The organism is Nocardioides sp. NPDC058538 (assembly GCF_042719275.1).
Classification (GTDB): Bacteria; Actinomycetota; Actinomycetes; order Propionibacteriales; family Nocardioidaceae; genus Nocardioides.
In genome coordinates this window covers 156,822-201,427 of sequence record NZ_JBHXNY010000008.1, presented here as the reverse complement: position 1 = coordinate 201,427, position 44,606 = coordinate 156,822, and the positions used below count along the sequence as shown (strand labels likewise).

At 69.1% G+C, this 44,606-nt stretch carries 45 protein-coding genes; 29 read left to right on the top strand and 16 right to left on the bottom strand.

The genetic code is table 11. From position 1 onward, the window contains the following. The first annotated feature begins 91 nt into the window (after window positions 1–91). The 4 genes from ACFWQC_RS10360 (at window position 92) to ACFWQC_RS10345 (ending at window position 5,718) form a co-directional block, all read left to right on the top strand. Window positions 92–637 (top strand): chloramphenicol phosphotransferase CPT family protein, encoded by a 546-nt coding sequence (locus ACFWQC_RS10360; RefSeq protein ID WP_378676760.1) that lies wholly within the window; start codon window positions 92–94, stop codon window positions 635–637. A gap of 121 nt (window positions 638–758) precedes the next feature. Beyond that, a complete protein-coding gene (locus ACFWQC_RS10355; RefSeq protein WP_378676757.1) occupies window positions 759–1,814 on the top strand; it encodes a hypothetical protein in 1,056 nt (351 codons plus the stop codon). Between the two features lie 73 nt (window positions 1,815–1,887). Then, entirely contained in the window at window positions 1,888–2,556 is a 669-nt protein-coding gene (locus tag ACFWQC_RS10350) for a hypothetical protein (RefSeq protein WP_378676755.1), read from the top strand. Between the two features lie 132 nt (window positions 2,557–2,688). Next, the gene (locus tag ACFWQC_RS10345) at window positions 2,689–5,718 is read left to right on the top strand and encodes a family 16 glycoside hydrolase (RefSeq protein ID WP_378676752.1); all 3,030 of its coding nucleotides are present in this window, start codon (window positions 2,689–2,691) and stop codon (window positions 5,716–5,718) included. Window positions 5,719–5,739: 21 nt separating this feature from the next. Here the strand turns inward: ACFWQC_RS10345 and ACFWQC_RS10340 are convergent, their stop codons facing one another. Continuing rightward, complete coding sequence (locus ACFWQC_RS10340) at window positions 5,740–6,414, bottom strand: DedA family protein (RefSeq protein WP_378676749.1); 675 nt, start codon at window positions 6,412–6,414, stop codon at window positions 5,740–5,742. Window positions 6,415–6,457: 43 nt separating this feature from the next. Continuing rightward, complete coding sequence (gene pyrE / locus ACFWQC_RS10335) at window positions 6,458–6,994, bottom strand: orotate phosphoribosyltransferase (protein WP_378676746.1); 537 nt, start codon at window positions 6,992–6,994, stop codon at window positions 6,458–6,460. A 19-nt stretch (window positions 6,995–7,013) separates the two neighbouring features. Between pyrE and ACFWQC_RS10330 the strand changes: the two genes are divergently transcribed. Then, entirely contained in the window at window positions 7,014–8,180 is a 1,167-nt protein-coding gene (locus ACFWQC_RS10330) for an aminotransferase class I/II-fold pyridoxal phosphate-dependent enzyme (protein ID WP_378676743.1), read from the top strand. On the opposite strand, the gene ACFWQC_RS10325 is transcribed toward ACFWQC_RS10330, so the two are convergent. Continuing rightward, a complete protein-coding gene (locus ACFWQC_RS10325) occupies window positions 8,177–8,902 on the bottom strand; it encodes a DedA family protein (RefSeq protein ID WP_378676740.1) in 726 nt (241 codons plus the stop codon). The genes ACFWQC_RS10330 and ACFWQC_RS10325 overlap by 4 nt on opposite strands. Window positions 8,903–9,006: 104 nt before the next feature. Between ACFWQC_RS10325 and ACFWQC_RS10320 the strand changes: the two genes are divergently transcribed. After that, entirely contained in the window at window positions 9,007–9,696 is a 690-nt protein-coding gene (locus tag ACFWQC_RS10320; protein WP_378676738.1) for a TrmH family RNA methyltransferase, read from the top strand. 393 nt (window positions 9,697–10,089) lie between these two features. On the opposite strand, the gene ACFWQC_RS10315 is transcribed toward ACFWQC_RS10320, so the two are convergent. Next, window positions 10,090–10,581, bottom strand: a complete 492-nt coding sequence (locus tag ACFWQC_RS10315; protein WP_378676735.1) for a SigE family RNA polymerase sigma factor — start codon at window positions 10,579–10,581, stop codon at window positions 10,090–10,092. Beyond that, window positions 10,578–11,723: a hypothetical protein gene (locus ACFWQC_RS10310; RefSeq protein ID WP_378676732.1), complete on the bottom strand. Its 1,146-nt coding sequence runs from the start codon at window positions 11,721–11,723 to the stop codon at window positions 10,578–10,580. Before ACFWQC_RS10310 ends, ACFWQC_RS10315 begins: the two co-directional genes overlap by 4 nt. Window positions 11,724–11,884: 161 nt before the next feature. Between ACFWQC_RS10310 and fbaA the strand changes: the two genes are divergently transcribed. The 4 genes from fbaA (at window position 11,885) to ACFWQC_RS10290 (ending at window position 16,831) form a co-directional block, all read left to right on the top strand. Then, the gene (gene fbaA / locus ACFWQC_RS10305; protein ID WP_378676730.1) at window positions 11,885–12,907 is read left to right on the top strand and encodes a class II fructose-bisphosphate aldolase; all 1,023 of its coding nucleotides are present in this window, start codon (window positions 11,885–11,887) and stop codon (window positions 12,905–12,907) included. Window positions 12,908–13,186: 279 nt separating this feature from the next. Further along, a complete protein-coding gene (locus ACFWQC_RS10300) occupies window positions 13,187–14,884 on the top strand; it encodes a fibronectin type III domain-containing protein (protein WP_378676727.1) in 1,698 nt (565 codons plus the stop codon). A gap of 568 nt (window positions 14,885–15,452) precedes the next feature. Next, the gene (locus tag ACFWQC_RS10295; protein WP_378676774.1) at window positions 15,453–16,175 is read left to right on the top strand and encodes a FadR/GntR family transcriptional regulator; all 723 of its coding nucleotides are present in this window, start codon (window positions 15,453–15,455) and stop codon (window positions 16,173–16,175) included. After that, window positions 16,172–16,831 carry a hypothetical protein gene (locus tag ACFWQC_RS10290; protein WP_378676724.1) on the top strand — a complete coding sequence of 220 codons (660 nt, stop codon included), beginning with the start codon at window positions 16,172–16,174 and terminating at the stop codon, window positions 16,829–16,831. Before ACFWQC_RS10295 ends, ACFWQC_RS10290 begins: the two co-directional genes overlap by 4 nt. Here ACFWQC_RS10290 and ACFWQC_RS10285 read toward each other — a convergent pair. Continuing rightward, on the bottom strand, window positions 16,823–18,301 hold the full coding sequence (locus tag ACFWQC_RS10285; RefSeq protein WP_378676721.1) for a DHA2 family efflux MFS transporter permease subunit: 1,479 nt from the start codon (window positions 18,299–18,301) through the stop codon (window positions 16,823–16,825). The genes ACFWQC_RS10290 and ACFWQC_RS10285 overlap by 9 nt on opposite strands. 87 nt (window positions 18,302–18,388) lie before the next feature. On the opposite strand from ACFWQC_RS10285, the gene ACFWQC_RS10280 reads away from it, so the two are divergent. From ACFWQC_RS10280 to ACFWQC_RS10260, 5 genes are all read left to right on the top strand, one after another. Continuing rightward, entirely contained in the window at window positions 18,389–18,802 is a 414-nt protein-coding gene (locus ACFWQC_RS10280) for a DUF3151 domain-containing protein (RefSeq protein ID WP_378676719.1), read from the top strand. A 204-nt stretch (window positions 18,803–19,006) separates the two neighbouring features. Beyond that, entirely contained in the window at window positions 19,007–20,524 is a 1,518-nt protein-coding gene (gene lysS, locus ACFWQC_RS10275; protein WP_378676716.1) for a lysine--tRNA ligase, read from the top strand. Window positions 20,525–20,616: 92 nt separating this feature from the next. Beyond that, window positions 20,617–21,597, top strand: coding sequence for a helix-turn-helix domain-containing protein (locus tag ACFWQC_RS10270; protein ID WP_378676713.1), 981 nt, complete (start codon window positions 20,617–20,619; stop codon window positions 21,595–21,597). 157 nt (window positions 21,598–21,754) lie between these two features. Further along, complete coding sequence (locus tag ACFWQC_RS10265) at window positions 21,755–23,053, top strand: adenylosuccinate synthase (protein WP_378676710.1); 1,299 nt, start codon at window positions 21,755–21,757, stop codon at window positions 23,051–23,053. Between the two features lie 199 nt (window positions 23,054–23,252). After that, window positions 23,253–24,080 (top strand): hypothetical protein, encoded by an 828-nt coding sequence (locus tag ACFWQC_RS10260; protein ID WP_378676707.1) that lies wholly within the window; start codon window positions 23,253–23,255, stop codon window positions 24,078–24,080. Between the two features lie 4 nt (window positions 24,081–24,084). Here the strand turns inward: ACFWQC_RS10260 and ACFWQC_RS10255 are convergent, their stop codons facing one another. The 3 genes from ACFWQC_RS10255 to ACFWQC_RS10245 are packed head-to-tail and all read right to left on the bottom strand — an operon-like array spanning window position 24,085 to window position 26,947. Continuing rightward, on the bottom strand, window positions 24,085–24,369 hold the full coding sequence (locus ACFWQC_RS10255) for a hypothetical protein (RefSeq protein ID WP_378676704.1): 285 nt from the start codon (window positions 24,367–24,369) through the stop codon (window positions 24,085–24,087). Between the two features lie 51 nt (window positions 24,370–24,420). Next, complete coding sequence (gene purD, locus ACFWQC_RS10250) at window positions 24,421–25,707, bottom strand: phosphoribosylamine--glycine ligase (RefSeq protein ID WP_378676701.1); 1,287 nt, start codon at window positions 25,705–25,707, stop codon at window positions 24,421–24,423. A gap of 25 nt (window positions 25,708–25,732) precedes the next feature. Then, entirely contained in the window at window positions 25,733–26,947 is a 1,215-nt protein-coding gene (locus tag ACFWQC_RS10245) for a DUF4032 domain-containing protein (protein WP_378676698.1), read from the bottom strand. A gap of 39 nt (window positions 26,948–26,986) precedes the next feature. Here ACFWQC_RS10245 and purB point away from each other — a divergent pair, with 39 nt between their 5' ends. The 3 genes from purB to ACFWQC_RS10230 are packed head-to-tail and all read left to right on the top strand — an operon-like array spanning window position 26,987 to window position 29,263. Further along, complete coding sequence (gene purB, locus ACFWQC_RS10240) at window positions 26,987–28,417, top strand: adenylosuccinate lyase (RefSeq protein WP_378676771.1); 1,431 nt, start codon at window positions 26,987–26,989, stop codon at window positions 28,415–28,417. Beyond that, window positions 28,414–28,827, top strand: a complete 414-nt coding sequence (locus ACFWQC_RS10235) for an NUDIX domain-containing protein (RefSeq protein ID WP_378676769.1) — start codon at window positions 28,414–28,416, stop codon at window positions 28,825–28,827. Before purB ends, ACFWQC_RS10235 begins: the two co-directional genes overlap by 4 nt. A gap of 40 nt (window positions 28,828–28,867) precedes the next feature. After that, a complete protein-coding gene (locus ACFWQC_RS10230) occupies window positions 28,868–29,263 on the top strand; it encodes an oxygenase MpaB family protein (protein ID WP_378676695.1) in 396 nt (131 codons plus the stop codon). Here the strand turns inward: ACFWQC_RS10230 and ACFWQC_RS10225 are convergent. Continuing rightward, the gene (locus tag ACFWQC_RS10225; RefSeq protein ID WP_160026672.1) at window positions 29,250–29,567 is read right to left on the bottom strand and encodes an antibiotic biosynthesis monooxygenase; all 318 of its coding nucleotides are present in this window, start codon (window positions 29,565–29,567) and stop codon (window positions 29,250–29,252) included. The two genes, ACFWQC_RS10230 and ACFWQC_RS10225, sit on opposite strands and share 14 nt — an antisense overlap. 57 nt (window positions 29,568–29,624) lie before the next feature. On the opposite strand from ACFWQC_RS10225, the gene ACFWQC_RS10220 reads away from it, so the two are divergent. Next, the gene (locus ACFWQC_RS10220) at window positions 29,625–30,203 is read left to right on the top strand and encodes an antibiotic biosynthesis monooxygenase (RefSeq protein ID WP_378676692.1); all 579 of its coding nucleotides are present in this window, start codon (window positions 29,625–29,627) and stop codon (window positions 30,201–30,203) included. On the opposite strand, the gene ACFWQC_RS10215 is transcribed toward ACFWQC_RS10220, so the two are convergent. Further along, a complete protein-coding gene (locus tag ACFWQC_RS10215) occupies window positions 30,200–30,532 on the bottom strand; it encodes an ArsR/SmtB family transcription factor (protein ID WP_378676690.1) in 333 nt (110 codons plus the stop codon). The two genes, ACFWQC_RS10220 and ACFWQC_RS10215, sit on opposite strands and share 4 nt — an antisense overlap. Before the next feature lie 84 nt (window positions 30,533–30,616). Between ACFWQC_RS10215 and ACFWQC_RS10210 the strand changes: the two genes are divergently transcribed. After that, window positions 30,617–31,825, top strand: a complete 1,209-nt coding sequence (locus tag ACFWQC_RS10210) for an MFS transporter (RefSeq protein ID WP_378676688.1) — start codon at window positions 30,617–30,619, stop codon at window positions 31,823–31,825. A gap of 16 nt (window positions 31,826–31,841) precedes the next feature. Here ACFWQC_RS10210 and ACFWQC_RS10205 read toward each other — a convergent pair whose 3' ends face one another. After that, entirely contained in the window at window positions 31,842–32,441 is a 600-nt protein-coding gene (locus ACFWQC_RS10205; protein WP_378676685.1) for a nucleoside deaminase, read from the bottom strand. Then, a complete protein-coding gene (locus tag ACFWQC_RS10200; protein WP_378676683.1) occupies window positions 32,441–33,037 on the bottom strand; it encodes a hypothetical protein in 597 nt (198 codons plus the stop codon). The genes ACFWQC_RS10205 and ACFWQC_RS10200 overlap by 1 nt, the downstream gene beginning before the upstream one ends. A gap of 132 nt (window positions 33,038–33,169) precedes the next feature. Here ACFWQC_RS10200 and ACFWQC_RS10195 point away from each other — a divergent pair, with 132 nt between their 5' ends. Then, a complete protein-coding gene (locus ACFWQC_RS10195; protein WP_378676680.1) occupies window positions 33,170–34,078 on the top strand; it encodes a phosphoribosylaminoimidazolesuccinocarboxamide synthase in 909 nt (302 codons plus the stop codon). A gap of 117 nt (window positions 34,079–34,195) precedes the next feature. Beyond that, window positions 34,196–35,758, top strand: a complete 1,563-nt coding sequence (locus ACFWQC_RS10190; RefSeq protein WP_378676677.1) for a long-chain fatty acid--CoA ligase — start codon at window positions 34,196–34,198, stop codon at window positions 35,756–35,758. Window positions 35,759–35,826: 68 nt separating this feature from the next. Here the strand turns inward: ACFWQC_RS10190 and ACFWQC_RS10185 are convergent, their stop codons facing one another. Both ACFWQC_RS10185 and ACFWQC_RS10180 read right to left on the bottom strand, forming a co-directional pair. Further along, a complete protein-coding gene (locus ACFWQC_RS10185) occupies window positions 35,827–36,450 on the bottom strand; it encodes a hypothetical protein (protein ID WP_378676674.1) in 624 nt (207 codons plus the stop codon). Window positions 36,451–36,591: 141 nt separating this feature from the next. Next, window positions 36,592–37,836: an MFS transporter gene (locus ACFWQC_RS10180; RefSeq protein ID WP_378676671.1), complete on the bottom strand. Its 1,245-nt coding sequence runs from the start codon at window positions 37,834–37,836 to the stop codon at window positions 36,592–36,594. Window positions 37,837–37,916: 80 nt separating this feature from the next. Here ACFWQC_RS10180 and purS point away from each other — a divergent pair, with 80 nt between their 5' ends. Further along, complete coding sequence (gene purS / locus ACFWQC_RS10175; RefSeq protein WP_179659934.1) at window positions 37,917–38,168, top strand: phosphoribosylformylglycinamidine synthase subunit PurS; 252 nt, start codon at window positions 37,917–37,919, stop codon at window positions 38,166–38,168. Then, on the top strand, window positions 38,165–38,833 hold the full coding sequence (purQ, locus tag ACFWQC_RS10170) for a phosphoribosylformylglycinamidine synthase subunit PurQ (protein WP_378676667.1): 669 nt from the start codon (window positions 38,165–38,167) through the stop codon (window positions 38,831–38,833). The genes purS and purQ overlap by 4 nt, the downstream gene beginning before the upstream one ends. Window positions 38,834–38,906: 73 nt before the next feature. Here the strand turns inward: purQ and ACFWQC_RS10165 are convergent, their stop codons facing one another. Next, the gene (locus ACFWQC_RS10165) at window positions 38,907–40,349 is read right to left on the bottom strand and encodes an MFS transporter (RefSeq protein ID WP_378676664.1); all 1,443 of its coding nucleotides are present in this window, start codon (window positions 40,347–40,349) and stop codon (window positions 38,907–38,909) included. Window positions 40,350–40,536: 187 nt separating this feature from the next. Here ACFWQC_RS10165 and ACFWQC_RS10160 point away from each other — a divergent pair, with 187 nt between their 5' ends. The 5 genes from ACFWQC_RS10160 to ACFWQC_RS10140 all read left to right on the top strand — a co-directional run bounded on the left by ACFWQC_RS10160 (window position 40,537) and on the right by ACFWQC_RS10140 (window position 44,559). Beyond that, entirely contained in the window at window positions 40,537–41,088 is a 552-nt protein-coding gene (locus tag ACFWQC_RS10160) for a TetR/AcrR family transcriptional regulator (RefSeq protein WP_355019622.1), read from the top strand. A 24-nt stretch (window positions 41,089–41,112) separates the two neighbouring features. Further along, window positions 41,113–41,619 (top strand): general stress protein, encoded by a 507-nt coding sequence (locus ACFWQC_RS10155; RefSeq protein ID WP_355019621.1) that lies wholly within the window; start codon window positions 41,113–41,115, stop codon window positions 41,617–41,619. 102 nt (window positions 41,620–41,721) lie between these two features. Beyond that, window positions 41,722–42,141, top strand: a complete 420-nt coding sequence (locus ACFWQC_RS10150; protein WP_378676659.1) for a hypothetical protein — start codon at window positions 41,722–41,724, stop codon at window positions 42,139–42,141. An 11-nt stretch (window positions 42,142–42,152) separates the two neighbouring features. Next, window positions 42,153–43,958 carry a M91 family zinc metallopeptidase gene (locus ACFWQC_RS10145; protein WP_378676656.1) on the top strand — a complete coding sequence of 602 codons (1,806 nt, stop codon included), beginning with the start codon at window positions 42,153–42,155 and terminating at the stop codon, window positions 43,956–43,958. A 4-nt stretch (window positions 43,959–43,962) separates the two neighbouring features. After that, window positions 43,963–44,559: a hypothetical protein gene (locus tag ACFWQC_RS10140; protein ID WP_378676654.1), complete on the top strand. Its 597-nt coding sequence runs from the start codon at window positions 43,963–43,965 to the stop codon at window positions 44,557–44,559. The last annotated feature ends 47 nt before the right edge of the window (window positions 44,560–44,606 follow it).

Here is a 44,606-nt window from a genome sequence, read left to right as displayed (position 1 = left end):
GGGGGGGCGGGGCCCCCCCGGGGGGGCCGGTGGGGCCCCGCGGCCCCCCACCCGGCCGACGTACGTGACGCCTCGGCAGTAGTCTCCTCGCGTGCGCAACGGTCGGATCATCCTGCTCAACGGGGCGTCGAGCTCGGGCAAGAGCAGCATCGGGCGGGAGCTGCTGCCGCTGCTCGAGGACCCGTGGTTCCTGGTCCCGGTCGACGGGATCAGCGGGATGCGGTCGACGGTTCATACGCGTGATCTCGACGACGCCGGGATCGCGGAGATGCTGAGGCGTACGCGGCTGGGCTACCACCGCACGGTCGCTGCCCTGGCCTCGGTCGGCAACGACGTGATCATGGACTACCCGCTGAGCGAGACCTGGCGGCTCGAGGATCTGCTCGAGGTGCTCGACGGCTACGACGTCACCCTCGTCGAGGTCTGGTGCTCGCCGGAGGAGCTCGAACGCCGGGAGGCTGCCCGCGGCGACCGTCCTGCCGGCCTCGCCCGGTCGCAGACCCTGGTCTACTCGCACGCGTACGACATCCGGGTCGACTCCACCACCGCGACCCCGGCCGCGTGCGCGAAGGAGATCGTCGAGGCGCTTCCCGCTCTCACCGCGCCCAAGGCCTTCGACCGACTTCGCGCCGAGTAGTCGCGTACGTCGGCCGAGGCGTCACCCGCGTTGGCCGAGACGTCATCTGCGTGCCCACTCGGCCGACCTGGCCGCCCTCGCGGCGGGTGGGGTTGGCAGGGATGAGAAAATGATTCCCGACATGTCTGAAACGAAGCTTCCCCGCCCCGGTCAGGCCACCCTCGCCGGGTGGCTCATCGTGCTCGGCTCACTGCTCACCGTGGTGACGGCCTGGGACCAGATCTCCGGGCTGCGCAGCCTGGACACCCGGGAGCGGGTGGAAGAGGTGCTGGCCGAGCCGCCACTCGCCGGCTCAGGGATCGGCCTCGACAACATCCTCGATCTGATGCACGTGATGGCGCTGGTGACCGGCGCCATGGCGGCTGCGGCGGTGATCCTCGGCTGGCACGTGCTGCAGCGCAACAAGCAGGCTCGGCTCGCGCTCACCGTGATCGCGGCGCCGCTCTTCTTCGCCGGCATGTTCGGCGGAGGGTTCTGGTCCACGCTGTCAGCGGTGGCTGTCGTACTCCTGTGGATGTCGCCCACCCGCGACTGGTTCGACGGCGTCTCGCCGACCAAGCGGGAGGCGCTCGACAGCGGCGACCCCGACGAGGAGTCGTACGTCGCGCCGACTCCGCCGGCTTCGACCTCACCGACAGACTCGACAGACTCGACCTCCGGACCGGCTCGGCTCTCACAGCAGCAGCCGCCGCCGTGGACCGGGGCGATCGCCCAGGCCACCAAGGCCGCGCCGAAGCGCCGTCCGGGCGCCGTGACGGCGGCGGCGGTGCTCACCTGGATCGGCTCCGGGTTGACCGCGCTGATGATGCTCGCCTCGGCGGTGACGGCGACCGCCAACCCCGACCTGATCCTCGAGCAGGTGCGCAAGCAGGCCGAGAGCGACCCGAACATGCGCGAGATGGCGGAGCTCTACACGACCGACATCATCGTCGCCTCGGTCTGGGTCATGGCCGTGCTGGTGGCGCTCGTCTGCGTCGCCGCCGCGGTGTTCGCCGCCTTCGCGATCCGCCGCCACTCCTGGGCCCGGGTCGCGCTGATGATCTCCGCAGGCGTCTCGGCGCTCTCGCTGCTCCTCTTCGCTCTCGCCTTCCCGCCGGCGGTGGTCCTCTTCGGCGCCGCGGTCGCGACCTTCTCGTTCCTGCTGCGACCCGAGGTCGCCGCCTGGTTCCGTGGCTGAGCTGAGGCTGAGGCCGAGGCCCGCGGCCAAATGGTGCGGCAGCTGACCCCGACTGCCGGATAGGCTCCGCGGCATGTCAGATCAGTACGGTTCCTTCGACAACCCCTACGGCGGCGAGCCGCCGTTCCAGGGGCAGGAGCCGCCACCCCCGACGCCGTACGCCGCCCCGCAGCCCACGCAGCCGCAGCAGCCCCAGGGTTGGGGCCAGGTGCCCCCCGGCTACGGCCAGGCGCCCCCGGTCTACGGCCAGTACGCGATGGGTCAGCAGCCCCCAGCGTACCTTCGTCCTCACTATCCGCAGCCCGATCCCGACACCCGCCCGGGGACGGTGGTCGCGGCGTCGGTCATGACGATCGTGGGGTCCGTGATCGCGCTGCTGATCTCGGTGTTCATGGTGCCCACGGGGATCGCCGACTACAACGACCCGACGTCCTCGGACAAGGGCGTGACGCTGTTCATGATCATCTGGTTCGCAGTCTGCGGTGTGCTCAGCCTGATCGCGATCCCGCTCGGGATCATGGTGCTGTTCCGCTCCAAGGTGGCCCGGATCCTGCTCACCGTGGTCGGCTCGATCGCCGCCCTGCTCTCGCTGTTCGTGGTGCTCTATCCCGCGCTGATCATCGCCGCGCTGCTGATGCTGTACGTGGGTAGGGCAGGCAACTGGTTCGCCCGGCGGAAGCCCGCCGACCCCTGGCAGCAGCCGGTGCCGGGCGTGGGACCGCCGACCCACCAGCAGTTCTGACGATCTCGAGAAAACAGCCGAGTCAGGACATTTCAAACTGACTTGCGAAAGTTTCAAAACTTCTTGACGAAGTTCATTCGGCGCCTCTACCTTCTGATGTGGCACTCGTCACATCCCCCCGTGGAGGCCCCGATGACCCATATCCCCCCGTCCAGGGCCGTGCTCGGCTCACTCGTCGGCCTCTCGGTCGTGGCCGCGCTCCTCGGCGGCGGCCCGGCCACCGCCGCTGAGGCAGCCGACCTGCCACCGCAGGAGCCCGGCGTCACGCTGCGCACCTACGACATGGCTCGGCCCATCGACCAGCTGTGCACGCTGCGCGCAGGCCAGACGCCCAACGTCGACAAGCTCACCTCGCTCATCGACTACGACTCGCCGGCCGACTTCGGCCTCGCCGACCGATTCATCTCGCACGCCCTGGCCAACCTGAACATCGCCACCGCCGGGTCCTACGACTTCCGGCTGATCAGCGACGACGGCTCTCGGCTGGTCATCGACGGCGAAGAGGTCATCGACCACGACGGCCTTCACGGGGAGACTCCCAAGGACGGCAGCGTCACCCTGAGCGAGGGCTACCACGACCTGCGCGTGGAGCACTTCGAGGACGGCGGCGGCGAGGTGCTGCGCCTGCAGTGGCGCCCGCCGGGCGCCGCCGACTTCTCATTGGTGCCGACCGAGGTCCTGAGCACCGAGGCAGGGGTGGTGCGGGTGACCGCGCCGGGCACGAAGTACTGCGAGGGGCAGGACGACACCGCCGGGGACGGCATGCAGTTGGACAGCGTCCACCCGGCGTACGACCTGACCGACCTGCGGCCGGACGGCTTCGAGCCGATGGTGTCCGCGCTGGACTGGGCCGCGGATGGCCGGCTCGCCGTGGTCACCTCCGGGTCGGTGAGCCCGTCAGGCTGGGTCGAGGACCCCGAGCCGGGCGAGATCTTCCTGCTCAGCAACCCCCGCACCGCGACCGGGCCCGAGGACGTCACGGTGGAGAAGGTCGCGACCGACCTGTTCAACCCGATGGGCGTCGCCGTCATCGGCGAGTCGATCTTCGTCTCCGAGCGCGACCAGCTGACCGAGCTGACCGACCCTGACGGGGACGGCTTCTACGACCAGCACCGGAAGGTCGCGGAGTGGCCGTTCGGTGAGAACTTCCATGAGTTCGCCTTCGGCCTCCTCCACGACAAGGAGAGCTTCTACGTCAACCTCTCCGTCGCGATCAACTTCGGCGGAGCGACCACCGACCCGCAGCCGGCACCCAACCGCGGCACCACGCTGAAGATCTCCCGCAAGACCGGCAAGGTCACCTATCTCGCGGGCGGGCTGCGTACACCCAACGGGATGATGCGCGGACCCGGCGGCGACCTGTTCGTGATGGACAACCAGGGCGGCTGGCTGCCCAGCTCCAAGCTGGTGCACGTCAAGCCGGGCCGGTTCTTCAACCACTACACCAACCCGTCCGGCCCGTTCGACGAGCAGCCGGTCACGGACCCGGCGCTGTGGGTTCCGCAGGGCGAGATCGGCAACTCCCCGAGCAGCCCCGTGATGCTCGAGAAGGGCGCCTATCAGGGTCAGATGATCTTCGGCGACGTCACCTACGGCGGTCTGCAGCGCGGCTTCCTGGAGAAGGTCGAGGGTGAGTACCAGGGCGCGGTCTTCCGCTACTCGGCCGGCCTCGAGGCCGGCGTGAACCGGACCCTGCTCAGTCCCGACGGATCGATCTACGTCGGCGGCATCGGTGAGGCCGGCAACTGGAGCGAGCCGGGCAAGCTCCGCTACGGCCTGCAGCGGATGAGCCCCGGCGACGGCTCGGCGTTCGACATGCTCTCGATGCGCGCCACCGGTGACGGGTTCAAGATCCGCTACACCCAGCCGCTCTCCCAGGAGACTGTCGACAAGATCGCCGCGGACCCGAACGCCGCCTTCCGGATGACCCACTGGCGCTACGCGCCGCGGCCGTCGTACGGGGGTCCGAAGGTCGACGAGCGACCGCTGTTCGTCTCCCGGGCGCGCGTCTCCGACGATCGCACCAGCGTGACGCTCACGGTCGACGGCCTGGAGGAGGGCCGGGTCGTGCACCTGCGCTCGCCGCGGCCGTTCGCTGCCAAGGGCGGCGACGAGCTGTGGAACACCGAGGCCTGGTACACGCTCAACTCGATCCCTGGCGACAGGTCGCCGGCCGATCGCAACTACCTCGAGGCCGAGCAGGCGACCCTGGGTGGCAGCGCTGACGTCGATGTTGAGCACAACGGCTACTCCGGCTCCGGGTTCGTGGACGGCTTCGGCAACGTCGGCGCCTCGGTCACCTTCGACGCGAAGGTCGCTCGCGCCGGGACGTACCCGGTCCGGTTGCGCTACGCGAACGGCCCGGACCCGGCGCCCGGCACCAAGGAGGTCTCCGTCTACGTCAACGGCACGAAGGTCGAGCCGTGGGCGCTGGAGTCCACCGGCGACTGGCAGACCTGGGGCACCGCGGCCCGGTCGATGAAGCTGAAGGCCGGGGTCAACCGGATCTCCCTCCGCTACGACGAAGGCGATGACGGGAACGTCAACCTCGACACGCTCAAGGTCGGTGGCGGCGAAGACATCTGTACGCCGCAGCGACCCGCCCGTGGCTACCAGTCGCTCTTCGACGGAACCCTGACCTCCCTGGCCTCCTGGCGGATGGCCGGACCCGGCTCGTTCGGCCGGCAGGACGACTGCTCGCTGCGTACGACCAACGGCCTCGGCCTGCTGTGGTACGCCGAGAAGGAGTTCAGCGAGTACAGCCTGAAGCTGGACTGGAAGCTGGTCCGCGATGACAACGGCGGCGTCTTCATCGGCTTCCCCAACCCCGGCAACGACCCGTGGGTCGCGGTCAACCAGGGCTACGAGGTCCAGATCGACGCCAGCGACGCTCCGGACCGCACCACCGGCGCCATCTACACGTTCCAGGGCGCCGATCCGGAGGCCGTCGCTGCCGCTCTCAAACCGGTGGGGTCGTGGAACTCCTACGACATCCGTGTCGAGGGTTCGACGGTCAAGATCTTCCTCAACGGGAAGCTGGTGAACGACTTCACCAGCACCGATCCCGCCCGCGACCTGGCCGGCTTCGTGGGCATGCAGAACCACGGCGGTGGCGAGACCGTCTACTACCGCAACGTTCAGATGAAGGAGCTCACCGACTGACGCGCGATCCCGACAGCGGGGTCAGGAGACGAGCGAGTCGTCCTTGGCCCCGTTGTCGGATCCGCGGACGATCTTGTAGATGCGCAGGCCGATCCAGGCCACCACGGCGACGGCGACGACCACGATGACGACGTTCTGGAAGCGGCCGACGATCGGCTCGACCTTCTCCCAGTTGTCGCCCAGCTGGTAGCCGGCGACGACGAAGATGGTGTTCCAGATCGCCGAGCCGACGGTGGTGAGGAGCAGGAACTTCCAGATCGGCATCCGGGTGACCCCGGCGGGCACCGAGATCAGCGATCGGAAGATCGGGATGAAGCGGCCGAAGAAGACCGTCCAGGCGCCGTACTTCTCGAAGAACGCCTCGGTCTTCTCCAGGTCGGAGGTCTTGACCAGCGGCAGCTTCTCGCCGATCCAGTAGACCCGCTCACGGCCGATGGCGGCACCGATCAGGTAGAGCACGAGCGCGCCGACGACCGAGCCCAGCGTGGTCCAGATCAGCGCCTCGGCGATCGTGAACCGGCCCTGCGCGGCGGTGAACCCGGCCAGCGGCAGGATGATCTCCGAGGGCAGCGGCGGGAAGAGGTTCTCCAGCGCGATGCCGAGCCCCGCACCCACCGGGCCGAGCTTGTCCATCAGGTCGACCGCCCAGCCGGCGACGCCGGTGAGCTCCTCGGGCTGGCTGGCGGTGAGGATCATGAGGCTCTCTTCGAAGTGTGTGGGTGGGCCGGGCGGCCGAAGCCTAGGAGGCTGCGTTGACCGCGTCCAGATCGGCCCGGGTCAGCACCGAGCGGATCTCCAGCTCGACGTCGCGCAGCGACTCACCGGGCTCGGGCGACCGGTCGATCGCACACACCACAGTGTCCACGACCGCACCAAGCGGACGGAGCGCGTTGACGGCGTCGCGTACGGCACCACCGGAGGTGATCACGTCCTCGATCAGGGTCACGCGCTTGCCCTCGAAGGACGGACCCTCGGCGAGCTTGGCGGTGCCGTACTCCTTGGCCTTCTTCCGGATGAAGATCGCCGGGATGCCGGTCTTGGCCGACACCATGGTCACGATCGGGATGCCGCCGAGCTCGAGGCCGCCGAGCAGCTCGGTCCCCTCCGGGAGCAGCTCGACCATCCGTGCTGCGACGCGGTCCAGCAGAGCCGGGTTCGCCTCGAAGAGGTACTTGTCGAAGTACGTGTCGCTGACCTGCCCCGAGCGGAGCGTGAACTCCCCGTGCAGGCGGCAGGTGGCGTCGATGTCGGCAGCGAGGCTCTGATCCGTGGTCACGCCCCCTAGCCTAAGTCTCATGACTGCCCGACGACTTCACGGCATCCCGCCGACGATCTTCTCCGAGATGTCGGCGCTGGCCGCGTCCACCGGCGCGGTCAACCTCGGCCAGGGCTTCCCCGACGTGGACGGGCCCGACGAGATCATCAAGGAGGCCGTCAACGCCCTGGAGAGCGGACGGAACCAGTACGCCCCCGGGCCCGGCATCCCGGCGCTGCGCGAAGCGGTCGCGGCCCACCAGGAACGCCACTACGGCCTCACCTTCGACCCGGCGCGCGAGGTCGCGGTCACCACTGGCGCCACCGAGGGCATAGCGGCGGCGATCCTCGCCCTGGTCGACCCGGGCGACGAGGTGATCCTCGTCGAGCCCTACTACGACAGCTACCCGGCCATGGTGCAGTTCGCAGGCGGCGTACGTCGTCCGGTGACGTTGAGCCTGGACGCGTCGGCGGCGGGCGGCAGACTGCCGCACGAGGCGCTGGAGGCCGCTGTCTCATCGAAGACGAAGGTGCTGCTGCTCAACTCCCCGCACAACCCGACCGGCACGGTGCTCACCCGCGAGGAGCTCGAGACGGTCGCCGTCTTCGCGGTCGAGCACGACCTGACGGTGGTCTCCGACGAGGTCTACGAGCACCTGACCTTCGACGACGTGGAGCACGTCCCGATCGCCACGCTCCGCGGGATGCGCGAGCGCACCCTGACCCTGTCGAGCATCGGCAAGTCCTTCTCCTTCACCGGCTGGAAAGTCGGCTGGGCGACCGGCCCCGAGCACCTGGTCCAGGCGCTCCTGGGTGCCAAGCAGTGGCTGACGTTCACCTCCGGTGCCCCGCTGCAGCCGGCTGCCGCGTACGCGCTCGAGCATCTCGACCACTGGCCCAAGGAGCTTGCCCTCGACCTGCAGGGGCGGCGCGACCTGCTGTGCGACGGGCTGAAGCAGATCGGCCTGGACGTGACGATCCCGGAGGGCACCTACTTCGCCGTCTCCGACATCACCGACCTCGGCTGGAATGACGGGCTCGAGTTCTGCCGCGCGCTGCCCGACCGGGCCGGCGTCGTGGCCATCCCGTTGCAGGGGTTCTACGACACCGATGCCGGGAAGCAGCTGGTCAGGTGGACCTTCACCAAGCAGCGCGAGGTGATCGAGGAGGCTCTCGGCCGCCTCGCCCGCGGGGATCTGACGCGTTAGTGGTCGGCCCGGCGGTCGTCGTCGGCTGGGGTGCGCGGCCGGACCGCCAACCCCAGGATGTCGCGGTCCGGGTGGCCGTCGTCGTCGAGGTCCGCGGCCAGGCGCGAGGCCGTACGCCGCCGACGCCACCACTCCACCATCGCGGGCAGGAACGCGAGCGCGAAGAGCAGCAGGATCAGGTAGTCGATGTTGTCGGCCAGCCAGGGCCAGCGGGATCCGACGAAGAAGCCGAACAGCGTCACCACGAGCACCCACAGCACGCCGCCGACCAGGCTCCAGAAGTAGAACCGCTTGCGGTCCATGTGGGTGACTCCGGCGACGACGGTGACATAGGTGCGTACGAAAGCGATGAACCGGCCGATCACCAACGCCTTGTTGCCGTGCTTGTCGAAGAATTCGCGGGTCTGGTCGAAATGCCGCTTTTTGATGAACCGGCCGTCGCGTTCATAGAGCCGCGGGCCGATCTTTCGGCCGATCTCGTAGCCGGTCACGTTGCCGGCGAACGCCGCGGCGACGAAGAAGAGCATCGCGATGACGATCTCGACGCCGGGAGGCCCGGGAAAGATGTCGATCTTGCCGGTCGCGATGAAGATTCCGAGCGCGATCAGCAGACTGTCACCGGGGAGGAACGGGAAGAAGAGACCGCACTCGATGAAGATGATGATCAGGCTGATCCAGAAGAGCGGCTCGCCGAAAGTGGCCAGCAGAAAGTCCGGACTCATCCACTCCAAACCGGCCAACATCGGCGCAAAAGTCCCCGCACCTGTCACCCGCCCTACGGTACCCATAGGTAACAACTCTTGTTGTCGAATATTCTGACTCGTCGATGAACGAGACACGACCGTCAGAGGCTGAATCCAGAGCGCCGTACGACCCGATGCCCCACGGGCAGCCGGAGGTCGGACTGGGCCCGTGGCCAGGTGATTGGCCCGAGGGGGAGCACTGGGATCCGGAGCTGCTGGCCAACGGCGACCGCCGCAACGTGGTCGACCGCTACCGCTACTGGACGCTCGAGGCGATCGTCGCCGACCTCGACCGGCGCCGCCACGGCTTCCACGTCGCCATCGAGAACTGGCAGCACGACTTCAACATCGGCACCATCGTCCGCACCGCCAACGCCTTCCTGGCGGCCGAGGTGCACATCGTCGGCAACCGCCGCTGGAACCGCCGCGGCGCGATGGTCACCGACCGCTACCAGCACGTCCACCACCACCCAGACGTGCCCGCGCTCGCGGCGTACCTCCATGAACGAGACGTACGCCTCCTCGGCATCGACAACCTGCCCGGCTCGCTCCACCTGGAGACCATGGAGCTGCCGAAGTCGGTCTGCTTCCTGTTCGGGCAGGAGGGCCCGGGTCTGTCCGAGCAGGCTCGCGAGAGCGTCGACGGCACCTTCTCGATCGCGCAGTTCGGCTCGACGCGGTCGATCAACGCCTCCGCCGCGGCGGCGATCGCGATGCACTCCTGGGTCGTCCAGCACGCCGATCTCTCCTCCGAGCAGGCCTGGCGCGGCTGACGGCGGGTTGTAACCCGGTTACGACCCGGTGTCACCCGCGAGAAATGGATCCGCTAAAGTTAACTCCCGGGTCGCCCGGATGTGCCCCACTATTCGTGGGTGCGTGGCCTCGGGGCCGGGCGGCAGCGGGGGCTTTCAGCGTCTCTCGATCCGGTAGCGGATCTGGACCTGCTCGCCGGTCCGCAGGACGTCGATGACGCTCATCCGCTTGCTGGTGATGCGGCGGGGGAGCAGTGGCGCCCCGGCGCCGAGGGTGACCGGGCAGATCCCGGCGACGACGTCGTCGAGCAGTCCGGCGTCGTCGAACTGGCCGACCAGGTCCCCACCTTGGGCATGCCCCTGAGGCTAGGCGCGTCCGGGGCATGCCCGCCCGACCGTTCTTGCTCTGTCGGGTCACGTCCGGGAGGCGTCTCCCGACTCCAGACGGGTACGCAGCGTGGCAAGGCCGCGCGAGGAGTGGCTCTTCACGGTGCCCTCGCTGATCCGCAGCTCGCGCGCGGTCTCGGCGACCGACAGGTGCAGCCAGTGGCGCAGGACGACCACCTTGCGCTGCATCTCGGGCAGCTCCTGGAGCGCCTCGAACAGCTCGGACCGCTCCTCGACCTGCTCGCTGGGCCCGGGCCGTTCCGGTAGGTCGCCGGAGCGCTCCCGCTTCCACCACGGCCGCCGGGTCTGGTCGATGTGGGCGCGGACGAGGATCGTCCGGACGTACGCCTCCTCCGCCCCGGGCTCCACCCGGCGCCAGGCCGCATAGAGCTTCAGCAGGGACGTCTGCGCCAGGTCGTCCGCCCGGTGCCAGTCCCCGCACAGCGCGTACGCCACCCGCACCAGGTGTGATCGTCGGGCCGCGACGAACGCGGTGAAGGACTCGTCGTGCGCGCTCATCGCCACATCTCCCCTCCGGGAGGGGTGCGACGTTTCACCATCGCGGCGAACTCGTCCAGAGCGAGGGGCCGACGGTCCTCCGCGTAAGGAGCCGGGAGCAGCGTGTAGGAGAAGGCCCAGGTGGCGGGCCTCCCCGTCTCGCCCCTCTCCTTCTCCTGGATCAGGACGTACTGCTCCTCCCCGTCCACGGTGATTCGGGCGGCCACGGTCCGCGATGTTCCGGAAGAGAAGGACGTGCCGACGTCTGGGTCGGCGGCCTGGTCGAGGATCTCCACCCCCTCCTCGGTGGGGACGACCTCTGACCCGGATCCGAACTCGACCACGTCGGTCATGGCCACTTCGAAGTCGGTCCGATCCGGGCGGTAGTCCTTGCGGTCCGACTCTTCCGCCTCCGCCAGCCAGTCATCGATGCTCTGCCCGGGAACCGCGTAGGTCCCGGTCATCCCCTGTGACACCGCGTTCTCCGTCGTGCGGCTTCCCCTGAGAAGGATCCACTGCTCGACTCCATCTCGCTCGAGGACTGCCCCGAGCGACTCCCACGGCGGGTCGAAGCCGAGGGGGTTGGGAACCTCGCGAACGACCTTCCAGCCGGTTCCACCGACGCTGAGCTCGCGACCAGCCTCCCAGATGATGTCCGGCTGGTTCGTGGAAACACCATCGACCCAGGCCCGGAAGCCCTTCGACGTCGTACGAGATGCATCCGTGAAGGAAACCTCGCTCGGGTCGGGGAAGTAGGCGTAGACCGTCTTGCTTCCGTTGGTCACTTCGACCGCGAGCGAGTTGCTGGTCGTGAGCGCGCCGACCCGATCCACCTCGGTCCAACCGTCCTGGAGAGTCGTCTCGCCGGTCTCGAAGTCGTACTTGACCGGGGCGAGGTCGCTCAGCGGGAGGTCGACCTCGGGCGGCCAGTCCTCGGCCGTCGACCGGGTCGCGATCGGCGGGTTCGGGGTGGCGCTGTCGCGCGAGGGGTCGACGACCGCGCCGATCCCGATCACGGCGGCCACCGCGAAGGCGGTGCCGGCAACGACGGCGAGCCGCCGGCGGCGTACGAGCTTCTTCCCGTCTGCCACGAGCGCGGCCGGGTCGGGGCGGGTGGGCGGGGGTTGGGGGATCGCCCGTTCCAGGGTTTCCTGCCAGTCCATGTTGCCTCCAAGATCAGTCTCACCAGTGGATACGGATCTCGCGGCAGATCGGTTGTCCTGCTTGATCGATCCAACTCCGAGCGTTGGCAACGTGTGGTCGGGGGCGCATTACGCTGGCCACCAGCGCACCGGTCGACAACGGATCTCAAGGAGACCCCCAGATGCCCATCGCCACCCCCGAGAAGTACGCCGAGATGCTCGCGACCGCCAAGGAGAAGGGTTTCGCCTTCCCCGCGATCAACGTCTCCTCGTCGCAGACGCTCAACGCGGCACTGGCCGGCTTCGCGGAGGCCGGCTCGGACGGCATCATCCAGATCTCCACCGGCGGCGCGGAGTACCTCTCCGGCCCCACGGTCAAGAACATGGTGACCGGCTCGGTGGCCTTCGCCGCGTACGCGACCGAGGTCGCCAAGTCCTACGACGTCAACATCGCGCTCCACACCGACCACTGCCCCAAGGACAAGCTCGACGGCTTCGTACGCCCCCTCCTCGAGCTCTCCGCCGAGCGCGTTCAGCGCGGTGAGGCGCCGCTGTTCCAGAGTCACATGTGGGACGGGTCCGCGGTGCCGCTGGCCGAGAACCTGCAGATCGCCGAGGAGTTGCTGGCGAAGGCCAAGGCCGCCCACATCGTGCTCGAGATCGAGGTCGGCGTCGTCGGTGGCGAGGAGGACGGCATCGTCGGAGCGATCGACGACAAGCTCTACTCGACCCCCGAGGACGCCATCGCGACCGCCGACGCGCTGGGCGTCGAGGGCTACCTGACCGCGCTCACCTTCGGCAACGTGCACGGCGTCTACAAGCCGGGCAACGTGAAGCTCCGCCCCTCGATCCTGCGTGACGCCCAGGACGCGGTCGTCGCCAAGCTCGGCCTGTCCTCAGGGTCGAAGCCGTTCGACCTCGTCTTCCACGGCGGCTCCGGCTCGAGCGCCGAGGAGATCGCCGAGGCGGTCTCCTACGGCGTGGTCAAGATGAACATCGACACCGACACCCAGTACGCCTACACCCGCGCGGTCGCCGGCCACATGCTCGCCAACTACGACGGCGTTCTGAAGGTCGACGGCGAGGTCGGAAACAAGAAGGCGTACGATCCTCGCGCGTGGGGCAAGCTCGCTGAGGCCGGTATGGCCACTCGGGTCGTCGAGGGTGCCCAGCATCTCGGTTCTGCGGGCAATTCCATCGGCTGAGCGACACGCCGGGGATGGGCCAATGGTCCCGGTTCGGAAAACGTTGTGGCACACGGCATAGCAAACTCGGGCTTATGTCGTTGTGCCGGTCATTGGTAAAGCGATTCAATGCCCTAGCTGGACGGCGACCCTCGGGTAACAAGGTCGGACCGTCCCTTTGGCGTTGATCTTGGGAGGGACATCCTCGGTATGGAAACCACTGCGCGAAACCGCACAATCGGCGGAATCGTCATAGGCGCGATCATTCTGATCCTGCTACTCGTCTTGTTCTCGTGCACCGTGAACAGCGATCCACAGAGCTCGCCGAAGGAGGATCCGACCACCGGGGAGTCTTCGCTCCCCAGCGACCCGGACACTCTGGAGCCCGACGACAAGCCGTCGGAGAAGGACTCCGACGAGCCGGAGGTCGTCGACGACGACATCGTCCCGGCTGCGAACACCGGTGTGACCTTCATCCCCGCGGGCAACGTCCCGTCGGGAAGCACGCCCACCTGTGAGCTCGACCCGAGCGCCTGCGAGGACACTCGTCCGCCGGGCGCCGGTGTGGACATCTGCGAGATCCGCCCTGACCTGACCCAGTGCCAGGAGCCGACCCCGCCGCCGACCGAGACCGAGCCGCCGACGGATCCGGAGCAGCCAGGCGAGTGCGAGCTCCTCCCGTGGCTGCCGCAGTGTGACGATGACGACGATGATGACGACGGCGATGGCGGCAACGACAACCCAGGAGACCCGGCGGACACCACTGCTCCTGAGCCGGTCACGCTCAACGAGTGCAAGGTCGAGTGGGGCGGGACCTCGGCGACGGTGAGCTGGCAGCCGCAGCGGGACGACGACGGGGAGCGCCTCAAGGGCTTCACCGTCGGATCGCCTCGAGGCCTGGACCCGAGCAAAACCGGTCCGCGGTTCGCGACTTACGAGGGCCTCGACCCGAGTGACACCTATACGTTCTGGGTGACGGCGACGGACACGAGCGGCAACGAGTCCGACCGCAGCCACGTCGAGTGCGTGATGGACATCCAGCCGCCGGCGATGCCTGCGGAAGTGATGGTTGACGAGGGCGACCCGAGCGACAGCACGCTGAACGTGAGCTGGTCCGAGTCCGAGGACAACGAGAACGGCGTCGGCGACGTCACCTACAACCTCTACCGCAACGGCCAGCTCGTCGGACCGGTGAACGACACGTCGTACGAGGACACCGGCCTGGAGGCGGGCAAGACGTACACCTACTCCGTAGAGGCCATCGACGGCGCCGGCAACAAGTCCGCGCGCTCCGCTGGGGTCCCGGGCACGACCACGAAGATCGCGCCGACGGTGCCGACGGGTCTCAAGGCGAGCGGCGAGGGTCCGCTCGGCTTCGATCTCGAGTGGAACCAGTCGACCGACGAAGACAAGGTCACGCCTGACGCCGAGATCGACTACCGGGTCAGCGTCAGTGGTGGACTGTGCTTCGGTGACACGGTCAACGACGCAACCACGTACCGGGTGACCTGCCTCGTTCTGTGGGACACGGCGGACGTCACGGTGACGGCGATCGACGGTGACGGCAACGAGTCGGCCCCGAGCCGCGTGCTGACGGTGAACTCCGACGGCAGCGAGGCCAGGGAGCTCAACGGCAACACCACGCTCCGCTCGAACACCCCGGGCGAGGACAAGTCCGACGCTCCGGCCGACAAGCCGGGATCGCCGGAGGCCCCGGCCGAGGATGCTCCTGCCGAGGAGCAGCCGACCGCGGAGAACTCGCCGCTGCTGCCGGGTCTGGACGACATCCTCCCGGGTGGCGACGAGGCTGAGGCTCCTGCTGAGGAGCCGGCGGAGCCCGAGGCGTCGCCGAGCGAGTCGGAGAGCCCGGCCGCGCGGCCGACGACCGAGGAGCCTGCTGACGAGGCGACCGAGGACGCTCCGGCCGAGGAGGACGAGGGCGGTCTGCTCGAGAACATCGGTGACGCGCTGACCAGCGCCGTGGCCGCGGTGTTCTAGTCGATCACACGCCGAGAAACAGGGCGGGGAGAGCCGAGAGGCTCTCCCCGCCCTGTCGCGTTCGAAGGCCGTGGGTCCGCCTGATGCTCACCGAGTTACCTCGGTGGTTTCGCACTGGCTTCGTGGAGTTCGCCGAGGTGGGTGACTGCTGACCGAGGTAACTCGGTCAGCATCCCCTGTGCCGTCCGCGCCGCCGCCAAGAGGGCGTCAGCCGCGCGCCTCGCTCGATGCTCACCGAGTTACCTCGGTGGGTTCGTACTGACTTCGTGGAGTTCGCCGAAGTCAGTGATCGCTCGCCGAGTTACCTCGGTCAGCATCCATCCGCACAGATGCCCGAAAACCAAGGAGTCGGATGCCCAGCGCCCCCCACAAGCCCTGGACATCCGACGATCTTGGGTGACCGACACCAGTGTGCGTCAGCCATGCGCTCAGGTTAGGCATAGAAACGCCCATGGATCCAGATGGTTAAGACGAAATTCATGAAGTTCCTGTGCGCATTCGAACAGATTCGAACAGATCTGCGGGCGAATCATCTAGATCCATACATTAGGATTTCGGCGTGCGTGTGATGACCTCCCGAGCTCGCGCGGCCATCTTCGCCCCGATCGGCGACGAAGGCCGGGCTGCGCGCGTCGAGAACCGGCTCGCGGAGGCGATTCGTTCCGGCGTGCTCGCACACGGCGAGCGGCTCCCGAGCGAGCCCGAGCTGGCCCAGATGCTCGGCGTCGCGACAGTCACCGCGCGCGAGGCACTGGTCGCACTGCGCGCCAAGGGACTGGTGGTGACGACCCGGGGGCGGGGCGGTGGCTCGTTCGTACGTGCCCCGGAGAGCGGCGACCTCGTCGAGCACCGGCTCGCCGCGATGTCGCGGGTCGAGCTGCGTGACCGGGCCACGGTCTACCTGGTGGTGCTCACCGGGTGTGCGGAGATCGCGGCGGAGCGTACGGACCCTGACGAGGTCGAGGACCTGCGTGACCTGCTGATCCCGCTCAACGTCAGCGACGTGGCCCGCTGGCGAAGCGCCGACAGCGAGCTCTACCTGTCGGTGGCTGCGCTGACCCAGTCGGCCCGGATGACCCGCGAGGTGGTGCGCCAGGAGGCCGACTTCGGCGCGCTGCTCCGGATCCCGCTCAACGAGCCGGGCTTCCGGGAGGCCACGGCGACCCGGCATCAGGAGCTTGTCGAAGCCCTCGCAGCAGGAGATGCTGTCCGGGCGCGGGAGAGCGTACGTGAGCACGTCGCCCACTCCCTTGAACGCTTGGCCGAGATCCATGAGGCGGTGCGACGATGACCAAGACGATGACTCCCATCGACTGTGTGGCTCAGGTCGAGCAGCACTTCGGGCCGATCGTGACCGAGCTCGAGCGCGTACGCAGCGAGGTGGCCGCCCTCTTCGAGGCCGGCCCGGTCACCACCGCATCCCTGCGCGAGCGGCTCGAGCCCGGCTCGCTGGAGTTCCTGCGCAACCCCAACCTCATCGGTGGTGGCTTCGTCGTGGCCCCGGGCGTGCTGAGCGACCGCCGGCTCTACCTCGTCTGGTGGCAGGGCGAGGAGCGTGACTTCCTCGGTGACGCCGACGCGCCGGGCACCGGCGAGGCGATCGACTACACCCGCCAGCCCTGGTATCGCTCCCCGGAACGCACGGGCGAGCTGACCCTCGTCGGGCCGTACGTCGACTTCGTCTGCACCGACGAGTACGTCATGACCACGACGATGCCCGTCTACGCCGGGGGCCGCATGGTCGGCGTCGCGGGGGTCGACACCCTGGTCGAGACGCTCGAGACGATGCTGCTGCCGGGGCTTCGTGAGGCCGGCGCGACTCTGGTCAACGGCCACGGCAAGGCGATCGTCTCCGCCGACCCGCAGCTGGCAACCGGCGCCCCGCTCACCACTGCCCGCGACATGATCCCGTGCCGAGGGCTGCCGCTCTCCGTCGCCTTAGGCTGACAGCTTCACCATGTGACGCGGCGTGGTGAAGAAGAGCACCGCCACGAAGCCGACCGCCAGCGCGACCGCCGGCAGCAGCATCACCTCGGACATCGCCTCGGCGAACTCCGTGGCCACTGCGGGCGGGACCGAGGAGCCCGCCGCGGTCTCGTGGCCGCCCGCCAGCGATCCGCCGAGGCCGTGGGCGTTGAGACGGAGGTCGATGAGCACGGCGACCGCGGCGGAGCCGATCACCGACCCGACCAGCCGGGTGGCGTTGTAGACCCCGGCGCCCGCGCCGGCCAGCCGCATCGGCACGTTGCGGGTCGCGGTCGCCGCGAGGGGCGCCCATACGGCGGCCGAGCCGAGGCCGAAGACGGCCATCGGCACCAGCAGCTGCCACAGCTGGGAGTCGACGGTCATCGGCACCGCGAGCCAGAAGAGCGAGACGGAGCAGAGGAAGAAGGCGACGCCGGTCAGCAGCCGCGGATGCATCCGGTCGCTCAGCCGGCCGACCAGCGGCGCGGCGAGGAGGGAGACCAGCGCCATCGGGACCATCAGCAGCGACGCCTCGAGCGCGGTGTAGCCGCGGACGAGCTGGGCGTAGAGCATCAGCGGGAAGCCCTGCGCGACTGCCGCGAAGCCCATGCAGGAGATCGCCAGGCTGGAGACGGAGAAGTTGCGGTCGGTGAAGATGGACAGCGGCACCAACGGCTCCTTGCGGTTGCGCGCCTGCCACCAGACGAAGAGCGCCATGATCGCGACGCCGCCGACGACGAGCGCCCAGGTGACGGCGTCCCAGCCGCGCTGCTCGCCGTTCTGCAGGCCGAAGACCACGCAGAACATCCCGACGCCGCTGAGCGCCACGCCGAGCCAGTCGAAGACGTGCGCGTGGGTCTCCAGCGCGGGAACCATCAGCCAGTTGAGGACGATCGCGACGATGCCGATCGGCACGTTGACGAAGAAGATCCACTCCCAGCCGCCGATCGCGACCAGCGCCCCGCCCGCGAGCGGGCCGACGAGCGTCGCGATGCCCGCCGTCGCGCCCCACAACGCCATCGCCGCGCCCCGTCGCTCGGCCGGGAAGATCCGGGTGATGGTCGCCATCGTCTGCGGCGTCATCATCGCCGCGCCGAGACCCTGCACCGACCGCGCGGCCACCAGCGACTCGATGCTGCCGGCGAGCCCGCACCACAGCGACGAGGCCGTGAAGACCGCCAGGCCGGCGATGTAGACCCACTTGGGCCCGAAGCGGTCCCCGAGCCTGCCCATGATCAGGACCGGCACGGCGTAGGCCAGCAGATAGGCGCTGGTCACCCACAGCACCGCGTTGGCGCTCGCGTCGAGCTCGGCCATGATGTCCGGCGTCGCGACGGTCACGATCGTCATGTCGACCAGCAGCATGAAGAAGCCGATGCACAGCGCGAACAGCGCCCGCCACGGGTGCTCGGTCTTCTGCGCTGAGGTCGTCTGCGTCACGGGCTGGGTCATGGCCACAGTCAACACCCGCGCGCCGACATCTCCCTGATCGGTCTGCCCGGGGTCAGACGGTCGGTGGCTGCGGGCACAATGGTGCGTATGACCCACCAGGACCTGATGGCCGGACCGCCGCCGACCCACCTCCCCGCCGACCCCGCGACCGACGAGCTGGCCGCCGGCACCGACCCCGCCGAGGTCGTACGCCGCCACCCGGCCTCGCCCTCTGCCTGGGCCGCGCTCGCCACGGCCGCCAAGGAGGCCGGCGCAGAGGACGTGACCATCTACGCCTACGCCCGCGTCGGCTACCACCGCTCGCTCGACATGCTGCGCCGCAACGGCTGGAAGGGCCACGGCCCGGTGCCGTGGGAGCACGAGCCCAACCGCGGCTTCCTGATCAGCCTCGCCCTGCTCGCCGAGCAGGCCAAGGCGATCGGCGAGACCGAGGAGTGGGAGCGCTGCAGCGAGTTCCTGCGCGACAGCAGCCCGACGGCGTACGACACGCTGCTGGGGTGAATCAGGGCCCGTCCAGGAGCTGATCGGCGCTTCGCGCCGCCATGGCACGCACTCGGCGGCGTTGCCCCGCCTCGGAATGCCCCGGCATGCCTTCGACGGGGCGCCTTGCCGAGCACGCACTCTGACGACGCGAAACATCCAATCAACTCCTGGCCGGGCCCTTCCGAATCGCGTCGGACCAGCGATTTCGCCTAGCCTTGCCCTGTGACTGAGCAGACCACCAACGCCGCTGCACCGGACCTCGACGAGCCCAGCTTCGATGAGCAGAGCCTGGTTCGGCGCGAGAAGCGTGAGCGCCTGCTGGCCGAGGGCAAGAAGGCGTACGCCATCGGGGTCGGCCGCACCCACACGCTCGCCGAGGTGCGCGAGGCCTACGAGGGCAAGCTCGAGGCCGGTGACGAGACCCAGGACGTGGTCACCGTCGCCGGTCGGGTCATGTTCGTCCGCAACACCGGCAAGCTCGCGTTCGCGACGCTGCAGGAGGGCATCGGCACCCGGCTCCAGGTGATGCTCTCGCTCGCCGAGGTGGGGGAGGAGTCGCTCGCGGAGTGGAAGAGCCTGGTCGACCTCGGTGACCACGTCGCCGTGACCGGCCGGGTGATCTCCTCGCGGCGCGGCGAGCTCTCGATCATGGCCTCGAGCTGGGAGATGGCGTCCAAGGCGCTGCGGCCGCTGCCGGTGCTCCACAAGGACCTCTCCGAGGAGGCCCGGGTCCGGCAGCGCTACGCCGACCTGATCGTGCGCCAGGAGGCGCGCGACATGGTGCGTACGCGGGCGAAGATCACCCAGGCGATCCGCCGCCGTCTCGAGGACGACGGCTACCTCGAGGTCGAGACGCCGGTCCTGCAGCTCATCCACGGTGGTGCGCACGCACGGCCGTTCAACACCCACATGAACGCGTTCGACCAGCCGATGACCCTGCGCATCGCGCTCGAGCTCAACCTCAAGAAGGCGGTCGTCGGCGGCGTCGACAAGGTCTACGAGATCGGCCGGATCTTCCGCAACGAGGGCGTCGACTCCACGCACAGCCCCGAGTTCACGATGATCGAGGCCTACCAGGCCTACGGCGACCAGTTCACGATCGCCGAGGAGATGCGGCAGATGTACCTGGCCGCCGCCGATGCGGTGGGCTCGCGCCAGGTGGAGACGGACGCTGGCGTCATCGACCTCGACGGCGAGTGGAAGTGGCTGCCGGTCTACGAGGGTGTCTCCGAGGCCGTCGGTGTCGAGGTCACCCCCGACACCGACGTCGAAACGCTGAGGGCGCTCGCCGACAAGCACGACGTCGAGCTCGACCCGGCCTGGGGCGCCGACAAGATCGTCATGGAGCTGTGCGGCGAGCTGGTGGAGCCCCACCTGATCCAGCCGACCTTCCTGTGCGACTTCCCGGCGATCGCCCAGCCGCTGGCGCGGATCAACGACGAGGAGCCGGGCAAGGTCCTCGCCTGGGACCTGATCATCGGCGGTGTCGAGCGCGGCACCGGGTTCACCGAGCTGATCGACCCGGTCGTGCAGCGCGAGGTGCTCACCGCCCAGTCCCTCCTCGCCGCCGGCGGCGACCCCGAGGCGATGCAGCTCGACGAGGACTTCCTGCGGGCGCTGGAGTACGGCGCCCCGCCGATGGGTGGTCTCGGGCTCGGCCTGGACCGGGCGATCATGCTCTTCACCGGTGCCGGGATCCGCGAAACGATCCTCTTCCCGCTGCTCAAGCCTGAGGCCTGAGGCGGCGGGGCGAGCTTGCTCGCACCGCCGACTCGAGATCCAGCTTTCGTGTGACGCCGATCCGAGCGCTTGGTGAGACTAAAGTGCCGGGCATGGAGAACGGCCGGTCGGAAACGTTGATGACCGCGCTCGGGTTCGACCCGGGCGCGGCGCAGCTCTACAGCCGCCTCCTTCCGCTGACCGGGTGGCCGTGCATGGTGGTGGCGGCGACGCTGTCCACCTCCGAGGAGGAGCTGAAGGAGGAGGCCGCGCCCCTGGTCGAGAGCGGAGTCATCAGCTGCGGTGAGACGTTGACCGTGCTCAGCCCGACGGCGGTGGTCGCCCACATGCTGGAGCGGGCCGCGACCAGGGCCCAGGACGCCCACGACCATCTGCTGAAGATCTCCCAGTCGGTCCCGTACGTCGCGGGCACCGCCGCGCGGCTCCCGGCCTCGATCGGCGAGGAGCACCCGATCGAGGGCGAGGTGATCGCGACCGAGTTCACGCCGGAGACCTTCGAGCGGCTGGTCTCGGCAACCTCGGGCGACATGATGTGGCTGCGCCCGGCGGTGACCGTGCATCCCTCGGAGATGCGGTTCATCTCGGTCATCGAGTCCACGATCAAGTCCGGTCGCCGGTGTCGCGGGATCTACCCGGTGGCGGCGCTGAAGCACTCACCCGACGTGCTGCGGATGCGGGTCGAGATCGGTGAGGAGATCCGGATCCTGCCGCGCGTCGGCACCCACCTGATGGTGGTCGGCAGCACGCACGCGATGTTCCCGGACCCGCTCGGCCCGGTGGAGCAGCCGATGATCAACGTACGCCAGCGGGGCATCGTCGAGGTGGTGACCAGCTACTTCGAGGAGCTGTGGCGCCGGGCCCTCCCGGCTGCCGAGCTCGAGGACCTGCCGAACGCCGAGCGCCGCCTCTTGCTGGCCGAGCTGGCCAGCGGAGCCCAGGACGAGCAGATCGCCCGGCGGCTGGGGGTCTCGCTGCGTACGGTCCGGCGACGGGTCGCCGAACTGCTCGAGGAGCTCGGCGCGACCTCACGGTTCGAGGCGGGCGTGGAGGCCGCCCGGCGAGCCTGGCTGTGACGTACGCGCCTGAATTTGCTAGCGTGTGGTCGCAAGAGCCCTGGTCTTGCCAGGGTTTTTTGCATTTGTAGATGGATCCAACACACACGAGATATTGGTGCGTTGAGCAGCCGGGCACGCCCGGAGGGACTCCGTCCGGAGCGAAGGAGCGACACACATGCCCGCGATCACGATCATCGGTGCCCAATGGGGCGACGAAGGCAAGGGCAAGGCGACCGACCTGCTCGGTGAGCACGTCGACTACGTCGTCAAGTTCAACGGCGGCAACAACGCCGGCCACACCGTCGTCATTCGCCAGGAGGACGGGACGAGCGAGAAGTACGCTCTCCACCTGCTGCCCAGCGGCATCCTGACCGCCGGCGTGACGCCGGTGATCGGCAACGGCGTGGTCGTCGACCTCGCGGTCCTCTTCGAGGAGCTGACCGGTCTGGAGGCGCGCGGCGTCGACATCTCCAAGCTGAAGCTGTCCGCCAGCGCCCACGTCATCGCCGACTACAACCGCCAGCTCGACAAGGTCACCGAGCGCTTCCTCGGCTCGCGCAAGATCGGCACCACCGGCCGCGGGATCGGGCCCACCTACGCCGACAAGGTCAACCGCATCGGCATCCGCGTCCAGGACCTCTTCGACGAGTCGATCCTGCGGGGCAAGGTCGAGGGTGCCCTGGAGCTGAAGAACCAGCTGCTCTCGAAGGTCTACAACCGTCGTGGATTCACCGTCGACGCGGTCGTCGAGGATCTGCTGTCCTACGCGGACCGGATCGCGCCGATGGTCTGCGACACCGGCCTGCTGCTCAACCAGGCGCTCGACCGGGGCGAGACCGTGCTGCTCGAGGGCGGCCAGGCGACCCTGCTCGACGTCGACCACGGCACCTACCCGTTCGTGACCTCCTCCAATGCCACCTCGGGCGGCGCCTGCACCGGCTCCGGCATCCCGCCGACCCGGATCGACCGGGTCGTCGCGATCGTGAAGGCCTACACCACCCGTGTGGGCGAGGGGCCGTTCCCGACCGAGCTCTTCGACGCGTCGGGCGACTACCTGCGCGACAACGGCCACGAGTTCGGCACGACCACCGGACGCCCGCGCCGCTGTGGTTGGTACGACGCGGTCATCGCCCGCTACGCCGCTCGCGTCAACGGTGTCACCGACTTCGTCCTGACCAAGCTCGACGTGCTCGACGGCCTCGAGGAGATCCCGGTGTGCGTGGCGTACGACGTCGACGGTGTCCGCCACGACGAGATGCCGGTCAACCAGTCAGACTTCCACCACGCCAAGCCCATCTTCGAGATGCTGCCGGGCTGGAAGGAAGACATCTCGGGCGCGCGGTCGTTCGCCGACCTGCCGGCCAACGCTCAGGCGTACGTGAAGTACGTCGAGGAGATCTCCGGCGCCCCCATGTCGGTCATCGGCGTCGGCCCGGCCCGCGACGAGACCGTCATCATCAACTCACTCACGTGAGGTTGTGAAGCTGAGAGTGACCTATAGGCCACTCTCAGCTTCACAACTCCTGGTTATCCACAACCTCCACCCTTTGTCGTTGCCATGCGGCGCCGGGTGGGTTGGGGTTGCAGGCATGGGGAGTGGAGCTGGACGCTGGCGAAGCGTTGCTGACGAGCAGTGTGGACTGATCACTCGCGCGCAGTTGGCCGAGGCGGGCATGACCCGATGGAGCGTGACGCACAGGATCGAGTCGGAACGGTGGCAGCTGCTGTCGCCGACCGTGATCGCGACGACGACCGGGGAACTCAGTGACGAGCAGCGGATCTGGCATGCGGTCCTGCACGCCGGTGACGGTGCGATGGCCGGAGGACTCACGGCGGCGACGCTCGCCGGTCTGAAGAACTGGCACCGGGACGAGATCACGATCCTTGTCCCGTACGCGCGAGGGCGGCCCGGCCCCCTCCCCGACGTTCGCTTCGTCAGGATCCGGCGATCGCTGCGTGATGTGGGATCACCACCTCGGTGTCGCATCGAGCCGGCGGTCCTCCTCTTCGCGGCCGCCGATCGGTCAGAGCGAACGGCTCAGGGGGTGCTCGCTGCTGTGGTCCAGCAGCAGCTGACCAACCCTGAGGATCTGCTCGAGTGGCTGGAGAGACTGGCTCCGCTGAGGCGCGCCGCGACGTTGCGGCGGGCTATCGAGGACATCGGGGGAGGGGCGCAGTCGCTGGCGGAGATGGACGTCAAACGCATGTGCCGGAGTTTCGGCTTGGCGAGACCCACGCGCCAGGTCAAGCGCAGGGATGCCGACGGATGGACCCGCTACACCGACTGCGAGTGGCAGCTCCCGGACGGACGCACTCTCGTGCTGGAGGTGGACGGCGGCTTCCACATGGAGGCCGAGCACTGGGAGGACGACCTGGCAAGGCAACGTGCCTTGACCGCGACCGACCGCGTCATCGTCAGATGCACAGCTCGCGAACTTCGTGACGAGCCGGAGCGGGTGGCTCGGGACCTGCTGGCGCTCGGAGTTCCTGTCGCGGCGTGAGAGGTCAGGTCACCGAACGGCGAATGGTGACCCGTCCGGCCTTCAGGTCGACCCCGCACGGCGGGTCATCGCCGTCGGGCGAGGGGACCACGTGACCGATGTTGTCCTGCTCCTCGAGGTCGCGCGCGGCGCGGGCGTTGCCGGGGTCGAAGACGTCGATGAAGTTGCCGAGGCCGTCGCCGATCCCGGCGGAGACGCCACGGCGCGAGGAGCGCAGGGCCTTGTTGCAGGCCGCGATGGTCAGGCCGAGCACGGCAACGACGGCGACGCCGAACACGACCCAGGTCATGGTCGGCAGAGTACGCCGATGCTCAAACCCGAGGCCACCGGTGGATTCGGGTTAGAGCAGCGAGGCGCCCTCGACGACTCCGAGCGGCTCGGCGGCGATGTCGGAGCGCCGCTGGAGGCCGTCGAAGGTGATCAGGTCGGCGGCTGCGTACGCCCGCGAGCGCGCGTCGTCGATGTCGTAGCCCTTGGCGCGGACCGCCAGGACGCGTCCTCCCGCGGTGACCAGGTGGCGGTGGGAAGGCTCCTCGGGGGTGGAGGCATCCACGATCGCCGTGCCGGCGTGGATCACGTCCACGTCGTTGATCGAGTTGGCGTTGCCGGCACCGGTGATGACGTCGCCCTTCGAGGACGACTCCGGGTAGCCGGCCGAGGCCAGCACGACGGTCACCGAGGCACCGTCGGAGAAGGTCGGCGCCTCGACCGTGTCCAGCGCACCCGTGGCCGCCGCGAGGAGCAGGTCGCCGAGGGAGGACTCCAGCAGAGCGAGGACCGGCTGGACGTCGGGGTCACCGAAGCGGCAGTTGAACTCGATCACCTTCGGACCCTTGGCGGTCAGCGAGAGCCCGACGTAGAGGCACCCGACGAACGGGGCGCCGCGCTTCTCCATCTCGACCAGGGTCGGCTGGACCACGGTCGTCAGCACGACGTCGGCCAGGTCCGGCTGCGCCCACGGCAGCGGCGAGTAGGCACCCATCCCACCGGTGTTGCCGCCCTTGCCGCCGTCGAAGATCCGCTTGAAGTCCTGCGCCGGCTGCAGCGCGTGGGCCCGTGTCCCGTCGCAGATCGCGAACAGCGAGACCTCGGGGCCGTCGAGGAACTCCTCGATGACGACCCGCTCGCACGCGGCCGCGTGGGCCAACGCCTCCTCGCGGTCACGCGTCACGACGACACCCTTGCCCGCGGCCAGAGCGTCGTCCTTGACGACGTACGGAGCGCCGAACTCGTCCAGCGCGGCGGCGGCCTCCTCGGGAGTGGTCGCCACGCGTGATCCCGCGGTCGGCACGCCGGCAACGGACATCACGTCCTTGGAGAACGCCTTCGACCCCTCGAGCTGAGCGGCAGCCTCCGACGGTCCGAAGACCGGGATCCCCGCCTCACGGACCGCGTCGGCCACCCCGGCCACCAGCGGCGCCTCGGGCCCGACGACGACCAGATCGGCGCCCAGCTCGCCGGCCAGGGAGGCGATCGCGGGACCGGACATGATGTCCACGTCCCGGAGCGTGGCGAACTCCGCGATCCCGGGGTTCCCGGGCGCGGCGTACACCTCGTTCCCTTCCTGGGAGAGCTTCAGAGCGAGCGCGTGCTCACGACCACCGGTGCCGACGACGAGGATCTTCACGTGGCCACCTTATGACGGGCCCGGCTCACTCCTCGCCGGGCGGGGTGACGGCCTCGTCGGGCCGGTGGGCGATGACGTCCTCGTAGTAGGACTCGGCGGCGTTGATGAGCTTGACCCACTCGCCGGCGAACTGGGAGAGCACCCAGCGGTGCTCGAGGATCTCGTGGAACATCTGCGCCGGGGTCAGCTTGGCGGCGGCGCCGGGCGGGCGCATCGCGACGATGGGCTCGTAGACCTCGCGCAGCCAGCGGCTCGCCGCGACCTCGATCGGCCGGTCACCGAGGTCGCGGGTGGCGCGGAAGGCGGAGATGTCGTTGAGGATCCGCCGTGCCTGGGCGTCCTGGACGTCCAGCCCGGTCAGCGTACGCAGCTCGCGACGGTGGTGGCCGAGCTCGACCACCCGCGGGCGGAGGGCGACGGTGGCGCCGTCCTCGCTGGTGGTGATGTCGAGCTCCTCGACGTCGAAGCCGAGGTCGTGGAGGCGCTCGATGCGCTGCTCGATGTGCCACATCTCCTCGGCGGAGAAGACCTGCTCCTCGGTGAGCTCACGCCACAGCGCGTCGTAGCGGCTCTGCAGCCGCTCGACGATCGCGTCGATCGGGAAGGCCTCCGGCAGGGACTCGCTCGCCTGCAGGTCGAGCAGCTCGCCGTAGATGTTCTGGTAGGCGACGTCGAGGTCGTACTCCCGCAGCCGGTCGGAGAGCTCAGGTTTCAGCTCCCCGGTCTCGGCATCGACCAGGTAGGCCGCGAACCCGTTCGCGTCGCGCACGAACAGGACGTTCGACAAGGACACGTCGCCCCAGTAGAAGCCGGCCAGGTGGAGGCGTACGAGCAGGACGACGAGGGCGTCGATCAGGCTGGGGAGCCGGTCGGCGGCCAGGCCCCGCTCGAACAGCGCGCGGTAGGGGAGCGAGTAGGTGAGGTGCTCGGTCATCAGTGCGGCGCCGAGGTCGTTGCCGTCGCGGTCCTTGCGCCCCGTGACGACGCTCTTGGCGACCACGGTCGGCAGGCCGAGGCGCTGCAGCTCGCGCAGCATGTCGTACTCGCGCCGGGCGATGTCGGCCTGGGTCTCCTTGACCGCGTAGATGTTGTTGCGCACCCGCACGATGCGTACGACATGACGACTCAGCCCGCGGGCCAGCGGCACCACGACATCATCCGGCCACTCCTCCAGGGGGAGTGACCAGGGCAGGGTGTAGATCGCCGGATCGGGCCGGCTGGCGAGGATGCGCAGGGCCATACCGCCACGTTAGTGGGGGTGGGCATGGAGCATGGGAGAATATCCGCCGTGACTGTGGTGCCCAACGTTCTCGCCAACCGCTATGCCGCGGCCGACCTCGCCGGGATCTGGAGTCCCGAGCACAAGATCGTCCTGGAGCGTCAGCTCTGGATCGCGGTGCTCAAGGCCCAGAAGGATCTCGGCATCGACGTCCCCGACGGGGTGGTGGAGGCGTACGAGAAGGTTGTCGAGGACGTCGACCTCGACTCGATCGCCGCCCGCGAGCGGGTCACCCGCCACGACGTGAAAGCGCGGATCGAGGAGTTCGCCGCGCTGGCCGGTCACGAGCACATCCACAAGGGCATGACCTCGCGGGACCTCACTGAGAACGTCGAGCAGCTCCAGGTCCTCTCGAGCCTGAAGGTGATCCGTGACCGCGCCGTCGCGACGCTGGCCCGCCTGGCGCGGCTCGCGGCCGAGCACGAGACGACCGTCATGGCCGGCCGTTCGCACAACGTCGCTGCCCAGGCGACGACGCTCGGCAAGCGGTTCGCGACCGTCGCCGACGAGATGCTGGTCGGCCTCCAGCGGGTCGAGGAGCTCATCGCCCGCTACCCGCTGCGCGGTATCAAGGGCCCGATGGGCACGGCGCAGGACATGCTCGACCTGCTCGACGGTGACGCCGGCAAGCTGGCCGCGCTCGAGGAGCGGGTCGCGGCCCACCTCGGCTTCGAGAACGTCTTCACCAGCGTCGGTCAGGTCTACCCCCGCTCCCTCGACTTCGACGCCGTCTCGGCGCTGGTCCAGCTGGTCTCCGGCCCCTCCAACCTCTCGACCACGATCCGGCTGATGGCCGGCAACGAGCTGGTCACCGAGGGCTTCAAGGAGGGCCAGGTCGGCTCCTCCGCGATGCCCCACAAGATGAACTCGCGCTCCACCGAGCGGGTAAACGGCCTCTCGGTCGTGCTCCGCGGCTACCTCTCGATGATCTCCGAGCTGGCCGGCGACCAGTGGAACGAGGGCGACGTCTCCGACTCCGTCGTGCGCCGCGTCGCGCTCCCGGACGCGTTCTTCGCCGCCGACGGCCTCTTCCAGACCTTCCTGACCGTGCTCGACGAGTTCGGCGCCTTCCCGGCCGTGATCCAGCGCGAGCTCGACCGCTACCTGCCGTTCCTGGCGACCACCAAGGTCCTGATGGCCGCCGTCCGCAACGGTGTCGGCCGCGAGGAGGCCCACGAGGCGATCAAGGAGGCCGCCGTCGGCACCGCGCTCTCGATGCGCAAGGGGCAGGCCGAGAACGACGTCTTCGCCAAGCTGGGCGCCGACTCCCGTCTTGGTCTGACCGAGGACCAGATCCAGTCGCTGGTCGCCGAGCCGATCGAGTTCACCGGTGCCGCCGTCGCGCAGGTCCAGGAGGTCGTACGCCGGGTGGAGGCCGTCACCGCCCGCCACCCCGAGGCTGCCGCCTACATGCCGGGAGAGATCCTCTGAGCCCGGACGCCGGACCGGTCATCACCGTCGCGGCCGTCGTCTTCCGAGACGCTGACGGGCGGATGCTGACCGTCCGCAAGAACGGCACCGCGAAGTTCATGCTCCCCGGCGGAAAGCTGGAGCCGGGGGAGTCGGCCGCGGCGGCGGCGGTCCGTGAGGTGGCGGAGGAGCTCGGCGTACGGCTTCGGGTCGAGGACCTGGCGCTGCTCGGCGAGTTCGAGGCGGACGCCGCCAACGAGCCGGGCCACCTGGTGCGCTCGACGGTCTTCACCTGGGCCGGCAAGGTCGCGCCGGACGCCGCTGCCGAGATCGCGGAGCTGCGCTGGGCGACGCTCACCGAGATCACCGACGGAGCCGACTTCGCCCCGCTGACCAGGGAGTACGTCGTCCCCGCCCTCGAGCCCGCCTGAACCCTCGCGGCCGGCCGCGGCGCGGTGTCAGACTGGCGGTGTGCCCGGGTACTTCGCCGCCGACTCGATGGTCGTCCGTGCCATCCGTCAGCGGGTCGTCGGACTGAGCTGGGGCCAGCGGGCGCTGGTGATCGGCGGCCTGCACCCACGGCTCTTCGTCGGCACCGCGCAGCACACGGTGCACCGGGCGACGCCGTACACGCGGCTCGCGCTGACCGCTCGGCTGATGGAGGCGGTCTTCCTCGGCACCGAGGAGGAGGCCGACCGGGCACTCGCGTTTCACGGCGAGGCGGCACGTGCCCGTCGCGGGGACGATGGAGGTCCCCGGCGGCCACGCGCATCCCGAGGGGTCGCCCTACTCGGCCGCCGACCCCGGGCTGATGTGGTGGACGGCGGCGTTCGCGCTCGACTCCGTTCCGAGGTCAGGCCGGCTTGACGTCCAGCACGACCTCGAACTCCAGCAGGTCGGCGCCGGTGGCGACCGGCTTGCGCGGCGCCTCGCCCGGCGGGGTCGCGTGCGCGGCCCGGGCATCCCCGTCGCGCCAGGCCGCGAAGGACTCCTCGGAGTCCCAGTGGGTGACGACGAAGTAGCGATCGTCGCCGGCAACCGGGCGCAGCAGCTGGAAGCCGAGGAACCCCGGCGATTTCTCGACCGCCCCGGCACGCGCCGCGAAACGCTTCTCGAGCTCCGCGCCCGCCTCGGCCGGAACCTGGATTGCATTGATCTTCACCACAGACATGCCGCAAACCTATGCGAGGGCTGGGGAAGCGGCGTACGTGCCTGCGACCATGACGGCATGTCCGATCCCGTAACCGTGACCATCGCTCGTCGAGTCTCCGTGGAGCGCCGCGACGAGATGGTCGCCTGGATGCAGGCGGGGATCCGGCTGGCCAGCGAGTTCCCCGGCTTCCTCGGAGCGGGCTGGGTGCGGCCGTCACCGGACTCCGACCAGTGGCACCTGCTCTACCGTTTCGACTCCCACGCGACCTTGGGACGCTGGGACAACAGCCGCCAGCGCGGCTGGTGGCTGGGCGCGGGCGAGCCGTTCGTGGAGGAGACCACGGTCGAGCGGCGCACCGGGATCGAGGGATGGTTCGACCCGCCGAGCACGTACGACGTCGAGCAGGTCTCCGGGGTCGCCTCGCCACCGCCGCGGTGGAAGCAGACGATCACGATCTTCCTGATGTTCTTCCCGGTCAGCCTGCTCGCCAACTGGGCGCTCGGGCCGTTCCTCGCCGACTGGGCCCTACCGCTGAAGGTGCTCGGGGTGATGGTCGTGACGCTGCCGTTCATGACGTACTTCGGACTGCCGTGGATCACCCGCAACATGGAGTGGTTCCTGCACGGCCGCCCGGCGCCCTGGCGCCGCAGCTAGGACTTCGGGGTGCCGTTCTCGGCGGAGAGCACGGCGTCGAGGAGCCCGGGGAACCGGGCGTCGAGATCCTCGCGACGCAGCGAGAGGCGCCGGGCGCGGCCGTTGGCCTCGTTGCGGACCACGCCCGCCGTCCGCAGCACCTTCATCAGGTGCGACTTCGTCGACTTCGGCACATCCGGGTTGCTCAGGTGGCACTCCGCCATGTCGAGAGGTCCGTCGACCAGCTGACGGGCGATCGCCAGACGCTCGGGGTCGCTGAGCGCGAAGAGCACGGTCGTCAGTGAGAGCTCCGACCGATCAGGATGCGGGAGGTCCGGGGAAGAACTCATGGTTCGATAATAGTTGCACAGTCAGCGGAAGGCACGTACTCTCCTAAAAGGTTCGAAATAGTTCGAACGATGGATGGAGTGGTGATGTCGGTAGAGACGGTGGGCGCGACGACGATGGACGCCGTCGCCGGGCGGCGACTCGGCGCGGGGGTGGCCCTGGTGGCGGTCGTGCTGATGATGGCCGGGGCCAGCGCGCCCTCGCCCTTCTATCCCGACCTCCAGGTGGGCCTCGGGCTCGAGCCCTGGGTGATGACGGCCGTCTTCGCCGTCTACGCGGTGGCCCTGCTGGGCACCCTGCTCGTCTTCGGCTCCGTCTCCGACCACGTCGGCCGGCGTCCGGTGGTGACCATCGGGTTCCTCCTGCTGGCGGCCAGCTTCGCGCTCTTCCAAGGCGCCGACACCGCCGCCGTCCTCTTCGAGGCGCGGCTCCTGCAGGGGGTCGCGAGCGGACTGCTGCTCTCGACGCTCTCGGCCGCCATCGCAGACTTCGAGCGGCCATCGCGGCCGGGCTCCGCGGCGGTGGTCAACGCCGTCGCTCCGATGGTCGGACTAGCGATCGGCGCCATCGTCGCCGGCGTGGTCCTGCAGGTGGCGGCGGACGCGCAGCTCATCGTGTTCGACGCCCTCGTCGTGCTCTCCCTCCTCCTCGCGGCCGGCGTGTGGCTGGTCCCCGAGACCGCGCCCCGTCACGAAGGTCTGCTCGCCTCGCTGCGTCCGCGGATCGCTGTCCCGCCGGCCATCCGGGGCCTGCTCAGCCGCAGCGCCCCGGCGATCTTCGCGGGCTGGGCGACCGGTGGGCTCTTCCTCTCCCTCGGCGCCGCGATCGTACGCACCGAGCTGGGCGCCAGCAGTCATGTCCTCCAGGGGCTGGCGATCGGTGCCCTCGCCGGGTCCGGGGCGGTGGCGGCGTACCTGTTCCGGAACCGCTCGGCCCGGGCGACGACGCTCTACGGCACGGCCGCGCTGGCCGGCGGCACGGTGCTGAGCCTGCTCGCCCTCCCGACCGGCTCGGCGGCGGCGTACCTCGTTGCCGTGGTCGTCGCGGGCTCGGGCTTCGGGACCGCCTTCTTCGGCATCCTGCGCTCGATCATGCCGCTGCTGCCTGCGCACGAGCGGGCGGAGGTCTTCGCGGTGATCTTCATCGTGTCCTACCTCGCATTCGGCATCCCGGCGGTCATCGCCGGGCTGCTGACGCCGCAGATCGGTCTCACGACCACGACCTATGTCTACGGCTCCGTCGTCGCGGTGTTCTCAGCCGTGGCCGGCCTGCTGCGCTGGCGCAGCGGGGACTGACTTGAACCGGCCCGGGTCAGGGGTGCGCGATCGCGCCGCCGCCCTTCCTCTCCTGGTACGTCGCCGAGAGCTCGTCGTAGGTCCGGGTGATCCGGGCGAGCTGGTCGGGGTCGGCGAGCGGGCCGAGCCCGCTGCTCACGAAGTAGGCGTTGGTGCGGTTGTAGAGGTCTCGCCCCGGGGCGACCTCGTCGCGGTCGGGGTCGGGGACGGCGTAGACGCCCTTCAGGATCGCCAGGTCGTAGGGGATCGCGAAGGAGTCGGCCGAGTCCTGGTGGCTGAAGAGATAGGCGAACTCGGGAAACCCTGACCAGGCGATCCCCGACAGGCACAGCGAGCACGGCTCGTGGGTCGCCAGCAGCAGGCAGTCGGCGGGAGCCGGGCGGTCCTCGGCCGGCAGCTCGAAGAAGCGCTTGATCGCATGGATCTCGCCGTGCCACAGCGGGTTCTCGGTCTCGTTGTTGGTCTCGGCGACCACCGTCGAGAGGTCCGCGCGGCGCACGATCGCGGCGCCGAAGATCTTGTTGCCCGCTTCCACGCCGGCACGGGTCAGCGGGACGATCTCCTGCTCGATCACGTCCAGCAGGCGGCGTACGTCCGCCTCGTCGGTCAGGTCCATCAGACCAGCGCCTCGCCGCCGTGGGTGGCGAGCTTGCGGGCGACCTCGGCGAGGTCGGCGCGCCAGATCTCCTCGGGGCCGGGCGGGAGGATGTCGTCCCAGTCGGGCGAGAAGCTGCCGCGTACGGAGAGCAGGTCCTTCGGACGAGCCAGGAACCACATGTGCAGGTGCTCGGCACCGTCGCCGATCCGCATCGCGTGACACCGGGCGATGTTGGGCAGGCTCTCCACGATCCTGGCGAGCCGCACCGTGAGGACCCCGAACTCGGCCGCCTGGTGCTCGTCGAGGTCGGGCAGGTCGTAGTGCTCGAGCGGCTCCAGGATCAGCACCAGCGGCAGCCCGGACTGCTTCAGGTGCTTCACCCGCCAGCTCTCGTCCTGCCAGATCACGCCCGGCAGGTCGGTGCCGCACAGGTTGCAGTCCACCCCGTCCTCGCCGCTGCGCGGCTCCTCGGGAGCCGGGGGAGCGAGTGGCTTGGGGGCGATCTCGCCATCGCGTACGACCCACGGGAAGACGTCCCACTCGGTCACGCTCGGTGCGGGCAGGTCACCGCCGGCCTGGACGCGGGCATAGATCTGATCAGCTGTCTCGGCCATGGCTCGAACGATGCCACAGCGGGCGGAGATGTAACACGCTGTTCGTAGGACTACCCGGTCGTTCCCTTGGGGCGAGTAGTCCTACGAACGACGTGTTACATCCCGCGGCCGCCCATCTCTTAGGCTGATCCCGTGGCTGAACTCAACATCCCGCCGGCGCCGGCGATCCCGGGCGCGAAGCACCTCCACTCCGGCAAGGTGCGCGACCTCTACGAGCTGGAGGAAGGTCCGTACGCCGGCCAGCTCCTGATGGTCGCCAGCGACCGCATCTCGGCCTTCGACCATGTCTTCGACACGGTCATCCCGGACAAGGGCGAGATCCTCACCCGGCTGTCGCTGTGGTGGTTCGAGCAGTTCGAGGACCTGGTGCCGACCCACGTCCTCTCGACCGAGGTCCCCGCGGCCGTCGAAGGTCGGGCGGTGGTCGCTCAGAAGCTCCACATGCTGCCCGTCGAGTGCGTCGCACGCGGCTACCTGACCGGGTCGGGCCTGCGCGAGTACGAGGCCACCGGCGAGGTCTGCGGCATCCGGCTGCCGGCCGGTCTGGTCGACGGCTCCCGGCTCACCCCGCCGATCTTCACCCCGGCCACGAAGGCGGAGCTCGGCGACCACGACGAGAACGTCACCTACGAATACATCTCCAAGCTGATCGGCGAGGACGACGCCGCCGCGGTGCGCCGGCTGACCCTGGCGGTCTACCAGCGCGCCGACGAGATCGCCCGCGGCTGCGGCCTCATCCTGGCCGACACGAAGTTCGAGTTCGGCGTACGCCAGGACGACCTGGGCATCCGCACGATCGTCCTCGCCGACGAGGTGCTCACCCCGGACTCCTCCCGCTACTGGGACGCGAGCCAGTGGCACCCCGGTGCCGCGATCCCCAGCTTCGACAAGGACGTCATCCGGCGCTGGCTGCTCTCGCCCGAGTCCGGCTGGGACCGCGCCGCCGGTGGCCCTCCGCCGGAGCTGCCCGAGGAGATCGTCGCGCGCACGCGGGCGAAGTACGTCGAGGCGTACGAGAAGCTCACCGGCCACCGCTTCTGATCGGCCCCCCAGACAAGTTTCAGGGACACGTGTCGCAGTAAAAATCGAGACCGTGTTCCGCGAGAAGCTACGCACGGGTAGGTTGTGACGCGTAACACGCACACCACTGGAGGCCATGTGTCCACGTACAACCTCGCTTCGCTGCTCGAAGACTCCGCGGCGAACCATCCCGAGCGCACAGCGATCGTGCTGGGAGACATCCGTCTGAACTACGCCCAGATCAACGGTGCCGCCAACCAGGTCGCGAACCTGCTGGCGAGCAAGGGCATCGGCGCGGGCGACCGGGTCGCCCTGATGAGCCCGAACCTGCCCTACTTCACGATGGTCTACTTCGGCATCCTCAAGGCCGGCGCCACCGTCGTGCCGCTCAACGTGCTGCTCAAGGGGCGCGAGGTGGCCTACCACCTCAAGGACTCCGACGCGAAGGCGCTCTTCGCCTTCGAGGGCACGCCGGAGCTCGCCATCGGCGCCGAGGCGCACGCCGGCGCGCAGGAGGCCGGGGTCGAGAACATCTTCCTGATCACCGCCGACCCGACCGCCGCGTCGCCGATAGAGGGCGTGACCACGCTCGGCCAGGGCATCGGGACCCAGCCGCCGACCTTCGAGACCGTGGCCACCGAGGAGGACGACACCGCGGTCATCCTCTACACCTCCGGCACCACGGGCCAGCCCAAGGGCGCCGAGCTGCGTCACCGCAACATGCGCGACAACGCGCTGGCCGGCGCGGACCTCTTCGGTGCCTCGGTCGAGCGGCCCGACACCTATCTCGCCGTGCTGCCCCTCTTCCACGCCTTCGGCCAGACCGTGGTGCAGAACGGCGCGATCGCCTTCGGCGGCACCGTCGTGCTGCTGCCCCGCTTCGACGCCGCGGCCGCGTTGGCGACGATGCTCAAGGAGAGCGTCACTTTCTTCGCCGGCGTACCGACGATGTACTGGGGCCTGCTCGGTGCTCTCACCGAGGACACCGACGTGGACACCCTCGCCAAGAACCTGCGCGTCGCCGCCGCCGGCGGCTCGGCCCTCCCGGTCGAGATCCACAAGGAGTTCGAGAAGCGCTTCGGGGTCACCATCCTCGAGGGCTACGGCCTCTCCGAGACCTCCCCGGTGGCTTCGTTCTCGCTCTACGGCCAGCCGGTGCGCCCGGGCTCGATCGGCGTACCGATCCCCGGTGTCGAGATGCGCCTGATCGACCCGGCCTCCTGGGACGACATCGAGTGGACCCCCGACGCGATCGGTGAGATCGCGATCAAGGGCCACAACATCTTCAAGGGCTACTACAACCGTCCCGAGGCCACCTCCGAGGTGCTCACCTCGGAGGGCTGGTTCCGGTCGGGTGACCTCGCCAAGCGCGACGAGGACGGCTGGTACTACATCGTCGACCGCGCCAAGGAGCTCATCATCCGCGGCGGCTTCAACGTCTACCCGCGTGAGATCGAAGAGGTCCTGCTGACCCATCCTTCGGTTTCTCTCGCTGCGGTGATCGGCGTCCCGCACGACTCCCACGGTGAGGAGATCAAGGCGGTCCTCGTGCTCAAGCCCGGCGCCTCCGCGACCTCCGAGGAGATCGTCGCCTGGTCGAAGGAGCAGATGGCCGCCTACAAGTACCCGCGCATCGTCGAGATCGTCGAAGCCCTCCCGATGACCGCCACCGGCAAGATCCTCAAGCGCGAGCTCAAGTAGCCCTTCTCGTGCGCCGCCAGGTGCTGTAGCGCGAAGATCGCAGTCACCTGGTGGCTGCGATCTTCGCGCTACGGCGTGATGTGATCGTTGCGATCCACGCCGAGCGCGTCGAGAGCCGCCTCTACGGCTGCGATCCGCCCGGCTCGGTCCGCTGGGATGAGCTCGACGGAAGCGTGACCGTCGGTGACCCGGATGCCCAGGAGCGTGCGGTCTAGGTGAGGGAGCCGTTCGACCTCGACCTGGAGAGCGCTCGATCTCCGGTCGAGGACCCACCTCGGCTCCGTGTCGCCCGTACCCCAGACCTCTATGAGACCAGGGCGGACACCGAGAGCGATCGCCGCGCCGTTGTTGAGGCCGACCAGGTTCACTCCCAGCGCCCGCGCGTGATCCCTGGTGCCTTTCGACGCGAACCCTGTGACGACGTCGGCATCAGGATGGGCCGCGAGAATTCGTTCGGCCAGGACGCGCCGGCGGCGGTTCATCATCGGCAGGACCAGGGCGATCACGATTGCGATCAGGGCCCAGGACACAGCCACGGTCACCAGGACGTCGATGGCTTGGCCTTCGGCGCCGAAGGCCCGGACCAGCAGCGCGGCAGCAAGTGGCGTGACACCGAGCGCGACCTTTGCCAGATGACTTCGTCGCTCTGCGCGTTTGCTGAGCAGGTGGTGTCGTGCGCGTGGCGCGGTCATCGGGAACCTCCCAGGTTTCTGGTGGAAGCGGATTCTCGCGTGCTGGGACGCGGAGGGCCATGGATTTTGGGATCACCGGCAGCCACGCACGGCGAAATGCGATGAGGCAGGCAACCCTGAGCCACAGTCGTCGGGCGGCGGTCACCCGATGGGCCGCTCGCTCCGCGACGGTGTACGGAAGGCGAGCATCGGCCGGGAGGTGGCGCCGACGGCGGCCAGGGCGAGCAGGCAGGTGATGCCCCCGCTGACCAGGGCGAACGAGCCCGAGGTGAGCTGGGCGACGGCGCCGCCGCGAAGGTTGCCGACCTCCGGCCCGCCGGCGCCGACGATCATCTCGATCGCGGCGGTCCGGCCGCGCAGGTCGTCGGGCACGGCGAGCTGGATCAGCGTGCCGCGGGTGACGACGCTGACCGAGTCGGCGGCTCCGGCGACGGCGAGCAGGGCGAGGCACAGCCAGGGTGAGGTGACCAGCCCGACGGCGCCGAGGCTGACGCCCCACACGGCAGCAGCGCCGATCGTGATGACGCCGGGCCGGCTGCGTCGGGTGAACGAACCGGAGAAGAGCGAGGCCGTCACGCCGCCGACCGCGATCGCGGTCAGGAACAGCCCGAGGGTGCGCGGGTCGCCGCCGAACCGGGCCTCGTTGATCAGCGGAAACAGGCTCACGGGCATGGCCAGGACGGTGGCCGCCAGGTCGACGAGGAGCACGCCGCGTACGACCGGCTGGGTGGCCGCGAAGCGCAAGCCATCGAGAACTCCGCCGCCGCTCGTCCTCGTCGCCGGCGCGAGAGCCGGGAGGCCGACGACCCCGAGGAACCCGGCGGCGAAGGAGGCCGCGTCGACGGCGTACGCGATCTCGAGGCCGGCGTAGCCGATGATCAGCCCGCCGATCGCCGGGCCGAGGAGCATCGATCCCTGAAAGCTCAGCCGGTTGAGGGCGAGCCCTGCCGCGACCTGGTCGCTGGCGAGGAGCCGCGGGATAACGCCCATGCTCGCGGGGGCGGCGACCGAGCCCGCGGCCGCCATCAGCGCGACCAGCATCAGGACGAGCCCGAGCGAGGACGGCGAGGTGCCCAGCCAGAGGGCCTGCGCCATCAGCAGCAGTGCCAGCACGAGCTGGGTGAGGGTGGTGACCAGCAGGATCGAGCGCCGGTCCGCGCGGTCCGCCACCGCGCCGCCCCAGAGCCCGATCGTGAGCATCGGGACGAGCTGCGCGAGCGCGACGCTGCCGGACCAGAACGGGCTGTGGGTCGCCTCCCAGACCTGGTACATCACCGCGACCACCGAGATCTGCCCACCCAGCCCCGACACCGCCCGCCCGATGAAGAAACGGCGGAAAGCAGGAGACGTACGCAACGGGGTGATGTCGATCAGCAGATGGCGCACGAGGAGCGATCGTAAAGACCGGGCAGGGAGGGGTGCCAACGGTTTAGGTGAGCGGCGTATAGCCCACCTAGACTGCAGCCATGCCTCGCGTTGTCGTCGACGTCATGCCCAAGCCCGAGATTCTCGACCCGCAGGGGAAAGCCGTACTCGGCGCCCTGCCGCGGCTCGGGTTCACCGGGGTCACCGAGGTCCGTCAGGGCAAGCGGTTCGAGCTGGAGATCCCTGAGGTCACCGACGACGCGCTCGCGCAGATCGAGAAGCTCGCCGAGACCTTCCTGGCCAACACGGTGATCGAGAACTTCGTCGTGCGCGTGGAAGAGCCCGCCAAGTGAAGATCGGCGTCATCACCTTCCCGGGCACGCTCGACGACGTCGACGCGCAGCGCGCCGTCCGTGTCGGCGGCAACGAGGCCGTTGCGCTGTGGCACGGCGACCACGACCTGCAGGGCGTCGACGCGGTGATCCTGCCGGGCGGCTTCTCCTACGGCGACTACCTGCGCTGCGGTGCCATCTCCCGCTTCGCGCCGATCATGACTGAGGTCATCGAGGGGGCCCAGAAGGGCCTTCCGGTGCTCGGCATCTGCAACGGCTTCCAGATGCTCGTCGAGTCCCACCTGCTCCCCGGCGGCCTGCTTCGCAACGACCACCTCAAGTTCATCTGCCGCGACCAGAAGCTGCGCATCGAGAACGCCTCGACCGCCTGGACCTCCGCGTTCACCCAGGACCAGGAGATCGTGGTCCCGCTGAAGAACGGCGAGGGGCAGTACGTAGCCGACGCCGACACCATCAAGCGGCTCGAGGGCGAGGGCCGCGTCGTCGCGCGCTACCTCGACGTGAACCCCAACGGCTCGGTCAACGACATCGCCGGTATCACCAACGAGGCCGGCAACGTCGTCGGCCTGATGCCCCACCCCGAGCACGCCGTGGAGACCCTCACCGGCTCCGGCACGGACGGGCTCGGCTTCTTCACCTCACTGGCCGAGAAGGCCTTCGCCTGACCCAGGTGTACGAATCGGCCCGGCTCGCGCTTGCGAGCCGGGCCGATCTAGTTCGGGTGACGGAGGAACACACTCACTTCGCGCTGGGTGCTACCTGCCCGGTGGCGTACGAGCTCATCCCGGAGGGTCGCCGGAGCACCACGCTCAGCGAGGCGATGATGCCGAGCGCGCCCAGAGCGGCCGCGGCGTAGAAGGCCTCGCGCATCCCGGGTACGACCTCGCCCGGGGTGCCGTTGGCGACGTAGACCGATGCGATCACGGCCAGGCCGATCGAGCCGCCGAGCTGCTGCATGGTCTGCACCAGGCCCGAGGCCGAGCCGGCGTGGGCGGCGTCGACGCCCTCCAGGCCGAGAGCCGTGGTGGAGGTGAAGACGAGCGAGGCGAAGGCGCCGTTGAGCAGGAACGGAGCCAGGACGGCGCCGGCGTACGTGCTGGTCTCCGAGAGTGTGCTCAGCCACAGGAATGACACGGTGAGGCCGGTGGCACCCAGGACCAGCACCCGCGACATCCCGATCCGGGCCGCGATCCGAGGCGCCACCCGCGACATCGCGAAGATCATCAGGGTGAGCGGCAGGAACGCCAGCCCGGAGGCGAGCGGCCCCATGCCCAGCACTCCCTGTAGGTAGATCACGGTCAGGTAGAACGTCGCGAACTGAGCCCCGACCAGGCCGACCGCGGCGATGAACGCGGCGACGCGGCGGTGGCTGTTGAAGAGGTGGAGCTGCAGCAGCGGGTGGGCGACGCGGCGCTCGGTGAGCACGAGGGCGACCAGCAGGAGCAGGCCGACCGCGATCCCGCCGAGGGTGCGCGCGGAGGTCCAGCCGTGCTCCGGGGCGCCGATCAGCGACCAGACGATCGCGGCCGCACCACCGGTGGCGGTCACGGCGCCGACGATGTCGAAGCGCCCCGGTCGCGGGGCCGTCTCGGCGACGAGGCGGCCGACGAGGGCGAGCACGACGAGCCCGATCGGTACGTTGATGAACAGCGTCCAGCGCCACGACGCGATGTCGGTCAGGATGCCGCCGAGGATCAGCCCGATCGAGGCACCGCTGGAGGAGACGGCTGAGAAGAGCGCGATCGCCCGGGCGCGGCCGGCCTCGTCCTTCGCCGACGTGGTCAGCAGGGCGAGCACCTGAGGCGCGGCGATCGCGGCACCGAAGCCCTGCAGGGCGCGGGCGATGACGAGCAGTTCGTCGGTCGGTGCGAACCCGCCGGCCAGGGAGAAGAGGGTGAAGACGGAGAGGCCGGCGACGAACATGCGCCGCCTGCCGAAGACGTCGCCGAGGCGACCGCCGAGCAGCAGCAGGCCGCCGAAGGCGAGGGTGTAGCCGTTGAGCACCCAGGTGAGTGCCGCCGGGGTGAACTCGAGGTCGTCGGCGATCCGGGGGAGTGCGACGTTCACGACCGCCGCGTCGAGCACGATCATCAGCTGAGCGACCAGGACCAGGGCGATCCCGGCGCCGGCGGCGGCCTTGGTGGCCGCGGGTGGCTTGGGTGGTGCCACGGTGGATGTCATTCAAGAGCTCCTGTTGGAGACGGAAGAGGAGTACAGTGAAGCGGAGGAAGTCTCCGCTTGATTGGAACACTACCGGAGAGTGTCTCCGTTTAGCAACGCCTTTTGACCGAGTGCAGTGCTGATGTGGCGGAGGCTGCTGTTAACGTGAGGCCTCCGCAGCCCTGCGGGAGCCACTGAGGAGGTCCGGATGAGAGCCGACGCGCAGCGCAACCGCGAGCGGCTGATCGAGGTCGCCCATGTGGTGTTCAAGGAGCGCGGTCTCGACGCACCTCTCGACGAGGTGGCTCGGCGTGCGGGCGTCGGCCCCGGCACCCTCTACCGCCATTTCCCCACGCGCGAGGCGCTCCACGAGGCGATCATGGCGACCTGGATCGAGGAGGTCTCCGCCCACGTCGAGAAGGCGATGGCGACCGAGGGCGGGTGCCGGGAGAAGCTCCTCGCCTGGTTTGAGGAGTACGTCTCGCTGCTGACCCGTCACCAGGGCGCGGCCGCCAAGATCACCGCCTCGCTCGGCTGCCAGGACTCCCCGCTGCGCACCAAGTGCCAGACCTACGCCGACGCCAACGAGAGCGTCCTGACGGAGATGGCCGAGCACGGCGCGCTGCGCGAGGGTGTCGACAACCTCGACGTGTGCCGCCTCCTCGGCGGCGTCGCGACCATGGCCGACCACTCCTCGCTCGAGCCCAAGGACGTACGTCCCATGCTCGATGTCATCGCGAACGGCGTCCTCAAGAACTGACCTCTGCTGGGGCACACTGGGGCTATGTCCTTCACCTCGCCGGTCAACGGCCCGCAGAGCCCGTTGAAGCTGGAGTTTCCCCAGTCGCTCGCGACCTATGACGACTACGCCGCCGCGCAGAAGACGGTCGACTTCCTCGCCGACAAGGAGTTCCCGGTCGAGAACTGCATGATCGTCGGCACCGAGCTGAAACAGATCGAGCGGATCACCGGCCGGCTCACCTGGAGCAAGGTCGCCCTCGCCGGGGTCCTCTCCGGTGCCTGGCTCGGCGTCTTCGTCGGCCTGATCATGTCGCTCTTCAGCAACGAGAACTTCCTCTTCGTCCTGCTCTCGACGGTGCTCCTCGGCATCGTCTTCGGCCTCATCTGGTCGCTGATCGGCTACGCCGCCACCCGCGGCACCCGCGACTTCTCGAGCGTCAAGGTCATCGTGCCGACGAAGTACGAGGTCCTCGTCGAGCACAAGGTCGCCGCCCGTGCCCGCGAGCTCCTCGCCGACCTCCCCGGCGCCCTCCCCAACCCGTTCTCCTGACAGGCCGCCACCCGCCAGCGTCTCGGATGGTGAGATAGGCGCGGCGTTCGCGTGTAGTCACGCGTGTTCCGGGGAAGAACTCCGTTGGAGAAGGAGGCCCCGATGTCATCTCAGATCAACGTACGTCCCGACGAGCTCGTCAAGCTCGCCGACCGCTGCATCGACTGGGCGATGGACCTGACCGGCGCGACCACGGACAACGCCGGCGCACTCGTGGTCGCCTCACGGGATGCCGGCAACACCCAGGGCGGCTATGACACCACGGCTGCCCACGGGCCGCTGGTCGAGGCCGCGTCCAGCGCGCTCGAGTCGTTCGCCGCCGTCTTCGAAGCGGACGCCGACGCCCTCATGCTGTGCGCGTTCGACATCTCCGCGACCGACGAGGAGGTCGCCCGGGCCGCCCAGTCCAGCAACTCGCTGGAGCCGGGTCCGACGCCGCGGCCGCCGGAGCCGACGCCGGGGCCGCCGCCGCCCTCGCCCACTCCGAGCCCGTCTCCGGGCCCGTCCCCGACCCCGCGCTGAGAGGCATCGAGATGTCCGAAGGCACCTGGAAGCTGTGGGACGACGCGTCGTCGATCGACGACGCGTCGCGTGGCTGGACCACGATCGCCAAGGCGCTCGACAGCGTCACCGAGTCGTTCATCAGCGGCTCCAAGAACGTGGTGGCCGACTGGGAGGGCCAGACGGCCGAGTCCTACGAAGGGCATCGCAAGACGCTCCTGACCGACCTCGACAAGGCGCGTGACCTCGCCGACAAGGCCGCCTCGGCGACGGCTCGGATCGCCGGCACCGTACGCATCGCCCAAGGTCACCTCGACCAGTCCTGGGCGACGGTCGCGCACATCCCGCACCAGGGCAGTCCCTCGGGCGACATCCGGTTTCAGCCCGAGACCCCCGAGGACAGCAAGCTGGTCACCGACGCCATCGCGCGTGCCTCCGAGATCCGGACCGGCCTCGACCGCGACCTCAACGCCGACCGACAGGTGCTTGTCGACACCACCGCCGCCTGGCAGGGCCTGTCGACGAGCATGGCGGCGATCGCCGAGTCCGGACAGGACCCGTTCCACCTCCCCGCCGATGTCGACGCGGTCGGCATGATCAACGTCGACGGAAAGACCTACATCAACACCGGCAGCGGCGACGACGTGGTCACGGTCGGGATCAACCCGTTGACCGGAAGGCAGGTCGTCACCGTCAACGGTCAGATGTACGACGTACCTCCCGGCAACGAGATCGTGATCCGCGCCGGCGAGGGCAACGACGAGATCAACGTCCCGCAGGGCACCAACGTCAACCTCACGCTGCTCGGCGGCAGAGGTGACGACCGGCTCAACGGCGGCAGCGGGAGCGACCGCATTCTCGGTGGCCAGGACCGCGACCACATCTTCGCCGGCGACGGCGACGACCGGGTCTCGGGCGGCACCGACCGCGACTACATCGACGCCCAGGGCGGCAACGACCTCGTCACCGGAGCGGGCGGCGATGACACCGTCTACGGCATGGCCGGAAACGACCGGATCAGCGGTGGTCGCGGCCAGGACTACCTCGAAGGCGCCGATGGCGATGACCTGCTCGTCGGCGGCGACGGCAACGACATCGCCTCCGGCGGTGACGACAACGACCGGATCCACGGTGGCGCCGGCGACGACGTGACGTACGCCGGGCGGGGGACCGACACCACCTACGGTGGCTCGGGTGACGACAAGGCCCACAGCGAGTCCGGCGACACCGACGAGGACGTCGAGCAGCACGTGACGGTCCAGATCACCGAGGTCCCGGAGTGGATCAAGATCGAAGGTTCGCCCGAGTTCGTCGCCCGCACCCGCGCCGACCTCGAGATGCTGGCCGCGTCGCCGACGGGCCAGCAGATGCTCGCCGCGCTGGACCGGAGACATGACGACTCGGGTGTGTTCGGGATCGGTCAGGAGAACCTGACCATCCGCGAGTACGTCCCTGAGCCTGGTGAGGCTCCGAACAGCTCGGCGTCCAACGGGCCGATGGGCGGCAACGAGATCGAGTACATGCCGGACATCGACACGATGAACACCGGCAACCGTGCTCCTCAGACTCCCGTCGACGGCCCGCCGGTTGCGGTGCTCTACCACGAGATGGCGCACGTCTACGACTACATGCACGACACGCTCGAGCCCGGTGAGTATCACGGTGACGACCCCGAGAACCAGGGGACCAACAACCGTGAGCGCGAGGCTGCCGGTCTTCCCGTCGATCACGACAACGACCCCAGCACTCCGGAGCAGATCGACCCGGACCACCCGTACGTCTACACCGAGAACGGGCTCCGCGACGAGATGGGAGCTCCGCACCGTGACCACTACTAGGTTGATGCTCCTCGCATCGCTGCTGACGGCGGGAGCTCTGGTGATGAGCGGCTGCGCGAAGGTGCCGGAGGGGGAGCGCGAGATCGAGGGTGTCCGGTTTGAGTCGGAGATCGCCCAGACGGGCGGAGCACTCGAGGTCAGCTATCGGGTGGTCAACGACGCGGACACCGACGTCTACGTGATCGACTCGGTGCCGACGTACGTCAACAGGGCGCTGCAGGCGGCGTCAGCAGACACCGTCTACGTCCTGGGCAGCGGCGGGAGCCGGGCTGAGATCAGCAAGCGGGTCTTCGCGCTGCCGGACGACAAGTCGTTCGCGCAGATGCCGGCGGTCGGTTGGGTCAAGCTGGCGGCGGGCGAGGAGCTGAAGCGGGACGTACGCGTGCCGTTGCCGCTCGAGGAATACCGACCGTTCGACGACGACTCCGTCCCGGGGCTTCCCGACCCGGTCGAGGAGGTCATCTTCTGCGTCGGTGTTCTCGACCTCCGCGACCTCTACCCCAAGGGCGTCCCGGCCGAGGTGACCGGTCTCGCCCACTCCGACTCGGCCGCGGAGTCCCAGCAGATCCTTTGCTCGGACCCTGAACCTGTGGAGTTGTGAAGTTGAGAGTGGCCTATAGGTCACTCTCAACCAGTATCTTATACACA

Coding starts and splice junctions, on each gene's coding strand:
- ACFWQC_RS10225 (WP_160026672.1), bottom strand. CDS start 29,567: ATGTCTGTGGTGAAGATCAATGCAATCCAGGTTCCGGCCGAGGCGGGC.
- ACFWQC_RS10340 (WP_378676749.1), bottom strand. CDS start 6,414: ATGATCCTCACCGCCAGCCAGCCCGAGGAGCTCACCGGCGTCGCCGGC.
- ACFWQC_RS10245 (WP_378676698.1), bottom strand. CDS start 26,947: ATGGCCCTGCGCATCCTCGCCAGCCGGCCCGATCCGGCGATCTACACC.
- ACFWQC_RS10210 (WP_378676688.1), top strand. CDS start 30,617: ATGTCGGTAGAGACGGTGGGCGCGACGACGATGGACGCCGTCGCCGGG.
- ACFWQC_RS10220 (WP_378676692.1), top strand. CDS start 29,625: ATGTCCGATCCCGTAACCGTGACCATCGCTCGTCGAGTCTCCGTGGAG.
- ACFWQC_RS10205 (WP_378676685.1), bottom strand. CDS start 32,441: ATGGACCTGACCGACGAGGCGGACGTACGCCGCCTGCTGGACGTGATC.
- ACFWQC_RS10285 (WP_378676721.1), bottom strand. CDS start 18,301: ATGACCCAGCCCGTGACGCAGACGACCTCAGCGCAGAAGACCGAGCAC.
- ACFWQC_RS10185 (WP_378676674.1), bottom strand. CDS start 36,450: ATGACCGCGCCACGCGCACGACACCACCTGCTCAGCAAACGCGCAGAG.
- ACFWQC_RS10140 (WP_378676654.1), top strand. CDS start 43,963: ATGCTCCTCGCATCGCTGCTGACGGCGGGAGCTCTGGTGATGAGCGGC.
- ACFWQC_RS10325 (WP_378676740.1), bottom strand. CDS start 8,902: ATGAGTCCGGACTTTCTGCTGGCCACTTTCGGCGAGCCGCTCTTCTGG.
- ACFWQC_RS10255 (WP_378676704.1), bottom strand. CDS start 24,369: ATGACCTGGGTCGTGTTCGGCGTCGCCGTCGTTGCCGTGCTCGGCCTG.
- ACFWQC_RS10280 (WP_378676719.1), top strand. CDS start 18,389: ATGACCCACCAGGACCTGATGGCCGGACCGCCGCCGACCCACCTCCCC.
- ACFWQC_RS10200 (WP_378676683.1), bottom strand. CDS start 33,037: ATGGCCGAGACAGCTGATCAGATCTATGCCCGCGTCCAGGCCGGCGGT.
- ACFWQC_RS10160 (WP_355019622.1), top strand. CDS start 40,537: ATGAGAGCCGACGCGCAGCGCAACCGCGAGCGGCTGATCGAGGTCGCC.
- ACFWQC_RS10215 (WP_378676690.1), bottom strand. CDS start 30,532: ATGAGTTCTTCCCCGGACCTCCCGCATCCTGATCGGTCGGAGCTCTCA.
- ACFWQC_RS10295 (WP_378676774.1), top strand. CDS start 15,453: ATGACCTCCCGAGCTCGCGCGGCCATCTTCGCCCCGATCGGCGACGAA.
- ACFWQC_RS10260 (WP_378676707.1), top strand. CDS start 23,253: ATGACCCGATGGAGCGTGACGCACAGGATCGAGTCGGAACGGTGGCAG.
- ACFWQC_RS10165 (WP_378676664.1), bottom strand. CDS start 40,349: ATGACATCCACCGTGGCACCACCCAAGCCACCCGCGGCCACCAAGGCC.
- ACFWQC_RS10145 (WP_378676656.1), top strand. CDS start 42,153: ATGTCCGAAGGCACCTGGAAGCTGTGGGACGACGCGTCGTCGATCGAC.
- ACFWQC_RS10345 (WP_378676752.1), top strand. CDS start 2,689: ATGACCCATATCCCCCCGTCCAGGGCCGTGCTCGGCTCACTCGTCGGC.
- purS (WP_179659934.1), top strand. CDS start 37,917: ATGCCTCGCGTTGTCGTCGACGTCATGCCCAAGCCCGAGATTCTCGAC.
- ACFWQC_RS10315 (WP_378676735.1), bottom strand. CDS start 10,581: ATGAGCGCGCACGACGAGTCCTTCACCGCGTTCGTCGCGGCCCGACGA.
- ACFWQC_RS10320 (WP_378676738.1), top strand. CDS start 9,007: ATGAACGAGACACGACCGTCAGAGGCTGAATCCAGAGCGCCGTACGAC.
- ACFWQC_RS10150 (WP_378676659.1), top strand. CDS start 41,722: ATGTCATCTCAGATCAACGTACGTCCCGACGAGCTCGTCAAGCTCGCC.
- ACFWQC_RS10330 (WP_378676743.1), top strand. CDS start 7,014: ATGACTGCCCGACGACTTCACGGCATCCCGCCGACGATCTTCTCCGAG.
- ACFWQC_RS10270 (WP_378676713.1), top strand. CDS start 20,617: ATGGAGAACGGCCGGTCGGAAACGTTGATGACCGCGCTCGGGTTCGAC.
- ACFWQC_RS10290 (WP_378676724.1), top strand. CDS start 16,172: ATGACCAAGACGATGACTCCCATCGACTGTGTGGCTCAGGTCGAGCAG.
- ACFWQC_RS10310 (WP_378676732.1), bottom strand. CDS start 11,723: ATGGACTGGCAGGAAACCCTGGAACGGGCGATCCCCCAACCCCCGCCC.
- ACFWQC_RS10265 (WP_378676710.1), top strand. CDS start 21,755: ATGCCCGCGATCACGATCATCGGTGCCCAATGGGGCGACGAAGGCAAG.
- ACFWQC_RS10350 (WP_378676755.1), top strand. CDS start 1,888: ATGTCAGATCAGTACGGTTCCTTCGACAACCCCTACGGCGGCGAGCCG.
- fbaA (WP_378676730.1), top strand. CDS start 11,885: ATGCCCATCGCCACCCCCGAGAAGTACGCCGAGATGCTCGCGACCGCC.
- ACFWQC_RS10155 (WP_355019621.1), top strand. CDS start 41,113: ATGTCCTTCACCTCGCCGGTCAACGGCCCGCAGAGCCCGTTGAAGCTG.
- ACFWQC_RS10355 (WP_378676757.1), top strand. CDS start 759: ATGTCTGAAACGAAGCTTCCCCGCCCCGGTCAGGCCACCCTCGCCGGG.